22 protein-coding genes and 4 pseudogenes are annotated in these 42973 nt (G+C 69.7%); 10 read left to right on the top strand and 16 right to left on the bottom strand.

The genetic code is table 11. From position 1 onward, the window contains the following. Nucleotides 1-739 precede the first annotated feature (739 nt). The gene (locus ABD335_RS27355) at nucleotides 740-1210 is read left to right on the top strand and encodes a hypothetical protein (RefSeq protein ID WP_344328294.1); all 471 of its coding nucleotides are present in this window, start codon (nucleotides 740-742) and stop codon (nucleotides 1208-1210) included. Between the two features lie 70 nt (nucleotides 1211-1280). On the opposite strand, the pseudogene ABD335_RS27350 reads toward ABD335_RS27355, so the two are convergent. After that, nucleotides 1281-1475 (bottom strand): annotated as a pseudogene (locus ABD335_RS27350) (IS21-like element helper ATPase IstB); the annotation flags it as partial. Beyond that, a pseudogene (gene istA / locus ABD335_RS27345) lies at nucleotides 1448-3108 on the bottom strand (IS21 family transposase). The pseudogenes ABD335_RS27350 and istA, both read right to left, overlap by 28 nt. 276 nt (nucleotides 3109-3384) lie before the next feature. Between istA and ABD335_RS27340 the strand changes: the two are divergent. Next, nucleotides 3385-4038, top strand: a complete 654-nt coding sequence (locus ABD335_RS27340) for a chloramphenicol phosphotransferase CPT family protein (protein ID WP_344328293.1) — start codon at nucleotides 3385-3387, stop codon at nucleotides 4036-4038. Here ABD335_RS27340 and ABD335_RS27335 read toward each other — a convergent pair. Further along, nucleotides 4033-5622: an ISL3 family transposase gene (locus ABD335_RS27335; RefSeq protein WP_425583764.1), complete on the bottom strand. Its 1590-nt coding sequence runs from the start codon at nucleotides 5620-5622 to the stop codon at nucleotides 4033-4035. The two genes, ABD335_RS27340 and ABD335_RS27335, sit on opposite strands and share 6 nt — an antisense overlap. Nucleotides 5623-8222: 2600 nt before the next feature. On the opposite strand from ABD335_RS27335, the pseudogene ABD335_RS27325 reads away from it, so the two are divergent. From ABD335_RS27325 to ABD335_RS27300, 6 genes and pseudogenes are all read left to right on the top strand, one after another. Further along, nucleotides 8223-8432, top strand: a pseudogene (locus tag ABD335_RS27325) (transposase); the annotation flags it as partial. 113 nt (nucleotides 8433-8545) lie between these two features. Beyond that, complete coding sequence (locus ABD335_RS27320) at nucleotides 8546-10171, top strand: TIGR02677 family protein (RefSeq protein ID WP_344328291.1); 1626 nt, start codon at nucleotides 8546-8548, stop codon at nucleotides 10169-10171. A 20-nt stretch (nucleotides 10172-10191) separates the two neighbouring features. Beyond that, nucleotides 10192-11493, top strand: a complete 1302-nt coding sequence (locus ABD335_RS27315) for a TIGR02678 family protein (protein WP_344328305.1) — start codon at nucleotides 10192-10194, stop codon at nucleotides 11491-11493. After that, nucleotides 11490-15722 (top strand): TIGR02680 family protein, encoded by a 4233-nt coding sequence (locus ABD335_RS27310; RefSeq protein WP_344328290.1) that lies wholly within the window; start codon nucleotides 11490-11492, stop codon nucleotides 15720-15722. The genes ABD335_RS27315 and ABD335_RS27310 overlap by 4 nt, the downstream gene beginning before the upstream one ends. Further along, nucleotides 15719-16981, top strand: coding sequence for a TIGR02679 family protein (locus tag ABD335_RS27305; protein ID WP_344328288.1), 1263 nt, complete (start codon nucleotides 15719-15721; stop codon nucleotides 16979-16981). The genes ABD335_RS27310 and ABD335_RS27305 overlap by 4 nt, the downstream gene beginning before the upstream one ends. Nucleotides 16982-17414: 433 nt before the next feature. Continuing rightward, a complete protein-coding gene (locus ABD335_RS27300; protein ID WP_344328287.1) occupies nucleotides 17415-18935 on the top strand; it encodes a gamma-glutamyltransferase in 1521 nt (506 codons plus the stop codon). A gap of 144 nt (nucleotides 18936-19079) precedes the next feature. On the opposite strand, the gene ABD335_RS27295 is transcribed toward ABD335_RS27300, so the two are convergent. Next, nucleotides 19080-19325 carry a hypothetical protein gene (locus tag ABD335_RS27295; protein ID WP_344328284.1) on the bottom strand — a complete coding sequence of 82 codons (246 nt, stop codon included), beginning with the start codon at nucleotides 19323-19325 and terminating at the stop codon, nucleotides 19080-19082. A gap of 505 nt (nucleotides 19326-19830) precedes the next feature. Further along, nucleotides 19831-20700: pseudogene (locus ABD335_RS27290) on the bottom strand (IS5 family transposase). Between the two features lie 595 nt (nucleotides 20701-21295). On the opposite strand from ABD335_RS27290, the gene ABD335_RS27285 reads away from it, so the two are divergent. After that, nucleotides 21296-22189 (top strand): hypothetical protein, encoded by an 894-nt coding sequence (locus ABD335_RS27285; protein WP_344328282.1) that lies wholly within the window; start codon nucleotides 21296-21298, stop codon nucleotides 22187-22189. Nucleotides 22190-22243: 54 nt separating this feature from the next. Here the strand turns inward: ABD335_RS27285 and ABD335_RS27280 are convergent, their stop codons facing one another. The 8 genes from ABD335_RS27280 to ABD335_RS27245 form a co-directional block, all read right to left on the bottom strand. Next, nucleotides 22244-22636 carry a hypothetical protein gene (locus ABD335_RS27280; protein ID WP_344328280.1) on the bottom strand — a complete coding sequence of 131 codons (393 nt, stop codon included), beginning with the start codon at nucleotides 22634-22636 and terminating at the stop codon, nucleotides 22244-22246. Nucleotides 22637-22831: 195 nt separating this feature from the next. Next, nucleotides 22832-24145, bottom strand: a complete 1314-nt coding sequence (locus ABD335_RS27275; RefSeq protein WP_344328278.1) for a hypothetical protein — start codon at nucleotides 24143-24145, stop codon at nucleotides 22832-22834. After that, nucleotides 24055-28875: a hypothetical protein gene (locus ABD335_RS27270; RefSeq protein ID WP_344328277.1), complete on the bottom strand. Its 4821-nt coding sequence runs from the start codon at nucleotides 28873-28875 to the stop codon at nucleotides 24055-24057. Before ABD335_RS27270 ends, ABD335_RS27275 begins: the two co-directional genes overlap by 91 nt. A gap of 90 nt (nucleotides 28876-28965) precedes the next feature. After that, on the bottom strand, nucleotides 28966-31308 hold the full coding sequence (locus tag ABD335_RS27265; protein WP_344328276.1) for a hypothetical protein: 2343 nt from the start codon (nucleotides 31306-31308) through the stop codon (nucleotides 28966-28968). Further along, nucleotides 31305-35936: a DEAD/DEAH box helicase gene (locus tag ABD335_RS27260; protein ID WP_344328273.1), complete on the bottom strand. Its 4632-nt coding sequence runs from the start codon at nucleotides 35934-35936 to the stop codon at nucleotides 31305-31307. Before ABD335_RS27260 ends, ABD335_RS27265 begins: the two co-directional genes overlap by 4 nt. A gap of 33 nt (nucleotides 35937-35969) precedes the next feature. Then, nucleotides 35970-37298 carry a hypothetical protein gene (locus ABD335_RS27255; protein ID WP_344328271.1) on the bottom strand — a complete coding sequence of 443 codons (1329 nt, stop codon included), beginning with the start codon at nucleotides 37296-37298 and terminating at the stop codon, nucleotides 35970-35972. 484 nt (nucleotides 37299-37782) lie between these two features. After that, a complete protein-coding gene (locus ABD335_RS27250) occupies nucleotides 37783-37998 on the bottom strand; it encodes a hypothetical protein (RefSeq protein WP_344328269.1) in 216 nt (71 codons plus the stop codon). A 305-nt stretch (nucleotides 37999-38303) separates the two neighbouring features. Then, on the bottom strand, nucleotides 38304-38519 hold the full coding sequence (locus ABD335_RS27245; RefSeq protein WP_344328267.1) for a hypothetical protein: 216 nt from the start codon (nucleotides 38517-38519) through the stop codon (nucleotides 38304-38306). Between the two features lie 740 nt (nucleotides 38520-39259). On the opposite strand from ABD335_RS27245, the gene ABD335_RS27240 reads away from it, so the two are divergent. Further along, nucleotides 39260-39703: a hypothetical protein gene (locus ABD335_RS27240; RefSeq protein ID WP_344328264.1), complete on the top strand. Its 444-nt coding sequence runs from the start codon at nucleotides 39260-39262 to the stop codon at nucleotides 39701-39703. A gap of 71 nt (nucleotides 39704-39774) precedes the next feature. Here ABD335_RS27240 and ABD335_RS27235 read toward each other — a convergent pair whose 3' ends face one another. From ABD335_RS27235 to ABD335_RS27225, 3 genes are read right to left on the bottom strand one after another with little or no spacing between them, the layout of a single operon-like run. Next, complete coding sequence (locus ABD335_RS27235; RefSeq protein WP_344328262.1) at nucleotides 39775-40161, bottom strand: hypothetical protein; 387 nt, start codon at nucleotides 40159-40161, stop codon at nucleotides 39775-39777. Between the two features lie 17 nt (nucleotides 40162-40178). Beyond that, complete coding sequence (locus ABD335_RS27230; protein ID WP_344328260.1) at nucleotides 40179-40949, bottom strand: hypothetical protein; 771 nt, start codon at nucleotides 40947-40949, stop codon at nucleotides 40179-40181. Between the two features lie 14 nt (nucleotides 40950-40963). Further along, nucleotides 40964-42493 carry a DUF2637 domain-containing protein gene (locus ABD335_RS27225; protein WP_344328258.1) on the bottom strand — a complete coding sequence of 510 codons (1530 nt, stop codon included), beginning with the start codon at nucleotides 42491-42493 and terminating at the stop codon, nucleotides 40964-40966. Nucleotides 42494-42973 lie beyond the last annotated feature (480 nt).

Below are 42973 nucleotides of genomic sequence, written 5' to 3'. Positions count from 1 at the left end.
GGACAGAGGTCGCCAGCGCCCCCGGCCCCCGCACGACGAGCTCGACCTGCCCGGGACCCACCTCGATGAGACTCACCCGCCGAAGGATACGGACGTCAACAGGTTGACGGCATCATGTTTTCGTGGCCTGGGACCGCTGCTACTTCTCATCAACATTCGGCGGCCCAGCAGCAACCAACTGCTCCCAGCTCCCACCGACAAGTGCTCTTCGTTCTGACCTACGCAGCCACCACGACCTTCCCAGGCACTTCCTTGCGGCGCTGGAGAGTTGCCTGCAGTGTGTGCCCCTGCGGCCATTTCTGTCCTTGCCGGCGCTCCGACGGACTTCCTGGTCGCCCCCGGGCTTGTCGCCCGTAGCGGCCCGAGCTGGGAGGACGGGAAGGTCGATGTCTGGGTCGGTGTCCGGCATCGCAGCGCGCTGTGTCCGCTCGCCCGGCTCGGTATCCCCTGGCGGCATTTCGACGGATGGCGGCTTCCTGGCCGGGAGCGGCTCGGCCATGAGGCGTTCCGCCGCTGTGCACGTAGCCGCGTACCCGGCTGTGCACTTTTTCACCTGTGAGCCGACACGAGTGGCCTGGCTGGCTTTGTTCACTTCTTTGGGCAGCGTTTGTCAATGAGTTCGGGCGGCAGTCGGTGATCAGATTGCTCTCCGATGTTCACGAGTTTTGACAGCAGCATGCCCTCAGGCGGGATGTCCGTTCGCGGAGTGCTGTCGGTGGCCGGAGCTAGGGTCCGTGGTGTGAGTGACTACTACGACCTGTTTCTGGCTGTGGACCTGCCTCCGGATCTGCCTGAGCCGACGCTGCAGGAGCTGAGGTGGCTCCTGGGGCAGGCAGAAGCGCCGCCGACGTTGGAGTCGGCCGACTGGGACTCCTGGGGTTACCCGTGGCAGGTCTTCGCCGGTGGTTTTGCGAGCCACTCGTTCGACGGGGTGGACACCTCCCTCCTGCTCCGGGCCGTGGACAGGCCGAATCTGGATGGCAGCGTGCCCTGGGCTCTGACCGTCCGAACGTGCGTCCACGAGGATGAGTTCGGGGTGGTGATGGAGGTCGTCGAGTGGATTCTTCGGCAGTCGACCGCGCAGGGGTGGGTCGGGTTTCTGCGCTACTCGGGTTCGGACGAGGTCCAGCATGTGGTGCGCCACCAGGACGGGTTCGATGTTGTCGACGTCCGCATGACCAGGAAGCAGATCAGTAGGTCGTGGTCGTAGCCGTGGCCCGCCCTCAGTGCGGGCCATCTGCAATGGGCCGGATGGTTCAGCTGGCGGCGGATTGTTCGGTGCGGGCCCGGTCGTCGCACTCGGCCAGCAGCAGCTCGGCGAGGAAGCCGCGGCAGGTCATCTGGTCCTTCATCGCCCGGTCGGCGATGTCGGCGAACTCGTTCCGGATCGACGGAAGCCGCAACAGACGGCAGGCGGAGTCGATCGCGGCGTCGGCGGCCTGCTCGGTCAAGCCTCGCCGGCGGGGCAGGGGCACTGGGCTTCTCCCTCTCGGTGGTCACCGCCGCTGGCGCGACGACGTCGGAGCAACTGGTCATAGGGGGGCACCGAGGGCAGCGGCCTGGTGTCCGGCGGCAGGTGGGCCGGCCTCCACTCGTGCAGAAACGTCACGGTGCCCGGCGCCGGCGGCTTCGATGCCGTCTGGCCTGGCGGAGGTACCGGCTCGTCCTCGGCCTGGGCGGCCTTGCGGGCCTCCAGGGCGACCGCGTCCGCCGTCAAGGCTCCCGCCCGCAGGGCAGAGGCCAGCCCGGCAACCAGGTGTTCGTGGGCGATGTGCCGGCCCAGCAAGAGCACCTCGATCAGGGCGCGGGTGCCATCCGGCTCGCCGTGGACCTTGCATGCCTGGGCCCACCAGGCGTCGTGGACCGGGGTGAACCTTCCTGCAGATCGCGCTTGTTCGAGCGCGGTGGCCCCGGGGAAGGCGCCAGGCTTGCGGATCAGGGCCTCCAGATAGTGGTCCAGCTCCAGTCGGCAGCGGCCCTTGGCGATCAGCCGCTCGTGCCGGGCCACCTCCACGTTCTGGTCGTAAACCACCAGGTGAGAAGCATGCAGCAGCACCCTGACCCGCTTGCCGATCAGCCTGGCCGGCACCGAGTAGCGGTTCGTGCGGACCGGGATCTGGCCGTAGGGGTCGACCCGCGGGGTGAACACCCGCCCCGTCTCGAACGGCTCCTGCGGCAACGGCATCAGTAGTGGCTGTTCGAGCGCGAAGTACTCGTCGATCGTCCGCGGCCTGGACCCGATCCGCCGCCGGCCGTCATGCAGGTCCCACTGCTCGACCATCTCGTTCAGCTCCGCCAGCGAGCCGACCTCCGGCACCGGTGCGAAGTGGTTGCGGAGGAAGTAGCCGATCCGTCCCTCGACCCCGCCCTTCTCGTGGGCGCCTTCGACACCGGGGCGGCAGTAGAAGCTCTCGATCCCGAAGTGCGACTTGAACGCGATCCACCGGTCGGCCTCCACCCTGGCCCGGCTCAACCCCAGCACCCGGGCAACAGCGGCTTTCAAGTTGTCGTAACGGACCTTGCTCCGAGGGACGCCACCCAGCGTCCGAAGCGCGTGAACACGCCCTTCGAAGAAGGCTTCCTGCCCGCAGGAGGCGAACACCCGGTGGACGGCCTTGCCCGAATAGGACAGGCGGAAGGAGAACAGGTAGCAGGTCACCAGCTCGCCGGCGAGCCGCACGGCCACATCGCCGAAGTCGACCTCCGCCTCCATGCCGGGCGGGTGGGTCTGGGGACGAACGCCTCCACCGGGGCCTTGCCCGACTCGACCAGGATCTCGGGCTTCCGGGCCGCGACGTAGCGGCGGACCCTCTGGTAGGAGACGTCGGCGCCGTGTTCCTCGACCAGGCGGTGGAAGATCCGGGTGACCGTGTGCCGCTGTTTGCGCGGCGCGTCCAGATCCCCCTGCAGCATCCCATCGATCAGCGGCTTGTACGGATCCAGGACCGTCGGCCGTGGCGGCAGCTTCTTCCTGGGCTCCGGCCAGACCGAGTCCACGGCCTTGCGGACCGTCCGCCACGACACGTTGTACTTGCGCTCGATCTCCCGGATCTTCATACCACCGCGGTGGTCGCGGCGGACCGCCGCGTACAGCTCGACCTTCGACATCTGCGGCATGACCAGGGCCTTTCACCAGGAGCATCCCGATGCTGCCCTGGCAAGCACCCCAGTGACTTCAAAACTCGTGAACATCACCCGACCGTGGATCTGGGCGCCTCCCAAACCCATGAACAACTGACTTCACGAGTCGGGTTCTGGCGCAACTTCTGTGGTCCGTGACGCAGCGTGTCCGGGGCGAGGGCTGGGAACGGCGGGGAATCTAACGAGGCTGGCGTCAGTGGGCGATGATGATCAGACTCCACTGGTGATAACGAAGGAACCCGAATGCCCGGAGCCAGGGACAACGATGGGCCCGAGTCGGCTGAGTACGGTGCCGCCCCTGCTCTGCCCCAGACCGGACTGATCATCTTCTTGAACGGGACGTCCAGTTCAGGCAAGTCCAGTATCGCCAAGGAACTGCTGCAGATCCTGGATGAGCCGTACTTTCACATGCCGGTGGACGCCTTCCACTCAATGCGAACCCGTCGGGAGGTCGGTCCGAAGGAGCTGCCCGACCTTCTGCGGCGAACGTGGATGGGCTTCCACCGGGCAGTCGCCGGTATGGCCGTGGCCGGCAACAACGTGGTGGTCGACCATGTGCTGAGCGAGGATTGGCGTCTGCTGGACTGTCTGGGGCTCTTCAGTGCCAGAGAGGTCGTTCTGGTTGGCGTGCGGTGTTCGCTGGAGGAACTTCAGCGGCGTGAGCAGGCACGCGGCGATCGCCCGGTGGGCCTTGCGGCCCGGCAGTTCCAGCGTATCCATGCGCACGGTCTGTACGACTTCGAGTGCGACACCACCACGGCCGGTGCTCTGGACTGCGCCCGGCAGATCAGCGCCTTCCTGCCGCAGCGGCCGCCTCCCACCGCGTTCGAGCAGCTCCGAACGAAGCTGCGTCCCGATCTGTCGGGCGCGGGCCGAGAGGTCGGGGTGCTGTCATGACAGCAGGACGCGTTTGCGGAGCAGACTGAAGCTGGCGCGGCCGAACATCTGGCGTTTGAGCATCTTGATCCGGTTGACATGGCCTTCGACGGCTCCCGAGTTCCAGGGGAGGGTGAGGCCGGCGGTGACGGCGTCGCGGTCGCGGTCGATGCCGGCGGCGAGGGTGTGGAGGCTGGATAGGTCGTCCTGCCGGACGGCGTCGAGCCAGTTGGGCAGGCGTTCGCCCTGGCGGTTGGTGAGCATGGTGGCGAAGGACCGGACGTGCCCGGTGAGGGCGTCCAGTTCGGGGCAGTGGGTCCGGACGGTCTTGAGCTGGAGCTGCTCGGCCTCGGTGAGGGTGTCGGGGTGGCGGAGGATCCATCCGGCGACGGCCCGGGGAGAAGGCGGCCGGGCGGTCACCGGCCGCGGTGAGGTGCGTTTCTGGTGCAGGTAGGCGCGGACGCGCTGGTAGCTGCCCTGGTAGCCGAGCGGCACGATCTCCTTCCACAGCTTCCAGGCGTTGGTGCAGCCCTCGTTCCAACGGTCGTCGAGGTAGGTCTTGTACGCGTCGAGGACGGAGGGGCGGTTCTGCCACTGGCCGGTGAAGAGGTCTTCGGGCTTGGCGGCGTCGGCGTATTTCTTGACGGTGCGGCTGGTCATGCGGAGCTGTCGCTGGATCGCGCGGCGGCTGTGCCCGGCCTTCAGCAGGGCGTGGACGGTGGCGTGCGTAGTCCGGGTGTGATCGGCGAAGCGGTGGCCGGTCGGCCACGGCGAGCCGGACGTCGCTTCCGATGGGGCGGGTACGGGCTCGGGCGCCTCGGGGACCAGGACGCGCAGGCAGTGGCGGTGCTGTGTGACGGTTCGCTCGGCGGCCTCGCTGAGGTTGTGCCACAGGTGCCACCGGTCCGCGACCTGGACGGCCTGCGGCGCTCCGGCGGCGGCGCCGTCCGCGAAGAAGGGGGCGCGGTCGCGGCAGACGACTTCGACACCGGGCTGCTGGGCCAGCCACGCGGCCAGCGTCGATGCCTCCCGGTCTGGCAACAGGTCGACCGGGCGCCGCGTCTCGATATCCACGAGGACTGTGCCGTAGTGACGGCCCTTGCGCGTGGCGTACTCGTCAACACCGACCACCCGCGGGGCAGGCAGCTCCGGTTCGGGAAGCGCGTCGACCAGCCGCAGGACCGTGCTGCGGCTGACGGACACCCCGAAGGCCCTGGCCAGCCGGGCGCCGGCCCGGCCGGCCAGGGCGAGGCCGACCGCGGCCAGGGTGGAACGCAGCCGCTCAGTACGCTGACTGTGGCGGCGGGTCAGGCCCGGTATCTGCTCCACGAAGGTCCGTCGCCCGCACGCGGCGTTCCGGCAGGTGAACCGGCGGACCCGCAGCCGGAGAACAACGCTTTGTCCGGCGCTGGACACGTCAGCAGGAAATCGCAGGTAGGAGCCGTGGACCAGGCTGGACCAGGTCCCGCATTCCGGACATACGGCGCCCGTCGCGGTGCATCGCGCGTCAACGCGCACTATCGCGGTGTTCACGTCCACCGACAGCACAGCGACCGCGATCGACAGAAACAACAGCTCCTTCAGCCGGAGCACGACCTCTTCCACGGCCCCGACTGTCAGCCAAAGCGCGCTGGCCACTGCTCGTTTTCGGGCAATTTCCCAGCCCGCCCAGAAACCTTCAACTGTCACTCAGCGTGGCCGCACCACAGAAGTTGAGCCAGAACCACGAGTCGTGAACAAAGCCACCTGGCGGTTGCGACGGTTCGTCTCCGACTGGGAGGGGCGGGGGTCTGGCCTCGGCCGGAGGGGTCGGGGTGGGCACGGGGAGCCGGTGAGGGTTGATCGGTCGGGCCGGTGGTCGGTAGGCGGCTGCGCTGCGGTGGGGTGCGGGCCGTCGGTGGTGCCGTCGGGAGCCCTTGGGGGGTTCGGTGGGGTGGGTCAGGTGTCGGTGGTGATCGGGTGGTCGTGGCTCATGCGCTGTCAGGACGTCAGCAGGTACTTCAGGTACTCCATGGGGGTCAGGGGGGTGCGGTCCGTGGTGGTGGGGCCCGGGGGTCCGGAACGTCATGGCTTGGCCGGGGTGGTTGAGGTGGGGCGGCGGGGTGCTGAGGTTGCGGTGGGGCGGCGAATCGGGCTCGGGGCAGGTCCTGGGCGTGCCGTGGCAGCGATTCGGTGACCGGCCATCCGTCGGGGGACGGTCCGGCGGCGGTGCCGGTGGTGGGGTCGGCGGAGCGCAGCACCGAGTTGACGTGCCGTTCGGCGTCGGTGCCGTCGCGGTGGGGGGTGGCCTTCGCAGGAGGAGATGGTGGTGATGAAGATGGTGATGATGCCGGGGAGAGAGGACGGGCGCGGACCAGGGGCACGATGCCGGGGTCGAGCCGGTGCCACGGGGGTTCGCCGGTCGAACACCGGGCACGCCCCACGCCCCCCACCCGGCAAGGGGGGATCGAGATCGGCGGCCCCCACCACAAGCCGGAGCCGGGGCTGGAGGTGGGCCACTCCCCCACTCCCGGACTCGGGATTGGAACAGAACCCCGGCAGGTGGACGGATACAGACGGCCTTGACGCAGGCGGGTGGTACAGCGGCGGCGCGGGCCGAATCGAGGCGCGAAGGTGGGGCGGGTGTCAGTCGCGGGGCCGGGTGAGGAGGGGCGCGGCCGCGTCAGGTGCAGGTGTCGTCGGCTGGCCAGAGCACGGCCAGGGGGTGGTTGTCGGAGACCGACCGGCTGGCTTCATGCACGTTCAACGGTTCTGGCTCACCCTCTGTGGTGCGGAGAAGGAGGGCCTTCTTCTGGAACCTGTTTCGCCTGTCCGACCTGCGGGACGTGGGGTGGGTCGTCGCCCAGGCCCCGGCGTGACCGCCGACGTCACGGAAGTTGAGCTGAACCACGACTCGTGGATGAAGCCAGACCGGCCGTCACGATCCCATAGGACGGCTTCGGGCTGTCGGATTCTGCCGAGCCAGTCGGGAGGCGGGGCCTGGCACACGCAGGTTCGCGGGTCCTTGTTCTGGTCGCGCCGCAGGGCGGGCAGGACGTTCGTGCGGTCTCAGCCGGCGGCTTCGGGGGCATGGGCGGTGTCGCTCATGGTGCAGGACGGGCGGATGTCGGGCCGGTCCGGCGGCGACGGCTCAGGCCGTGTCCGTCCGGGCGGCTGGCGGCGCGCTCCCGGGCTCGGCGCCGGGGTCCTCGTGCTGGCCCCGGTGCCCGATGGGGCGGCCCGGTCCGGGGTGGGGGGGACGGGTCGGGCCCGCCTCGGCCGGGGTGCGGCCGGGGCGGGCCAGGGGAAAGGGTGTGGGGCCGGACGGGACGGTGCGGCTTGGCCGCCTGGCTACCCACCCCGGGGTGGGGTCTCCTTTCCGAGGGTGGCAGCGGCCAACTCGGTTCAGGTAGGGCGGCGGCGCCTCGCACCGACCACGGCACGGCACGGCCGGGTCCGGGACGTGACGGCTCGACGCGAGGGGCCGGGCGGTGGTGGTCCCCGGCTGGCTACGGCCCATGGGCCGCACACCTCTGGCACTTTTGCCGCCGACTCGTTGGTGGGCCGGCGGCTTTCCCGGTGGGTGGGATGTTTCCGCGAACCATCTCTGCCCCTTGGGGATTCAGGGGCTGGGGTGGGTTCCACAAGTCCGGCCCCGCATGGGATGTGGAGTCCGATGGCGGGACGGCCTGGAGTGTGCGGATGCAGGGCGGGGCAGGACATCGGCTCGCACCCTCCTCACGGTGCGGGCCGGTGGGGCGGTGCAGGGCATGGGGTCTGTTCCTGGTGGGGTGCGGGTCCCGTGCCGTGGTGTACGGCACCGGGCGGTTCAGCCGGTGGTCGGGCCGCCGTGAGGGGGTCGGGGGTATGGCCGGGTGCGGCCGGTCCTCGACGGCGGACCGGTCGGGGGCGGTGGACGAGGCCGGTGAGTTGGTCGAGAACGCCGTTCTGTTGCCACGTGGTGAAGGAGTCTGTAGACGCTCTGTCAGGGCGGGAAGTCGTGAGGCAGGTAGCACCAGAGGATGCCGATGCGGTCGACGTAGAGGGTGGCGTCCATCAGGTCGCGCAGGTCGTGGGTGGGACTGGCGGATGCCAGCCCGGGCGGCGCGCCGGGCTTCCAGGGCGGGGCGGACCAGCTCCCAGCGGGCGTCGGACAGGTCGTTGGGATAGTGCCATCGCGGCTGCATAGCGTTGGGATACGACAGGGGCTCCATGGTGGGCAGAGTGCCGACCACGGTTACGGCTATGACACGTACCGCCGTCTCCTGCGGGCGCGAGGTATCACATCGAAGATCGCTCGGAAAGGCACCGCCTATGGTTCCGGTCTGGGCAGGACCCGCTGGGTTGTCGAGCGGATCTTCGGCTGGCTCCTCCAGTTCAGACGCCTCCGCATCTGCTACGAGATACGCTTCGACCTCCACCTCGGCCTGCTCTAGTTCGCTTGCAGCATCATCTGTTTGAGATGTCTCAGAACCTCATTTGAAGCGATCAGTAAGGAACATCGCCAAACCTCCAGCAACGGTCGGTGGTACTACGTAATCTCACTGTCATGGGGGTACCGGCACAGGATCCGTCACCGGAAGCCGATCGCGGCGAGGCGTGGCAGCGGCTGAGCGCGTATGCGTACCTCAGCGCTCCGGACCGGCTGGAGTATGTCGAGATCATGCGGGTCTTCTGCGGCACCCTCCTGGCCGACCTCGCCGTACCGGATGTACTGGCGAAGCTGGCCGAGCCCGGTGGGCCCGCGGCCGGGCTCGACGCCGAGACCCTCACCGTCCGGCTGGAGCAGCTGGTGCGCTGGGGGAACCTGCTGCGCAGCAGTCACTCGGTGAAGGCGTCGAGCATCACCGAGTACCAGCGGTCCCGATCCCGCTACCAGTTGTCCAAGCTGGGCGAGCGGATTCAGCGGGACGCCGACGAGGTCCTGGCTGGGGCGGACGCGGCGCGTGAGGTGAGCAGTGAGCTGCTGGCACTGGTCGAGCGCGGGCTGCGCGAGCTGAACGAGCTGGTCTACAGGCCGGGCGGCGTCGAGCCGCAGGACGCACTGGAACGGGTCAGCACGCTGTTCGTGCAGTTCGCCGAATTCGCGGACTCCGTGCGGGACTTCTATGCCTACCTCGGCCAGGTGCTGGCACGGTACGACCTGGACAGCGCCGAGTACCAGGGCTTCAAGGAACTGCTGCTCGACTACGTCGAGGCCATCAGGGAGGATGTGGCCTTCCGCGCCCCTCGGATCGCAGCAGTCCTGGACGAGCTGTGGCCGCACCTCCCCGGCCTCCTGGAGCACATCGACGCCCATGGCCAGGGGCTGTCCGGGGCGCTTGCGGGGGCCGGAGGCCCACCGGAGGTCCGGGTGCAGCGCAGCCGGGGCCGTGAGCTGACGGACTGGGAGGGGCTGCGCGGTTGGTTCACCGATGTCGACGGGCAGGGAAGCCAGGTCGATCAGCTGCGTGACGCCACCCTGCGCGCGTTGCAGTCCTTGCTCGCCAACGCCAAGCGGATGTTGCGTTCGGCCTCGGGAGAGATATCGCGGCGCAAGGATCTGCTGCGGCTCGCCCGGTGGTTCGACGAGGCGGCTCCGCAGGACGCACACGACATCGCGGTCGCCGCCTTCGGGCTGTACGGTACCCGCCATTTGGGCATCCCGCCGGCCTCCGACGAGGTGGTGCCCGCATACACCAGTTGGTGGACCGGCCCGGTGGTCGAAGTACCGGTGGCACTGCGTGAGCGGGGCAGTCGCGCGCAGCGGGGCCGGGCGTCGGCTGTGGAGGACCACTCCGAGCAGAAGCGACGCCTTCAGCATGCCGCCCGCGAGCAGGCGGCGGCCAGACGGGCCGCCGCGGACGAACTGCGCAGCGCCGCCGGTCGCCTCGCTGACGTACGCCTGACCTCGGCCGCTCTCGGGCTGTTGCTGGAGCTGCTGGCGACGGCTCTGGGGAACGCGCGGCTGCGACGCGCCGAAGCTGCGGGTACGGACGGGGCGCAGGATTTCGGGCTGGAGTCCGCGCAGAGCGAGGAGGCCGAGCTCGGCATCCGGCTCGCCGTACGCCGCACGACCGGTGTACAGACGGTGCTGCACTCGGCCGACGGCGACCTGGTGCTGGACGAGCTGGAGCTGGAGATCGGACGTTCGTCCGTCTCGGCCAGTGACGAAGCGGAGGTGGGCGTGTCGTGACACTTCCCTCGGCCCACGATGTGGCCTTGGCCGCCGAACGTCGCGCCGCCGGACGCCTGTTGCTCGCCCACCCGCTGGTGACATCGGACGGCCCGCATGCCGACCTGTTCCCCCTGGTCCGCAGGCACGCCGACTGGCTGGGCAAGCGGTTCCAGCAGGTGCTCGGTTACCGCCTGCTGGTCGACACCTCCTACGCCAGGCTGTTCAAGGCCGGGCTGGGCGTCGGTGCGGGGCATCGGCTGGAGCGCTCCTCCGGCACCCCCTTCACCCCGCGCACCTACGCCTGTCTCGCCTTGGCACTCTCGGTGCTGGTCACCGCCCCTGAGCAGCTGCTGCTCTCCCAACTGGTCGCCGACATCAGGGCTGCGGCGGCCGACGCGGGGGTGGAGCTGGAGGGGGCAGGCCGGGCCGCGGAGAAGCGGACCCTGGTCGCTGCCCTGCGCTGGCTGGTCGGCTGGGGCGTCCTCACGGAGACCGAGGGCAGTGTGGGCGCGCTCGCGCAGGAGGACGGCGGTGAGGCCCTGATCACGGTGGACCGGGAGATCGCCCGGGTCGTCGTGGCCGGCCCTCTCGCGCAGAGCCGGGACGGGGCCGACCTGGTGCGGCGGGCGGCGGACCCCGGGTTCGGCGGTCCTCGCACCTATGTGCGCCGCATGCTGGTGGAGACGCCCGTCGTCTACCTCGACGAGCTGACGGACGCCGAGCGCGACTGGCTGCGGACCCGGCAGCGCCGCGAGGCCCAGGCGTTTTCCGAACTTCTGGGCCTTGAGGCCGAGATCCGCGCCGAGGGCGTGGCGCTGGTGGATCCCGAGGAGGAGCTGACGGACTTGCACCTGCCCGGTACCGGGACGGTCGCGCAGGCCGCGCTCCTGCTGGTGGAGCGCCTGGTGGAACGGCTGCGGCCCGACGAGCCGGGCCACCCGGCGACCGGAGGGAGGCTTGTCATCGGGGTGGCCGTTCCCGGCGGCCTGGTGGACGAGTTGCTGGCCGGGCTGGTCGCCGAGTACGGGCAGCGCAGCAACTGGCAGCGCGACTGCTTGGAGGACCTTCCCGCGCTGCGGGAGGCCGTACTGGGCCTGCTGGTCCGCATGCGGCTGATGGCCCCTGCCGGCCCGCTCCGCTCCGAAGGGGTGGGCCTGCCCGAGGGGTACGACGGCACGGTCCCGGAGGGCCGCTCTGTGACCGGTGTCCAGGGGGCTCGCGTCGACGGCGCCGGCTGGGTGCTCCTCGCCGCGGCCGCCCGCTACTCCACCCGCGTCACCGTACGCCGGGCCGCTGGAGCGGCCCCGGACACCGCCACACAGCAGGAGCTGCCGCTATGACCCCGGGTACGAACGGCCTCATCCCGGTGCAGCGATCCGTTCCTGGAGCCGGTGTCCGCTTCCGTCTGCACCGTGCGGGCATCCACAACGTCTGGCAGTACGATGAGCAGGAATTCGCGTTCGGCGACGGACGGCTGCTGCTGCGCGGCAAGAACGGTGCGGGCAAGTCCAAGGCTCTGGAGATGTTGCTGCCGTACCTGCTGGACGGCGACTCCCGCGCGCTGGACGCCACGGGCACGGGCCGGACCACTCTCCTGTGGCTGATGCTGGACGGTTTCGAGCAGACGAACCGCCTCGGATACCTGTGGGTCGAGTTCCGCATGGCGGCGGACGTGGGTGACGACCGGTATCTCACCCTCGGCGCCGCCATCCGGGCGTCGAAGTCGACGAAGAAGGCCGCGCCGGTCTTCTTCGTCACTCCGCTGCGGATCGGTGAGGGCCTCTGCCTGGTCGAGGCGGGCAGGCCCCTGCCGGTGGACCGGCTCAAGGAGGTCGTCGGCGCGGAGAACGTCACGGACCGCGCGGTCCTGCACCGTTCGCGGGTGGCCCGTGAACTGTTCGGCATCACCGACGCAACGCGTTATCGCAACCTCACCCAGCTTCTCCACCGGCTGCGGCGCCCCACTGTCGGGGACCGTATCGAGTCCGGTGGGCTGGCCTCTCTGCTGAGCGAGACCCTGCCGGGGCTGGACGACGACGTGGTGGAGAAGGTGGCGCGCAACCTCCACGACCTCGACGCCGTCCGGGAGGAGCTCGGCCGCTTGGAGCGCACCGACCGTGCCCTGCGCACCTTCATGGCCGATTACCGCGGTTATCTGTCCGGGGTGCTGCGCAGGGCGGCGGAACGTGTGGACGGGGAGTTGGACATCCTCGCACTGCGGCGCCGGGAGGCGGGAGACGCCGCGAAGGCGACGGGTGACTTGAAGAAACAGGAGGGAGAGGCGGACGCGCGGCTGCGTGCTCTGCAGGAGGCGGAACAGGCCGCCCGGACCGAACTCACCGCTCTCCATGCGAGCAGCGCCTACCGCAGTCTGGAGGAGCTGTCGGAACGCCGCACCACGGTCGAGGCCCTGCACGCCGCGGCCGACACGTCCTTCGTCGCGCTCGGCAAGGCGCACGAGGCGGAGGAGAGCGCGGCCGATCGGCTGGCCGAAGGTGTCGAACAGCTGGGGAGTCGTCTTGGTGAATTGGGCACGGACCACCGGGAGTTGGTGGTCCAGGCCGAGAGGGCGGGACTTCCCACAGGTCATCTCGGTGAGACGGTCGCTCTGCCGCAGGTGGATTTGGCCGGAGCTTCGGAGGCGGATTTGACCGGCCCCGGTGGAGAGATCCGGACCGTGCGTCGTCGGCGAGTGTTCGCTGTGGACACATCGGTTGCCGGGATCTCCTTGCGGTCGTGGCAGGAGCGGCTGGAGGAGGCCCGGGCCGTGGTGAAGCACCGAGCCCGGATGGCCCAGGACGTGGCCCGTCTGGTCGAGCGAGCGAGGGACGCGCAAAGGCAGGCGGCTCAGGCGGACTCCGAGCGTGAACGGCTGGAAGGGGAGGCGGAGGAGGCCGCCGGCCGCCTCGAAGGCAGCCGGGAAAGGGTCGCCGAGGAGAGCGGCGGCTACGTTCGCCAGGTGGCGGAGTGGGTGGAGCACGTCCGTGCCGTGGTGGGTCCGGGCTGTCCACCGTTGGATGCCGTCCATGCCGTGGTCGCCTGCGAGACCTCGCCGGAGGCACCCTTCGCGGAGCGGGTGCTGCCGCCTGACATCGATGGCCAGGCGAAGCAGGCCGCTTTGACCGTGCTGGAACCGTACGGTGAAGAACTCACCGAGCGGCGGGACGCTCTCGGGTTGAGCGTCGCCCGGCTCGCTGAAGAACACGGTCGCCTGTTCCGGGAGAAGGAGGAGTGGGAGCGGCGCACCGATCCGGAACCGCCCGTCCCGTATCACCGCATCGCCGAACGGGCTCAGGGCACCGGAGCACCTTTCTATCGGTTGGTGGACTTCGCGGACGGCCTGTCCTGTGCCGACCGGGCAGGCTTGGAAGCGGCGCTGGAGGCGAGCGGGATCCTGGACGCCTGGGTCACTGCGGACGGAGTGCTTCTCGATCCTCTGACTGGGGACACCTTCCTCCAGCCCGGAACCGTCCTGCCAGGTGAGCAGACGCTGGCCACCGCGCTGCGCCCTGCCGCGCAACCGGAAAGCGGCATCACTCTTGAGCGGGTCGAGCACCTGCTGTCCGCCATCGCGCTCGCACCGGCCGGAGAGGCCACCGCGGCCGGTGCGGTGTACTACGACGGTAGTTGGCGTCTTGGCCCCCTCCGCGGTCGCCACACCAAGGATGGTGCCGAGTATGTGGGCGCCGCTGTACGCGCCGGGACCCGCCGCCGGATCCTCGTCGAACTGGGGGAACGGCTTGCGGAGGTGGAGCGGCGACTGGCCGACGACCGCGGGTGCCTCGACGAACTCGATTCCCGGCGCAGGGCCCTGACCTCGGCGGAACGCGACTTCCCCCGGTCCCGGTCCCTCGCCCGCGCATGGACCGAGCTCGAATCCGGCGAAAAGGAACTGCGGAGTCTGACCGCCAAGGCGACCCGAGCGGCACGTGAGGCGGAGGAGGCCCGCACCCTCGCTGTGAACGCTCGCGGTAAAGCGGAAGCGACCGCGACGTCCCACGACCTCCCCGCCGACCCTGACGTCCTGGAACGTGTACGGACCGCTCTGGTAACCCTGCAGGACGGCATCGGACGCATGTGCAGGGCCATCCGCGGCACAGCCGACGGGCTGGGCCGGAACCGGACCGACCGCACGAGGTACGAACGCGCCCACGGGGACCGCCTGGAGGCGGAGGAGAACCACCGGGTCCGGCTCGGCGAACTGCACACGGCCCGGCAGGACCTCCGCACCCGCGAAGAGGCCATCGGCTCCTCCGAAGAGGAGATCCTCGCCCGCGAGGAGGAGACCAAGCAACGCATCGCGAACGCCGACCGGGCCCGCCATGGAGTCGAACGTGAACGTGACGGCCTCCACGACCGGAGAGTCCGCGCGGAGGAGGACGAGAAACGCCGCCGCGAGGAGCTGCTGCGACAGCAGACGGCCGTCATCGACGCGGGGAGCGCCCTTCGCGGCGCTCTCGCCCGTCCGGAAGTGGTCCGTGGCGCCGGGCTGGACCGCTCGTCCCTGCCCGCCCACTTGGCGGACGATCCCGGCGCGGATGTCCGTAGCCGCATACGAGCCCTGCGCGAGCTGGCCGATGCCGTGCGAGGCGGCCTCGGCCGCCCGAGGAACGAGATTTCGGACAGCACGCTCCTCAACCGGCACACGGAACTGCGCGACCAACTGGCCGGCGGATACGACGCACAGCTCGAGGAACTCGACGGGATCAAGATTTGCCGCCTGGTCGACGACCACGGTCCCCACGACGTCGCCCTTGTCGGGGAACGCATCGCCGGCCAGGCTGCCGAAGCCCGCGGCCGGCTCACCGACCGCGAGAGTGAGGTCTTCCAGCGCTTCCTGACCGGCGAGCTCGGCGACCATCTGTCGACACAGGTCGTCACTGCCGCCGGTCTCGTCGCCGCCCTCAACGAGACGCTGAAGACCGTGCGGACCTCGCACGGCCTCGGCGTGGAGCTGCAGTGGAAGCTGGACGAGGATGTCGACGCCGATGTACGGGCAGCCGTCGATCTGCTCCGCAGTCCTTCAAGCTTGCGCACCCGCGAGCAGGGCGAGCAACTGCGTGAGGTGCTGCAGCGCCGGATCGAGGACGCCCGTCGGGCTGATCCGTCGGCTGGCTATGTCGCTCATCTGCGCACCGCGTTGGACTACCGCGACTGGTTCCGCTTCCATACCTTCGTGGTCGAGGACGCCGCTCCCGGTCGCAGGCGCAGGCTCACCGGCCGCACCGGGCTCAGTCAGGGTGAGCAGCGCGTGCTCTCCTACCTCGTGCTCTTCGCCGCGGCGGCCGCCCACTTCACCACCCTCGGTGAGTCCACGCCGCACGCACCACGGTTGATCCTCCTGGACGATGCATTCGCCAAGGTCGACGAGCCGACCCACGGGCGGCTCGGCCGCATCCTCGTCGATCTCGACCTCGACTTCGTCCTCACCAGCGAGCGGCTCATGGGCAACTGGCCCGAGGTGCCCTCCCTGCACATCTACGAGTGCCTCCGCGACCCGCACGCCCGTGGGGTGGCCACCTTGCACTACACGTGGAACGGCCGCCATCGGCGCCTGGTGTCCGTATGAGTCCGCTCCCCGACGCGACGCGCGACTGGCTGGCCGGTCCGGGACTCGTCCGGCTCTGGGAAACGGCACGCAAGCGCCTGGAGGGCAACGGAGTGCAGGCCACCGGCTCGCTACGGCTGACCGGACTGGGACCACAGGAGAGAACCGAGCTGTCGCTCCTGCTCGGCAGGCCGATCACAGGGCCCGCTGTGACGGTGCGGCTCGACGCGCTCGACACCCGGCTGCGCACTTCGGCTGCTGGGCTCGGTCTCAGGGACGTGCTCCAGGAGATCGGGCCGCCGCTCACCGACCGCCGAGCCGTCCGGGCGGACGCCCGGGCACGGCGCGGGCAGGTGTGGTCCTCCCTCGCCTCGTCCTTGGACGCCTCCCCGCTCGCCGACCAGGAGTGGGCCCGGCAGTGGTACGACGGGCTGCGCCGCGCGGGCGTGCCCAAAGGAGTGACGCCCGAGACCGCAGTACGGACACTCCGGCAGGCGGTCCACGTGCTCACTCTGCTCCTCGGGCCGGGGCGGACCGACGCGCGGGGCCGGGGCGAACTCGCCGCCGAAGTGACCGGATCGGCGCACGGCCTGGACGACGGGACCTGGCTTGCCCGCCTCGTCCAGCGCGGCATAGCCCTCGCCCACGCCACCGAGTTCCCCGGCGACGCGGCCGGGCGACGTGCCCTGTGGCGGCTGGCGTCCGTCACACCGGACGAGGTCTCCAGCACCGTGCTCACCTACGGCCTGCACCCCGAGGGCGAGGGCTGGCGTGAGCGCTCCCTGCGCGAACGATCCCTACACCACGCGGAGACCCACCTCACCCTGCGCGACCTGCACGCTCTGCGGCTGTCTCTGCCGGCCGGCACCCTGATCCGCATCTGTGAGAATCCCCGTGTGGTGGAGGCAGCCGCCGACGCCGCCTGCTCACAGCCCCTGGTGTGCACCTCTGGTAGCGCCGCCACCGTGGTCCTCACCCTCCTTGACGCCCTCGCCGCCACCGGCTGCCGCTTCGCCTACCACGGCGACTTCGACTGGCCGGGCATCACCCTGGCCAATCGGATCATCCACCGGTACGGCGCCCGGCCATGGCGGATGAGCGCCGAAGACTACGAGCGCCTCGCCGCCCGTACCCAGGCCCGCGATGTCCCCCAGCTTCCGCTCGTCGGTCAGCCGGTCACCGCGAACTGGGATCCATGTCTTACTCCTGCCATGACCGCGCTGGGTATCCTCCTCCATGAGGAGGCGGACCTTGATCTCCTGATGAAGGATCTGAGCTGATATGTAAGAGGGGCTTCGTTTGCTGTCAGCGGCGGTACTCGTCAGTGAACTCAAGCAGTCATCGGTGAGCGCTGGAACATTGAGCGCTCACGGGTTCTGGCGGCACTTCGAGTCAATGGCCTTGGCCTGCGTCTGCGCCGGATAGTTGTGCCCGTCGGGCAGCAGGCCCATGACGTTCAGGACAGGGTCCTCGCCCCAAGGGGCCTCACTGGCCTGCTCTCCCACCTCGCGGAAGAACTCGCCTACGGAACCGACACCCGGTGCAAGAACACCACGGTGCCAGTCCGCACCGCGCAGCTCACTACCGCGCCCCTCCCGCTCCGGTACCGCCCCTGCGAACCAGCCGCACCCGCTGGCCTACGGCACACCGCCTGAGCCCAGCGCGCGGTACTCGACATGCCTCCACTTGTCGCGGGCATGGCACAGTACGGGTGTGATTCCCGCTCATGTGAACGATGCGCCACCGCCCGTCTACGACGACAGCTTCGACATACCCGTGCTGTTGCGCGACGGTCCGGCCCGTCGCCCCCACCTCAAGTGGCGAACCGCCGTGTACGCCCCCTGGCCGGCAGCAGGCACGTTCCCCGACGTGGATGGCTGGTACGCGCCGAGCACCACATGGCGGGAGATCGTCAAGGCGGCCACCGAGGTCGGCCGAGATGTCTCGCCCAACCTCGTGCGGGTCCCCCAACTCGCCCACGGGGAACTGGTCGCCCGCGTCGCCCCGCTGTACGCATACATCGGACTGCACGACTTCGTCCCGAAGCACCCGCTGCCGCACACCGTCGGTCGACGCCTGACCCTCAACGCGATCTACGAATATGCAACCGAACGCACGGCGAAAAACGCGCTGGGGTACCGGCTGGGCATGACAATGGCCGAATGGGCATGCCGCTCGCTGATGGGGCTGGGACAGACCTGGCACATCGAGGACGGCGGCCCAATTCCCGCCCTGCGAGACGCCTTCAAGGACCCGGCACGCAAGCTCCCGGACCTATGGGGGCTGCACGAGGCCGAGAAGCAGTACTGGCTGGTCGAAGCCAAGGGGGGCAACGTTCTCAAGAAGACCCTCGACGAAGGCTGGGAGCAGCTCGAAGGCGGCAGCAAGATCCTCTCCGCCTACGCCCATCGCCGCGTCCTCGTCGGCGCGGCGGTCCGCCCACAAGGCGACCTCTTCCTCACCATCGACCACGATCAACACCCCGGATTGCCGCCCCTGGACCCACAAGGCGCCACGGCTCCCACCGGGCCGGGCAGTCCCGAGGACCACATCGGGGACGACGACGATGCCCTCATGGCCACCGCTCGCGCCCAGATGCTGACCTACCTCGCTCTGAAGTCCGCGCCGCCCGGGCGCCTGAAGACCGTGCCCGTCCCCGCCGACCGCACCAACCGGCGACGTGTCCCCGGCGCACTGACCACCCCGCTGGAAGCCGACGGCGAGACGCGCGCGAGGCGCGCCGACCTGCGCGGCGCCGCAGCATCCGGCACGGAGACACCCCTGCTGCGCGAGCTGACCCGGAAGATGGGCCTCGACGATTTCCTGACCTGCCGGATTCCCGGCACCGAAGTGGTTCTGGGCATGTCGCGTCGCCTCTTCGCAGCATGTGAGCAACTGCACGAGGCCGACCGGCTCATTGCGGAAAGCACCCCCGGTTTGCGCGCCGAGGACCAGCCACACGGCCACGAGCCTCTCGACGAAGACGCCGAGGAAGAAGCCCGTCGCGCCCGCCGGCTCATCTTCCGTGAGCAGCAGGACGAGGCCCGTCCACGCCTCCGGCCCCTTGTACGCCAGGCATACGAGCAAGGCGACACACGCCCGTGGAGCGCCTTTCTTCCCAGCGGCCAAGAACCCCGACTCAACCTCGCCTCGGACCCGGGCCTCCTCGAAGCTGCCACCGCCGAGACCTACCTCGCCGTGCGCCGGGAAGACCTGCCACACCACCGCCGATAGTTTCAGCCCCGGAAGTGCGACGGGCCGGTATCAACTTGAGGTCCCAGCAGGGTGGACGGCACGGATGCGCCACGCCCCTCTCGAGGCTGCTGGCCCCGTGGCGATAGCCGGTGACGGCGCACTCGTCGGCATCCAACAGCAGGTTCAGCGGTAACGCCACAACTGGTGGAGACGGAAGACGTCCATCTTCCAATGCATGGCCAGGGACGCGTCCGGTACCCGTCTTCTGCCGAGGCTGTACCGGATGTGCCGGTAGAGACCATGCGGTGACAGGTCCGCACCTGCGACCAGCGCGGACAGCAAGGGTTCGTCCGCCGGCGTGTCCCGGTCGACCGCCACGAGGCTCTCCCTTTGGTCGTCCGGGTGGAGGTAGGGCAGCGCGCCGTCCATGCGTCGGCGCAGTTCTCCCCACGTGACGGTGGTCCCCGCTCGGGCGGCGTCCTGAAGGAGCGCACGTACACGGCCGGCGAGGGAGTCTGTGCGTTCCGCGCTGAGTCGGGGGATGTCCCGACTGTGGCTGTCCTGACTCGTAGGCGCACCCTGTGTCCTGTCTGCAGCGGTCGCTGGAGCGGGATTGGACTTCTTGCGGGCAGGGGGTGAAGACAGGCGGTTCTGTCGGATGCTCCCCCTCGACGAGCAGTCGGTGCTTCAGGTTGCCGCGCCAGCGGCCCAGCCACTTCTTCTCCGCTACGGGCATCGGGGCGGAGAGGTGGCCGCGTAGCCGGTCGATCTCACTGAGTGCCGTTTGGAGGTCTGGGGTGGTCAACGTCGCCTTGCCGTTTCCGAGATCTTGGAGGATGTCACGGATGTGCCGGAGCGCGGGGTCGATTGATGGTTGCTGCTTACGGACCCGCTGCTTAGATTCACGGATTAGAGGTCGTTTTCTCCCATGGTTTCATCCCGAAATCTTCGGTTGATGCGTCTTTGCGGAGTCGCGCCAGGAGATGGTGGTTTCGCCGGTGAGGCGGCGGGCCATCAGGTCGGTCACGGCGAGGTGAATCATGGCTTCGGAGCGGGCGGGCAGGGTCTCGTCGTCGTGGGCCAAGCGGCGGTGGAGCATCAGCCACCCGTAGGTCCGCTCCACCGTCCAGCGTTGGGGAATCAGGGTGAAACCCCTGGTCCCCGGGTGCGTTGGACGATTTCCAGGTCGATGCCGAGGCGTGCGGCGTATTCGACGAGGTGCCAGCGGTAGCCGCCGTCGACCCAGGTCTTGCGGACGGTGGGATGCTCCGCGGCGACCTGGCCGAGGAGGCGGGTGCCGGCCACAAAGTCCTGCACACTCGCCGCGGTGACCAGCACCGCCAGCAGCAATCCGAGGGTGTCGGTGACAATGCTCCGCTTACGGCCCACGATCTTCTTCGCCGCGTCCGTGCCCTGCCCGGCGGCCGGGACGCTGGTGGCAGTCTTCACGCTCTGCGCGTCGACGACACACGCCGAGGGCTGGATGTTACGACCTCCCTTGCTGCCGTACCAACTCCCGCAGTAGCCCGTTGAGCTGGGCGAACACACCGTCCTTCTGCCACTTGGCGAAGTAGCCGTAGACGGTTTCCCAGGGCGGGAAGTCGTGCGGCAGGTAACGCCACTGCGCTCCGGTGCGGTCCACGCACAGGATCGCGTTCAGGATCTCGCGCAGCTCGTGCTCGGGCGGGCGCCCGATGGCGAGGGCACGCCGGCGCCGCTCGGCCCGCCAGGCGGTCGGCACCGGCTCGATCAACGCCCAGCGGGCGTCGGACAGATCACTCGGACACGCACGACGTTCGGCCATCACCCGGACATACCGCCGCTCGGGGGCGTGCGCCCAGGCGTGCGGTGCGACCGGCGGGAGCACGCTCTACCGGCGTCTTGGGATGAGACAGGCGCAAGCCGCATTCCGCCTCGGCTGTCACCCCGTCCAGCCCTTGAGACCCGCTCGCATCGATAGCCTCATCCACACCACACCAGCGCACCGCAGAAAACCGGCGACAACAATGCACTAAAGGTGAAAACGACCTCTTAGGTCAAGGGCCTCGCACACCGGGCCGAGAGTGAAGCCCTCAAGACGCTCCTGAGACAGCCTGGAGGTCACCCCCGCCCGGACCGCTGGCCAGGCCTTGGCCGCGTCCCGGGACGGGCAGGTGTGCGCGTCATCATCGCTCGTTCCCGTCCCGGGCCCACCCGGCCCAGGCTCTCATCCCCCGTCATCCATCGCGGCTTGCGCGAATGCCATGGCGTCCGCCATGTTCTCCCCTTTCCGGCCGGGGCGCAGAGTTCAGTCGGCCCAGCCGAGATCTCGGGTGTGCCGCACGACCGAGTGCAGCGCATGACTTTGGAATAATCTGGAATACCTTGGAACTCAATGACTGAAACAGTATGCTGCCCACATGACCGCATCGCTGGAGGAACTGGAGGAGCGGCTCTCGCAGTTGCGCGTCCGGCTGCGCGAGGCTCGCCGTGCCCGTGACACCGCCGCCGCTTCCCGCATCCGCAGCGAACTGCGCGAGGTGGAGGCCGCCTGGGAAGAGGCATTGGACGCCGAGGAGGCAGCCGAGACCGCACCCGATGAGCAGCAGGTCCCATTGCGTGCACCCGCTCCGAGGACCGCACGCGCGACAGCGCCGCCTTCCCGACCAGCACTGCGGGAGAAACGTTCCCACCAGGCGGCCGTCCCCGCCCGCGAGCAGGTGCACCAGTCACTCACTCTGCTCGGCGCCCCTGCCGCCCCGAAGCTCATCTCCTCCGTGTACGAGGCATTCTTCGGCGAACCGCTCGTCGCCACCAAGCTCGCCTCGCTCCGTCGCGACGAGGAACGGTCCTTCAAAGCCCAGGGGTATGCCCGCCCCTACTACATCTGCGCAGCCCTCACCTACGATCGGCTCACACCCGCACGCGGCCTGCTGGCCATATCGGTCTGGCCACTTCAGCGGCGCGTCATCGGACCGCTCAGCCTGCGCGTCGTTTTCCTCACCCATGCCATCGGCGTCGCCGAGCAGATCGAGCGGCTCACCGCGGCCGGCCACCCACCGTCGGACGCCGCCTGGCAACTGCTGCGCCGTTTCGCGCTCAACATCCCCGGCGCGTACGACAACGACGACCTCGATCCGGCCCGGGTGATCTCCGCGGCGCGCACCGAGATCGCGGTCCACCAGAAGTCCGACGACGCCGAGCGAGGCGCCGCCGCAGACCGCGCACGTGCCCAACTCACCGACGTTCAGCAGCTCTTCGGCGCCGCGCCGCTGCACAACGCCCTGCGTGACACGGGCGGCGCGAGCCGCTGACGCCCGGCCGGAAAACCTGCGGACGCCGCTGTGCCGCCATCCCGCAACACCGTGTCAGAAGACCGGGTAAGAGGAGAAGATGCCTCCGCAACACCCTGTTGAGCCTCCCGACAGCCGGTTCGCCGCCCTGCGCGGGCCGCGCCCCCTCAGCCGTACACCGCGCGCAAGATAACCGCCCTCACCGCCAACCCGGCTGCGCCGCGCCGATGACCTGGCACTTAACCTGCCGCCGTCGGCAACCCTCGACACGAGCCGCTGCCCAGCCCAGCCCTGCGCCCGGAACAGCATACGGCGGTCGGTGAGGGCCAGCACCCCCATGACACCGTCGTGGTGTGCGACGGCGAGGGCCTGCACGGTCTCGTCGGGCGTCAGCACCTCAGGAAGGCCCTTAACGGAGCCCTTGACCGGGAACCAGAGGCCCTTGATCGCGGCGGCTGCTGCGTCCACGCCGGGCCGGGAGGACTGTATGGACAAAGGGAGTCACGTTCTCTTGGGTGTTGTCGTGCCGCACCGGGGCAAGCGGGCCGGGCCCTGCTGCCGCCACGGGCGCGGGGCGTGAAGACGCAGGACTCGTCAGGAGGGGCGGGTCCGACAGTGCCGTGGGAGCTGGGGTGCGGGTTGGCCCCAGCCCCCACGGGCGGGTCACTGTGACGCGTCGAGCGCACCCAGCGCCGCGTGGAGGACTGGCTCGACGCGCAGACGCGTGCCGTCCCGGTCTAGGACCTGGAGGGTCTCCAGGCAGGTGAGTGCCCACTGCGCGTCGTCCGGGGCGAGTCCGGCGAGTTCGGCAGCGGCCGCACAGTCGGCGTCGGAGTTCCAGCCGGTGCCAAGCTGCTCGACGATCGCTTCGTAGCCGGTCCTAACCGTCTCGTCCTCCAGCAGACCCACGGCGTCGGCGAACTCCTCCACGTTCTCCTTCTGTCCGAGCCACTCCTCCAGCTCGTGCAGGGCGCGGTCCTGGTCCCGGTGCTCCTCGCGCAGCCGGAGGACGTGGTCCAGCAGGAGCGGCCAGCCCCCGGTGACCGCGGCGAGCCGGGCCAGCCGCGCCTCCGTCTCGTAGGCGCTGTGGTACTGCGTCCAGTCCCGCAGGCCACGCCGGTGGTAGCGGCGCAGCACCACCACAGTGTCGTCCGTGTCGGAGCGGTCCGCCTCGGGGTCGGCGAGCAGATCACGCCAGAAGGCGAGCTGCGCGGCGCTCGACACCAGGACCACGGACCGGGTGGCCTCGGCTGTGGTGGGCAGGATCGCCCTGGCGTATTCGAGGGATTCCCGGCAGGATTTCTCGCTGCCCAGCGCAAGGTCGCTGATGAGCAGTCGCCGTTCACCGGCCCGACCGGCCGCGAGTTCCCTGCGGTAGGTGTTGGCGTTGCCGATCGGCGGCAGCGTCCAGCCCGCCACACGGCCGGTCGCATCCCTCAAGGTACGTTCCACGTCGCCGATGCCTGTCGCTCGAGTGCCGAGCACGACGCGTACCTGGTTCCCGCTTTCACCGAGCAGGTAGTCGATCTGGTTGATCGTCAGTGGTGCGGAGCGGTGACCGTCGTCAAGCCCGGGGCGGCTCTCCAGAACAACGGCCTCCTCCAGCCGCGACTCCCTCTCGGCACCCAGGAGGCGTGCCTCGATCTCCTGGGCGGTGCCAATCATGCGCAGGGCGTTCGGTCCGCGCAGGTGCCAGCCCTGCCCGTCGTGGTTGGGTGCCAGGACGCCAAGACCGACCATCTCTTGCAAGTAGGCCCTGAAGCCCTCGCTGTCCAACTTGTCGAAGCCCTGCGGCCACCAGCCAGCGCACTCGTCGCGCAGTTCCCGGTCGCTGAGCCTGGTCTCCAGCCCGTTGTCCCGGGCGTGCTGGGCGAGGACGTTGGCGATCACGTTGTAGCGGTCGTCGAGGGCGAGGGTGTCCTTGAAGGCCGCAGTGATGTCCGAGCGCAGTGAGGCGTCCTGCTCCACCGCGTCCACGTCGGCCGCCTCGATGGCGTAGGGGGCGGTACCAGCGGCTGTCGCGCCCGCTTGTCCTGCATGACCTGCACCATGCGGCTGCCGAAGATCTGCAGCAGGAACGGCTGGTACGAGCAGAAACCGAGCACCCGGTTGACCAGGTCGACATCGGCGAACTCGAAGCCAAGGGCACGCATCGGATGGACGATCAGGTCGGCGGCGAACTGCGGGGTGAGCGGCCCGACGACGGTCGGTGTCTGCGCGAGGTGGCTGAACGGGCCGTTCCTGGCGAGGCGGGTGAAGCGCTGTACGGAGTGAAGACCGGCGAAGACGACCTTGGCCCGGCCTCGGGAGTCCTCACCCAGACCGCGCAGCCGGCGGGTCTCCGTGCACTCGGGCACGTCGGCCTCGAAGAAGCGGTCGCACTCGTCGAGGAGAATAAGCAGCCGCCGGTCAGCGTCCTTGGCCAGCCACGTGGCGATGCCGTCGGTGACCCGCTGCCAGGGCTCCGGACGGGGTCCTCTGCGACGGGGCTCCTCCAGAACCCCTTCCTTGGTTAGCTCCTGGTCCAGCGTGGTCCAGATCGCGGCAGCGCCGAGAGCGGTCCCCTTGCCGATGCCGATCTTGTCGAGATTGAGGTAGAGCTTGCGGTGCGATTTGGGCCTCTGCTCCACGAATCGGTCGCCCGCGTCGGCGAGCAGCGCGGACTTACCGAGGCCACGGCCACCGTAGATGATCTGCGTTCCGGCCGGGTCGAGGATACTCTTGCGTTCCCGGTCACGCCCGTAGAACATCTCACGGCCGATCTGACCGCGCTTCTCCTTGATGTACGGGTTCACCCCGGAGAACGGCAGTAGCGTCTCGGTGGCGGCATCCACCCGCCGGTTGCCGTGCGCCGTGAGGTAGGCGAGCGCGGCGTCATCGACGACGAGGATGGGCTTGGTGCCTTGGGAGGCCGCCGCGAGTTCGGTGCGCGTCCGGCTGTCGAGCGTACCGAAGTGCACGACGAGCAGGCTGCTCTCGTCGGGGTCCTGGCAGATGCGGCTGATCAGCAGCTTCGCCGCCGGGCGTCCCCAGATCAGCAGGGCGCGCAGCTTGTTGCCCCTGTCCCTGATTTGCGAGCCGAAGGCGGGTGCCCAGGCACGTCCGGTGACCTGCGTCTCTGAGAGTTCGAAGAATCGGTAGTCCTTGCCGCGCGGCAGATCGTTCAGGGGGCGGGCCCGCCGTGCCTCGAAACCGAGCAGGGACAGGGCCGGGTTCAGGTCCTCGCGAGGGTTGATGTTGGCCCGGTCCCGGGCCGAGGCGAGCTTGCTCCACCGTTCGAGGGCGTCGGCGGCGCGTTCCGCCTCGCCCTCCGAGAGGGCTGAGTAGTCCAGCACCGACGGTTTGGTGAGCCGCTCGCTGGACCGGACGGCCCGGATCAGTTCCGGGGTGATGCCATCGGGCAGGGCGTCGGGCACCGCGGGGAAGAACATCTCCAGGTGGGAGTCCTCGGCCCTGATCTCCGGTACGGGCTCGCCCAGTTCGAGGAAGTAGACCAGCTCTGCGGCCGTGGCCAGGCTGTCGGTGTCCAGGTTGCGCCGAACGCGCTCGCGGTCGTCCTCGCTGATGTCGGTCAGGGCATCGAGCCTGGCCCGCAGCCGGTCTGCGGCCTCCTTTCGGTAGTGCGGCAGCAGCTCGGCCACCCGGTCGAGGTTGCGCCGGATCACCGATAGCTCGCGGGGCTCACCGCTCTCGGTGTGGGGGGTGGCGTCCGCGAGGAGTTCCTGGAGGTTGACGTCCTGCTCGTCGGTGAGCGCACCGTCCGCCTGGGCGCGGCGGAGTTCCGCCCCGAGTGTGCGGGCCTGCTCGGCGAGCGCACCGTACCGCTCCTGCTCCACCTGGGCGAGGCGGGCGAGCCGCTCGTCGGACGACTCCAGAGCACCGGCTGCGGGTAGGGCCCCCAGATCCGCGAGGCGCAGGATGGTCCGTACGGCGGTGAACCCGTCCCGCGCAGTCTGGAAATCGATCGCGTCTTCCCAGGTCCGGTCCACCGCTGCGAGCAGTCCGGACACGGTGGGAGCCGTTCGGGGCCAGTCCGGCAGCTTGTATAGCTCGATGTCCAGCAGCTCGGAGACGTCGGCGTCGATCCCGCTGGTAGCCGGATAGGCTACCGGCTCCAGATCGCCGAAGATAGCCTCGAACATCTTCTGAGCAGCGTGGGCGGCGGCCCTCACTACCGGGCGGGACCGCCGGCCGGCGGATGCCAGGTCGCTCATGATGCTCTTGCGCAGCCCGAGCAGGGAGAGCCGCAGTCCCGCCACCGATTCGGCGGCCCACGCCGTCTCCTCGGACCGCGTGATTCCCAGCTCGCGCTGGGCACTGCGCCACTCCCACACCGCGGCACGCACCCGCTCTACGAACTGCCGTATGTTGTTGCGGCCGGAACCGTGGATGGCGCGCCCGCCGGTGCCACGCAGGTCGCCGTCCATGCGGTCGATCGCGTCCTCAATGTGCGCGGGCCGGTCCAGCTGCTTCAGCAGGGCGTCCGCCTGCTCCTCCGCGCCAGCGGCGCCGTTGACGACAGCCGTCAGCACGCTGCCAAACAGTCCGTGCGGCATCAGCCACTGCTTCACCATCTGAGAGGCCCGTTGGAATCGCATGCGCGGCGGGACGAGCAGCGTCCGGCACACCTCGACCGCGTCCTGCAACCGGTTCTCGGTCTGGGAGGCGTCCGCAACGACGGTGTGCAGCGGGGCGAGCAGCAGCGCGCTGTTCAGGGTGCGCTCCGCCACCTCTGCGGCCACCTGCTGGAGGGCGCCCGGCAGGTGCTGGGAGAGCGCCCTCAGCTGGGCGCCGACGACCGGCGCTCCCGTCGCCAGTGCTGCCCGTACGAGGACGGGTGCCAGGAGCAGCTCCAGTCCGCCAGCCGCGGCGTCCTCTTGGGCGTCCCAGTCGCGCAGGGAGTTCTCAACAAATCGTGCGGCGCGGTCGGACCGCGGGTTCAGCAGGGCCGACGCTGCGGACAGGTGCAGCACTGCGGATTCCGCCTCGGGGCGGCCGGCCGTCCTCGACAGGTGGGCGGCCAGCCCGAAGCGCTCTTCGGTGATGAGCCGGGCGAGGACCGGTTCGACGTCCGTTGGCCGGGTGGTGCGGGCGGTTTCCGTTCCGGTACCGGCGGCCGTGCCGGTGTCCGGTCCGCTGGTGCGGGCCGCCGTGTGGCCCGTTGCGGACGGCTCGGGCGACCCGTGCGGCCGCTCGGTCGCCTCAACGGCGGGGAGAGGCTGTTCATCCGTCGCGAGCCCGGGGATCCGTCCTGTTTCTGACGTGTGCTCGTCGGTGCCGCCGCCCTGTGCGGCGGCTTCCTCCCCCGGCGCTTCCCTGGCAGCGGTTCCTTCCGCGTCCTCCTGTTCTTCACGCTCCGCCTGGTCTGCTCCGTCCTCGACGGGCTTCTGGTCTTCCGCAGGGCCTGCGGTATCCGTACCAGGGGTGACCGTGATCTCCTCATACAGGACGGCTGCCAGGGCGTACTCGGGGCGTGCCGTCGACAGCTGCCGCTGGACATCGATGATCGCCTGCTGTGAGTTGGGCTGCTGCCTCAGCTCGACAAGGCGGACCAGCAGTATGAGGAAGTGCGCACAGGCGTTGTCCTCTTCGTTCCAGTCCCGCTTCGCGAGAAGCCTTTCGGCACGCTGCCTGGCGTCTGCGATCACCTCGGACACCGCGCTGCCCCGCGAGCAGCCGAGGGTCAACACCGTCGCCACGGCTCGACGGGCCTGGTCGTTCCTCTCGGTGGCCGAGCGGAATGCGTCGATCGCCTCGAGAACCTCGGTGAGGCGGTCGGCGGCACCGGTGGCGCCGACCGCCGAGAGCGCGGTCCGCGCGCGGGCGAAGGCCGGGGGGACCGCGGCAAGCTGTGCCAGGTCGGTGTCGGCGGGCGGGCGCCCCTCCAGCAGGGCAAGTCGCACGCGGTCCGCGGCGTTCCGCGCCTCGTCGAGAGTGCGTTCCAGTGCCTCCCCGACAGAGGTGAGATCGTCCAGAGCGATCCGCTCGTCGCGCGGCTGCCGCTCCTGTTCCGCAACGAACTCGGCAGGCTTCTGCTGCGGCTCACCGCCGGACTGCCGGGGAACGGGGACAACCGTTGTCTGCCGAGCATCCTCGATTGCCTCGCCCTCGACCGGTGTGGTGTGGTGGCCGAAGCCGGGAGTCGCGTCGATCACCCGCTGCGCCGCCTTGTGCACCGCTTCTCGGGCAGCCTTGTCCGCCTGGATGCCAAACCAGCCGTGGTCCGCCGCCCACAAGAGCAGGCGGGCGTCGAATACCGATGCCTGAAGGTGGGAGAGCAGCGTCAGGCGCAGAAGGTGTGTTCCCCACCGGTCCAGAGGCCCGGTCCCGTTGCGAGCGGACGTGTGCCCTCCGGCCACGCGGTCGATGTCGGCCATGATGCGAGCCGTGAGGCGCGACACAGCGTGCTTGCGTTCCAGGGCCGACTCCACTCGCTGTATCCGCTTGAGCACCTGCTCGCTCAGCACGTGGCCGAAGCGCCGCGGCTCGACCTTGCGGAAGCCGAGTCCTCGCATGATGGCCTGGCGGTCCTTGGGACCGAGGGAGTTGAGCGCCAGTTCCGTTTCCTCGACGGTGAGTTCGTCGACGGCCGAGTCCATGATCGGGCCGAGCCCGTTGAGTGCAGCGGCCAGTTCCCTGAGCAGGTCGACAGGGGTGCCCGGCGGCGAGAACGGCGGTTCTGCGACCACCGGATAGTTGAAGGTCATTTCTACCTGGCCTCTTGTGTCGGTGCGTTGCGCATTGCGCGAAGGGGTACGTGAGGAGTCATGTGCGATCGGTCGGCTCCGGTGGGCCGGTCAGCGGCGGCGGGAGTGTGCAGTGACGAAGGTGTAACCGCGGGGCAGCTCCCAGCCGTCCGCCTTGCCGACGCGACGGCAGTGCTCGCGGTAGGCGGCCCGTTGCGCCTCGGTCGGCGTCCAGCCTGCGGGCAGCCGCCGCAGGAAGCCGTGGACGAAGTGCTCGGTCCCCGTGGGCTGCGGCGGAGTGCCGTGGCCTGAGCCGGGCCGTGGCACCACCACGGGGTTTGGCGCGTAGCCGACCAGCGGGATCTTGGGCTCGCCCTCGCGCGCGGGATGGTGGGGTTCGCCGCCCGTGCCGCGGCTGCCGGTGGCCGCGTACAGGTGCCCTCCGGCGAGGAGTTCGTCCACGGCCTGTTCCAGTGCGGTGATCTGGTGCGGGGTCGGAGTCGTGCCGTAGACGCCCCTGGGCAGTGCGGCCCGGTCGAGCAGGGCGTGTCCGTCGGGTGTGAGCCGACCGAAGCGGCGTACGGCGCGCAGCACGAGGCGCCGGGTGTCGAGTCCGGCGGACGAGTCGCCGTCCCTGCTGCTTCCGGGGGCGCCGTCACGGGTCAGCACCTGCGGGTCGTACTGGTGGGTGGCGAGCTGTCCGCCGATGTCGACGGGATCCTCCAGTTCGAGCGTGGAGAGCCGGAAGACCGTACCGCCGCGCGGCCACTGGAGGTACATCCGGAGGCCCGGGAAGAAGTCGATGGGCCACTGGACCTCACGGAGCATGCCGGTCTCCTCGGTGAGGTCCAGGATGACCTCCTGCACCTCCTCGGAGGGGTCGATCACGCCTCCGGGGTGGCGGAGTTCCAGCCGTACGCGGAGAGTGTCCGCGCCGAGGCGGCCCAACCCGTGCCGGACCATCCGGTTCAGCGGCAGCCTGCCTTCCATTAGGTGGGCGAGGCGCAGCGGTACTTGCCAGCAGAGTTCGCTGTCAGTGATTCGGAGGTAGTTCTGGGCGCCGATCCGCTCGTCGTCGGCGAGCGGAGCGTCGGCGGGCAGGATCTCGGCCAGCGGGACCTCCGCGGGCGGTTCATCGAGGGTGGGCTCTTCTTCAGGAGCGGGCTGCTGGGGAATCGCGGCGGTCCGGGTCACGGGCGGTTTCACCGTGTCGCGCCAGCCGCGTCCCGCCGGGCTCAGGGGGTCGCTGCCGTCCGCCTCCTCCGCACCCGGGTGGTGGGACCGCCAGATGCCGCCGCTCTCAAAGACATCGTCCAGGGTGATCCGTACACCGCTGCCCGTGCGCAGGCCGTTGTCCGTGTCCCCTCTGACGAAGTCCATGACCGCCAGGTTGGCCCGGCACACCGAGACCGCGTACTCCACGCCGGTCAGCAGCGGCCCTGCGCCGTTCACGCCATGCAGCCAGGGTCCGACCGCCGTGTACACGGTGCGGGAGCCGCTCAGTCCGTGGCGTCGGCGGGCGGCCGGGGCGACTCCGCGTTCCAGGGAGCCAGCGAGGGCATGCAGGTCTGATCCGCCCAGCGGCCCGTCGTGGCACAAGCCAGCCCCTATACGCCCACGGGTCAGCGCGTAGTGGCCCCAGCTTCGCAGGACGTCGCTGGTGCGCAGGGCGTGGCTGACTGTGTCCATCAGCCCGGTGAGGGCGTCTCGCAGCCGCTCATCCTCGCTACCACCGGCCAAGTGGGCGACGGACACAGGAACGAGAGGGCTCAGGAGGGACTCTCTCCGGCGAGTGAGCAGGTGCTGCACGAAGGCCGCCATGTCGTCGAGTCCGGCCGCCGACGCGGACGCGTAGCGTGCGTCCACGATGACATGCCCGTCCTTGTTGAGCCACTTCTGGCGTGCCCGGAACCGCTTGAGCTTGGCCTCGCTGAGTTGGAGCGCGGGGCCGAAAACCGCGAAGTCGGGGACGAGGAGTTCCCTGCGTACGGGGGACGTCGCCTCCTGCTCGTCCTTGGGCCCCTGGGCACCGGCCGGTGCCCCGGACACCCAGGCCGGGACTTCGACGCCTTCCTCGATGCAGGGGTGCCGGCCTTCCTTGTAGACGATCTCGGCGTACAGCGGGTCGGAGCCCGTTGCGATCCGGACGAGTACTCCGACGGGAAGGGCATGTACCTCGTCGCCGAGGGTCAGAGACGGGAAGGCGTCAAGGTCGAAGGGGCCGTTCCCGTAGCCTTCTCCGCCGAGTTCGTAGCCGAAGTAGGCGGCGTTGAAAGCGACCGCCGTGTGCACCGGGCATCGACGGTCGGCGACGACCGCCTCCAGGTAGCGGCGGAGCCGGTCCATCTCCTCGAGAGGGGTGGCCCGGTGCCCGCCGGTCATGGCGGGAGTGAGTACGGGCTCGTCGTCGTACGGCCGCCAGACGTCCGCTCCGGCTGTGATCATCGCGGTCATGCCCCGCTCCCCTCGCGCGCTGGTTTGGACCCCGCCTGTCGTGCCGGGCGGAGCGCGCGCCAGAGGCCGTCCTGTCCCTCGGCGGCGGCTCCGCCAGCGGCCAGCCTCGCCAGGCTCTTGCCGACGGCGGCATAGGAGAGGTCGGCGCGGCCTCCGAAGTGGCGGCTGTCCCGTATCTCCTTCGGTAGGGGGATCATCTTCCGGCTCCTGGGGTTGTAGGAGGACTCGTCGCCGCGCAGCGCGTGCCAGAGCCGTCGCGGGTGCGCGCCCTGCGGCTGGAGTTGCAGCAGCCGGTGGACCTGGAGGTCGACGCGCTGGTCCCGCAGCGCGGTGTCGGTGCGGCCGCTGTCGCGGGGGCGCGGGCTGTGGAATGCCTCGGCGACCGCGGGACGCCGTTCGTCGATGGGCCAGCGGTCGGTGTCCCAGCAGGCGGAGCAGCGACAGCGGGCCATGGTGCAGCAGCCTTCGGGGAGGTCGGTGACGCCGAAGTAGTCCGCGAGGAGGCGCTGGGCGCAGACCGTGGTCGCGTCGAAAAAGTGCTTCAGCCGAGCGAGTTCCTTCGCGGCGCGCAGGCCGCGACGGCCGAGCAGCGGGAGGTAGCCGTCGGGCAGAGTGCGCTCGCGCACGGTGAGGCCGGTGACCAGACGGCGGCTGGGCGCTGCCGAGACGTCCAGAAGGCCGCGGTCGTGCAGGTCGGCGAGGAGTTCCCAGGTCGCCGCGGGCCCGTCGGCGTACGCACGGTAACCGGGGCAGTGAGCGTCGAGGTGCTGGTGGAGAAGCCGGACGTCGACCCTTCCGGGGGTTTCCCAGGACAGGGCGGTGTCGATGACGGCCTGCTCCATGCGTGCGAGCTCGACCTCTTCCTCCGCCGCGGAGGTGGCGCTCCGGAGAGCGGGGGCCTCGGTCTCTCCGGCGGCGGCCGCCTCGGCAAGGCTTCCGGTCCGCCGTGCGCCATACCGCGCGTGCCGCAGGTCGCCAGGCTTGACCGCGCAGTGCGGGGGGTGGTCCCCAAGGTCCTCGACGGCTCCTAGGTCGGCGAGGGCGCTGAAGGCCCGCATGATGCCGTTCCGGTAACGCTCCTGGGTGTGCCGGTCCTCCAGGTCCCTCTGGCTCAGTGCGCTGGCCGCGGCATCCTCGGCCATCAGGACATCGGCCAGTCGCACCGGGTCGAGCGTTCCCTCGCGCTGTGCCAGGACGAGGGCGCCCATGCGCCGCAGCAGGGAGGGTGCCAGTTCTTGGCCGGTCATGAAGCGGACCATGCGCAGCCCGCGGCTGGTGGCGAGGGCGAGGCCGCTGTTGACGGGTCCGCCAGCGGCCGTGCCCCGGCCCGCGCTGTCGCGTCCGGCCCGTCCGATCTGCTGGTACAACGCGGCCAGGTCGGTGGGCGGTGACACACACATCACCGTGCGGACGTCGGGCCGGTTGACGCCGAGACCGAAGGCGGAGGTGGCGACCACGACGACGGGGACGAAGGCGTCGTCGTCCTGGCGCGGTGCCTCCCGGAACTCGGTCATGACGGCGGACTTTTCCGCCTCAGTGAGCCGACCGTGGAAGCGCAGCACGCGGACGCCGGTGTCACCGGCGTACTCGCGCAGGTGGGTGTAGAGGGTGTTGACCTCCTTGACGGTGAGGCAGTACAGGATGGAGTGGCCGTCCAGGGCGTCTACCACGCGCTCCACCAACCCTGCCACGCCGCCCTGCCCCGGCCGGTCGAGGGACCGCCGGAAGACGGCGAGTTCGGGGCGGATCGGGTTCTCGCGCACCGTCACGAGCCCTCCGACGACGCCGGGGTGTTCCGCTTCGGCCCTCGCCTCGGCCGAGCCGGGTCCGGGTACCTTGGCGGGCAGGGCGAACAGCCCTTCACGCAGGGACTCGTGGACGGCTCGGTTGGCGGTGGCGGTCACCGCGGTGACGGCCACACCGTGGTCTCGGCGCAGTTCGTCCAGGAACCGGCCGACCCGACGCATGCTCGGCCGGAAGTCCTCCCACTGCGCCAGCGTGTGCGCCTCGTCGACGGCGATCCGGGTCACCCGGCCCGCCGCCGCGGCCTGCCGCACGGTCTCGCGGAAGCGCCGCTGGCACAGGCGTTCCGGGCTGACGTACACCAGGCGGATGCCGTGCTCGGCCCGGCCGAGAAGCTGGTCCGCCACTTCCGTCTTGCCGGCTCTGCTGCTGGATTCCCGCAGCGGGGAGATCAGGGCGCGGACCGCTCCGCCGATAGTCCGGTTGAGTTCGAGGGCCTGGTCATGCATGAGGGCGATGAGCGGGCTGACGACCACGGTAACGCCGGGCAGGACCAGCGCGGGCAACTGGAAGGTGAAGCTCTTCCCGAAACCGGTGGGCAGCAACCCGAGTACGTTGCGGCCTTCGGCCACGGCGGTAATGACGGCCCGCTGGGCGGGCTTAAGGGCGACGGGTTCGTCGGAGAACCTCAGCAGCCCGCCGATCCGCGCGCAGCGCTCCCCGATCTCCTCGGCAAGCAGGCCCTGCTCCCTCAGTTCCCGGGTCTCCTCAAGGGTCAGTTCCAGTTCTCGGATGCGCCGGGTGTGTGGCAGGAGGGTGTGCCGTTCGAGGGCCTCGTCGGTGCACAGTTCGGCGGCCCGGTCCGAGTTCAGGATTCCCTGGCTCGCCATGAACTCCCAGATGCGGCGCCATCCTTCGGCCATGGTGATGACGTTGCCCCCACCAGTGTCACCGGTGTCCGGGTCGGGGCGTTCCAGCCCTTCGTCAAGGCTGCCGAGGAAGGCACGCCGATAGGAACGGCGCAGGCTGCTCTGCCCCGCGAGCTTGCGGTCGCTGATGACGACGACGCCGCAGTGCCGGTCGGACCGGATGAGCCGGCCGACCGCCTGGCGGAGCTGAAGCGCGGCGAGAGGCAGGTAGTAGTGCTCGGTGGCGGCGCCTTCCGGGTCAGGGTGTCCTGCGTGCGCGGCGCGTTCGGCGACGGCCGCGCGCCGGGCTTCCACGATCGGGGCGGCGAACGGCGCGAAGGGAAGTTTGTTGATCCAGACCAGCCGCAGTCGCTCGGCGTCGGAGACGTCCACGCCCTGCCAGAGTCCCTTGGTGCCGACGAGGAATCCGCCGCCGGCCTGCCGGTCGGTGAAGGTCTGGTACGCACGGCCGTTACCTAGGGTGAGCGCCTCGACGACCGGAGTGTCCAGAGCGCGGGAGCGCAGTTCCTCCACGAGGTGGCAGCCGATGCCCGCTGCGGTCGAGCGGGCGGTGGTGAGGACCATGCCGCCGCCGTCGAATCCCCTGCCGTCGGGACGCGCTCGTGTCATCTCCTCGGCGAAGCCAGCCACCTGGTGGGCGACGGTGCGCACCGCTCCCTCCTCCTGTTCCGCCCAGGATGGAAAGTCGGAGAAGCAGATCACTTGAGCCTGGTTGCGCAGGTCGAACGGAGAGGGCAGAGCCAGGACCGGCAGGTCTTCCGGCAGCCCGAGCCGACTCCGTACGAAGTCCCACCGTCCTGCGACGCGCAGGGTCGCGGAGACGTAGTGGACGCGGTCGAACGACTCCAGGAAGCGCCGCCACTCCGGGTCGGCGGGTAGATCGACGGGACTGGTGGCGATACGGAAGCGGTAGGATCGCAGTTCCGTCTTCGGTTCGGCCAGCTCCTCCAAGTGGACGACGCGCGAGAGGAGCGCATCGTCCAGTATGGGGGCGGGGTCGAGGAAGGCGGCGATGTCGGCGGTGATGTGGTTGAGGGACGTGGTGAGGGAGTCGGTGTGCAACGCCAGCGCGTTCAGCCGCTCTTGGGTCAGCGCGTCGATGTGGGCGGCGTGCTGCACAACGTATCGTTCCAGCGTGATACGGCAGGCCGCGAGCGCCTTGGCGATGCGGTCCAGCAGTCGTGACATCCGCCGGATGTCCCGGGTGCCGGAGGTACCGGTGTAGGGGCTGGCGAGCGTGGTCGTCCGGCTGCCGATCCGTACGCCCACCCCCTTGGCCTGCGCATCGAAGGCCTGGGCCGCGAGCCGCGGAAGCCGCTCATCGTCAAGCAATCGCTCAAGCTCGGCTACCACAATGGCGGCCTGATCCTGTGCCGTGCCCAGGCGTGCTTCGGCGATCCACGCCTGGCACTCCGACAGCACCAGTTCCAAATCCTGGTAGTCGACGGCGACGGTCAGCGCCGATGTGGCGGCATTCTCCAGTTCATGTGCCTCATCCAGCACGAGGAGCACCTCCGGCCCGACGGCACGCAGGTCGTCCAGGTGGGAGAGGGCCAGCGCGTGGTTGGCGAGGACGAGGCGGTGGCCGCCGATGGCTTCCCGAACCGTGTCGGTGTGTACGGTGAGGGGATTGCTCGCTCCGGGGCCGTAGTCACCGTCGCGCTGAGACAGCGATTCCAACCAGAAGGACAGGCTGGGACCCATGTAGTCAGTGAAGAAAGGGGGCAGGTCGACTGGATCGACGGACCTCGCCATCCAGGAGTGCGGGGGTTCCTTCGCCGCGAGTAGTCGCAAGGTGAGGAAGACGGCGAGTTCACGGAAGCGGAGCCGCTGGGAGAGACGTGCGCGGCCGCGGATCGTGCCCATGGGACGGCGCCGACGCGTGGCTTCGGCGAGGGCCTTGGTGAGTGCTGCGAGGGAGAGCCGGTTGGACTGTCCCTTGACCAGGTCAACCACGTCGAGAATACCGGGCAGGGCTCGCTCCAGATCCTAGACGTCCTTCGCCATCTGGCTCTGTAGCTGCTTGGTGTAGGTGGCGATGACCGCCGTACGGTTATCACCGCCAGCGAGCCAGTCAAGCGCCGCTGCGAGCACCGCATAGCTCTTACCGGTGCCAGTGGGTGCCTCCAGTAGGCCGCTGACTCCCCGGTCGGTCCACTCGTGCAGCGTCTCCGTCATCCTCTGCTGGGCGGGCCGGGGTTCGACGCGGGAGCCGTGCACAACACGAGCGAGAGCGGTCGGATCGACCCGACCGTCGGCGCCCTGGAGCGCCTCAGAAACGACGATGGTGCCACGGCCTGGTGGCTGGCCGTCAGGGGCCCGGCGTGGCGGATGCTGTGCGAACTCCGCCCCTAGCAGACGGGCTACGTGCGCCTGTTCCCAGACGAGCGGTTCCCGTTCGGCGGGTCGCTCTCGCTCGGCGAGTTCCCACAGCAGCCGCCACGCGTCGGAGTCGGGGCAAACGTCGGCGATGAGCTCGCGCAGCCCGGGTGCCATATCGGCGAACTCGGCGGCGGCCCGCTCCAAGAGACGGACGAGTAGGGTCGCGTCACCTTTCGCGGTGTGCGCATGTAACCCCGCCCTGGGCACGTCGAGCTTCTTCGCCAGGTCCTGCAGCCGGTGGGAAGTGGCTGTCGGCCACAAGGCGTAGGTAAGGTACAAGGCATCGACGGAACGCACGGTGGCGAGCGGATCGGCTGCCCCGGCCTCCTTTGCCGCCTCGCTGATGACGGGGAAATCCAGTCCGGTGCCGTTGTAGGCGACGACGACATCGGCATCCGCGAGGAAGACGCACAGCTCCGTCCACGCCTGCTGCGCGGGAACTCCCCGTTCCAGCACAGCGTCCCGTACCGCACTGCCACGCAGCTCTTCGCTGTCCCCGGGGAACCTGAGGTACCGCTGCCAGCGAGGTGCCGCCCTCACCCATTCCGCGTCGGCCCCCAACCTGACGGCCGCTGCTTCGTAGACCTGACGCTCCACGTAGGGTGCGGCCGTCGTGGTGCGTACGACGCTCTCGAGGTCGAGCACGACGGCCCGCAGGACAGCCGCTGCGGACGGCGACACACCGTCGGACGACTTCGCGTCACTCACCGAGGGCTTACTGTGGATCTGCGGCTCAGGCAGAGCGGTAGACATGAGGCGACCGTCCGAGACGGTAAGCAAGCCTCCGTCGACCGCCTCGGTGACCAGCTTGGCTAACCTCTGTTCCGGCAGCATTCTGAACTGCTGGGCCGCCTCCGCGGCGAGTTCCCGCTCGGAAATTCCGGACGGGAAGGTACGTACCAGGTCCGCGATCCTTCGCGCGGCGGCAGATACCACTCGCCTCCCTGCCATGAACACCCCTCCCCTGCACGGCCCCCTGCCGGCATCTGATCACCGCAGCGCTTCTGGAGCCTCAGCCCTCCCTCCCCAGGAGCACCAAGGTGGACGCTTACGGCATCAGTTATGACACTGTGTTCAGTAGCGCGAAAGGCCCGACGTTGGCGAACATTTGCCCCATCCCCCAGGTGGCACCATTCTGCACCCTGCCCGCCCATCATAGCCAACTTTGGAAAAGTTTGGAGCATCGAGGGGGACGATGAACGGTGATCCTGCCGTCGAGCACCAACCGACCTCGCCTTCCCCGCCGCGCCGAATTCCGCCCACCACCAGGACTATGCGCCCTAGCGAGTGAGCAGGCGCCCCAGGGCACTGGCGCGCGGGCCGGACCGAGGCCGGGGTGCGGCCCCGGTTGCACGAAGTTCTGCCGACCGAGCTCCGCGAAGTGGGCGGGCTGGAGATGAACGACACAGTGATCGACGGCTCACCCGTCCACGCAGTCAAAGGAGGCGCTGGCGTCGTCCTCTTCGATGGGGGCGACGATCGAGCCGACGAGGCCGATGAGGAAGAGCAGCACGAGGGCGCCGAGGCATCCGAGTCCGGCGATCTTCGCTGGGTGGTGCTTTTTCTTCGGCGGTTGCGGAGGCTGGGATGGAGTGGCCCAGGAGGGGGTGGGCTGGTGCGGGTTCTGCGGGTGCATGGTGCTCCAAGGCTGCGGGTGGTGGGCTGGGCCAGGGTGTCAGGCTCGGCCCGCCGCGGGTGGGTGTTGTGGCCGTTTCGTGACGGTCTCGGGTGTTCTTCGGGGCTGTTGTGCCTGGTGCTTCTGCTCCGTGCGGCGGCGGTCGTCGGCCGCGGCCTGGCTCTGCTCGTTCCGGCGGCGCAGCTCTGGGATGGAGATCGGTTTGAGTGCCATGCTGGTGTTCCTGTCTCGTCTCGCGCGGGATGAGGGGCCGGGGCGGCCGCGGCCGAACAGCTTGGCGGCAGGTCGGCTGCTCCGGTGACTTGTCAGATCAGCCCGATGAGGCGGGCGAGGTCGTGCGGGGCGTAGCCGGTCACCTCCTTGACGAGGGCCAGGAACAGCAGGGTGCCGACCGTCCAGGCCGGGCCCTTGAAGCTGGGCGCCAGGCAGCGGACGCTGTCGCCGCTGGCCGGGGCCATGCCGCCGTGGGTGGTGTTCGGCCTGGTCGGCGTGAGCGCCGCTGCTCCGGGAGTGCTGAGCACCGGCGACGTCGCAGGCGCGGCAGTGGTACTGGAAGGGCATCAGCTGACCGTCTCTTCGGTGCTGGTGGTGGGCAGGGATTCGGCGAGGACGCCTCGGGTGTTGCGGCCGTTGAGCCAGAGCTGGTCCTCCACCTGGATTCCGACGGCCTCGAGTTCGCGGCGTAGCCGGGTAACGTTCCACTTGGCGAAGTGGCCTGCGGCTTGGACGCGGGCGAGGATGTCGCGGAGGTGGGTGCCACGGGCGGTGCCGATCGCGGTGCGGGTGTGGCGCAGGAGGAGTTCGGCCAGGGGAGTGACTTCTGGGGCCGGGCCCCTCTCGGAACCACCAAGATCAACGTCTAGATCTTGAGGCCTGGATACTAGGTCACCTGCGCTGACTTGCGGTTTCCTCATTCCTATGGGATCGGTCTGGGCGGTGGTCTCCTCGTGGGGGAGAGGAGCCTCCCGCGTGGGGGTGGCCTCTCCCCCGTGCTGCTTCCCCGCGCGTGCGGGGGAGCCTGGGTGGTGCTGCTCCTGTTGGCGGCTGGCGGGGATGCCGCCGTGGGTGGTGATCCACGCTGCCCAGTCGTCGTGGTGGATGCCGGGCTTGTTGGTGCCGTCGATGGCGAGTTGGTCGCGGATGGGTACGCCGAGCGGGGCGAGGAGTGCGCGGAGGCTGGTGGGGTGTGCGTCACCGGTGTCCCCCGCGCCTGGGAACGGGTGTTGATCTGGTCGGCCAGGGCGGCGAGGTGCAGGCCGTTGTGGCCGACCAGGAGCTGATCGATGGCCCACAGCAGGTTCCGCAGGGCCTGGTGCTGGCGGCGGTGTTCGATACGGGTGAGCGGCGGTGTTTTGGGCTCTTCTCCCGCGATGTAGGCGGCCAGCAGCAGTACCGCGGTGGCGGGCAGGGCGACCAGGTGTACGGGGGACTCCCCTGTCCGTTCGGCCCACTGCCAGCCCCACCAGCAGGCTCCGGCGGTGAGGCCGAATCGGGCGCAGCCGGTCTTGACGCCTTTGCCGAGGAGTCGTTTGAGGCCGCCGACCAGGCGGCGGGGGGCGGTGCGGGCACGGCGCTCGGCCCACATGGCTGCCTTGGCGCCGGCTTTGCGGGTTGCGAGAGCTGCGCGGCGGCCCAAGCGCCAGTGCCAGGTGGGCGACGGGACCTTGCGGACCGCGTCGCCGAGGTGGTGACGGTCTTGGCGTAGGTGCGGCCTGCGGCGATCCCGACCTGCTCGGCGCGTGGGGTGCCGGGGGTGAGGTCGACGGTCATGGTGGTTCAGCCCGTGATGACGGTGAGGAGGGAGCCGATGATGCTGACGGCCTTCCGCCACAGGTCGGTGGCCGCGGATGCTGCGTTGAGCGCGAGGAAGCCGAGGGTGATGCTGCCCAGCAGGCCGGGGCGGGCGAAGTGCCACCAGCCCAGGAGTGCCACGGCCACGGCGGCGGGGACGGCGCCGAACTCGTCGCCGATCTGAGCGTTCAGCTCGACGGCTTTCTCGGCGACGATCGACCAGGGGTCGCCCGCGTGTTGGTAGGCGTAGCCCAGGGCGATGCCCGCGGCGAGGCTGGCGGGGGCGGGGATGGTCTTGCCGCCTTTCTTCAGGCCGGCGATGACGATGACGGTCAGGGCGAAGGCCAGGCCGTGGAGTCCGATCTCCAACATGCTGGGGCAGGGTCCTTTCAGGGGTGGAGAGCGGCGGCGAGGACGGTGGTGGTGTAGACGGCGTGGCCGCACCAGGCCACCGGCAGGGCGGTGCCGTCGGTTTGTCGGTGGATGCTCCAGCCGACTGCGACCAGGCCGAGGGAGACGCCGATGGGGGCTCCGGCTGTGGTTTGGATCAGCCAGGGGGTGAGGCCGTAGTGCCAGCAGGCCCACACGCCGGAGAGGGTGAAGATGGCCTGGCCGAGGCGGGGCTTGGGCTGGGCGGCGCGCTGGGCCAGGTCCTGGATGCGGTCGTGGAGGCGGGTGTGGACCGGGCGGTGTTGGTGGGCGTGGACGAGGCGTCCGGCGATGGCGACGGGGTCCCAGGGCGGGACACCGCCGTCGTCTTTCTCTTCGGCGTCCGAGGTGTCTGCGGTGTCGTCGGTGTTCTCGCCTTCGTATTCCGGCTGGTCCGCCCCGGTGTCTGGAGTGTCGGTGGCTTTGCGGAGACGGGCGCGCCAGCGTCCGCGGGGCCCTTCCTCACTCCCCTCCCCCGCGGCGGGTTCCTCCTCTTGGGTAGGGGGTTCCTCCTCGTCTAGCGGCTCTGAGGTGGGCTTATCGGCGTCCAGGGTGGAGAGGGGAACGGGTCCGGCCCACCAGTCGGGCAGGCGTCCGGAGCGGCCGGCGACGTGGACGATGCGGCCGGCCGCTCCGGGGGTGGGCTCGGGCTCGGTGGTGGGCTGTTCGTCGGAGCCGTACCGGCGGTCCCACCGGTCCGGGGCGGGCGGGGTGGTGGTTTTCTCGGTCACAGGTCCTTCTGCTTTCAGGCGGCGTTGTGCTTCTTCCAGAGGTCACGGGCGGTGCTCAGGCGGTCCCAGGCGGTGGTCTGCTTCAGGTCGAACTGGGTCATGACGTCTTCGAGGGAGACGGCTTCGGGGTTGCCGGCTTGGACGATGCGGACGAGGACCGCTTCGATTTCGGCTTGGCGCCTGCCGCGCCGTCCGCCGATGCTGGCCGTCCCCGAAGCAGAAGCCGAAGTGGGGTTCGGGACGGAGGCGGTGACGGTGGGCTCCGAGACGGTGGCGGAAGCTGATACCGAAGCAGGCGTGGCAGCCGAACCCGAAGCGGAAGTGGACGTGGTTCGGGTGGCGGCGATCCGCTTCGCCTTTTCCGCGGCCTGGTGGGCGCGGCGGCGGGCCTGCTCCTCTTCGTCGGCCTGTCGTTGCCGGCGCGCCAGAGCAGCGAGTTTCGCTTCCACTTCGGCCCGGCGCAGCCGCTCGGCGTCGGCTTCGGCCCGCTGCTTCGCTTCGAGTTCCAGCTTCGCCTTGGCCGCGGCGACCTCGGCCCGGCGCTTCGCTTCTTCTTCCACCGCGGCTGCTTCGGCCAGGGCCGCGCGGCGCTTGGCTTCGGCTTCAACTTCGGCTGCTTCGGTACGACGCTTCGCTTCGGCTTCCGCTGCTGCGGTTTCGGCGCGCAGTCGTCGCGCTTCGGCTTCGGCCTGCTCCCTCTTCAGCTTCCGCTCGGCTTCGACGGCTTCGGCCTCCAGTTGGCGGGCTTGGGCGGCGCGTTCGGCTTCCATTCGGGCGGCGTGCTCGGCGGCGGCACGGGCGGCGCGTCGGCGGTCGGGCATCTCCAGGGCATCGGCCAGGGGAATGCCCTTGCGGGCGAAGCGGAGGACGAGGAGTTCGTCGGCGGTGGCGTTGCGGCGCCAGTGGCGGCGGCCGTGCTTGCGGCGGAGGTCGGCGATGTAGAGGTCGATGTCGCGCTGCATGCGCAGGGCTTGCTCGTAGGAGCGGATGCCACAGATTCGCATCCACCGGTATAGGGCGAAGGTGGAGGGCAGCGCGAGGAGCCAGCGGGACAGCGGGGGTGTCTCGTAGTGGGCGTCGGCGGTGATGTTCGCGATGCGGCCGATGGCGTGCCGGGCAGCCTCGATGATCGCGATGAACAGCACGGGGATGACCGCGTGCATGGCGGAGCCGAGGTAGTCGGGCCAGGCTGCGGCGGCATTGAAGACGACGGTGGCGCCGGTGAGGAACCAGGCGATGTGCCGCAGGAGCGGGAAGGGGATGCGAATCCAGGTCAGGAGCAGGTCGAGGGCGAGGAGGACGAGGATTCCGGCGTCGATGCCGATGGTGAAGATGCGGGCGAACCAGCCGAAGCCCTTGGCCTCGGCGAGTTCGGTGACGGAGGTGTAGGAGCCGGCGAAGCCGATGGCGGCGATGGCGAGGGCTCCGACCGCGACGGTGCCGATGAGGATCTTCTGCCACCGGTTGAGGGTGATGGCCCCGGTTTGCTGCCGGGGCTCACCCGGGGAGGTGTCCTGCGGCCGGACGGCCGGGGCGGTGGTCATCGGTTGTGGTGTCCCTTCGGTGGTTGGTGGCGGCGGGTGGTCCAGGCGGCGTAGGTCGGGGCGCCGGTGATGGCTGCGGGTAGGAGGAGGCCGTTGGTTGCGGCGAGGGGGGTGAGGGTGGTGAAGCCGTAGCGGGCTGGCCGGGATGCCGAGCTGGCGGTTGCGGGTGCGTCGTCAGCGGGGCGGCCGCGATGGCGGGGTGTCGCCGTATTCGTCTGTTCGTCTGTCGGGCCGTGGGTTTCGGTCATGACGGTGACGGCGGCTCGGGTGCGGTCGTCGGGCCAGTCGATGACGTCTTGGTCGTCGTCGGGGTGGGGCGGTGGGGCTGCTGGTTGGTCACGGGGCCGGTGTCTTCTCGTGGGTGGTCGGGCCGAGGGGAGTCGTGTCTTCCGGGCCAGGCCGGACTGGGCGGGGTCAGGCGGGGCGGGGCAGGGCCCGGCACTTCTCGGCGTGGCCCTGGGCGAAACGGCGGGCCTGGTC

This window comes from Streptomyces macrosporus, from assembly GCF_039533145.1.
Taxonomy (GTDB): domain Bacteria; phylum Actinomycetota; class Actinomycetes; order Streptomycetales; family Streptomycetaceae; genus Streptomyces; species Streptomyces macrosporus.
The sequence above is the reverse complement of the archived record's forward strand: the minus strand, read 5'-3'. Positions and strand labels throughout refer to the sequence as shown.

Bases quoted from the DNA above. Each gene is read 5' to 3' on its own strand.
- ABD335_RS27340 (WP_344328293.1), top strand. From the start codon at position 3,385: ATGCCCGGAGCCAGGGACAACGATGGGCCCGAGTCGGCTGAGTACGGT.
- ABD335_RS27320 (WP_344328291.1), top strand. From the start codon at position 8,546: ATGGGGGTACCGGCACAGGATCCGTCACCGGAAGCCGATCGCGGCGAG.
- ABD335_RS27310 (WP_344328290.1), top strand. From the start codon at position 11,490: ATGACCCCGGGTACGAACGGCCTCATCCCGGTGCAGCGATCCGTTCCT.
- ABD335_RS27305 (WP_344328288.1), top strand. From the start codon at position 15,719: ATGAGTCCGCTCCCCGACGCGACGCGCGACTGGCTGGCCGGTCCGGGA.
- ABD335_RS27295 (WP_344328284.1), bottom strand. From the start codon at position 19,325: ATGGACGGCGCGCTGCCCTACCTCCACCCGGACGACCAAAGGGAGAGC.
- ABD335_RS27285 (WP_344328282.1), top strand. From the start codon at position 21,296: ATGACCGCATCGCTGGAGGAACTGGAGGAGCGGCTCTCGCAGTTGCGC.
- ABD335_RS27270 (WP_344328277.1), bottom strand. From the start codon at position 28,875: ATGACCTTCAACTATCCGGTGGTCGCAGAACCGCCGTTCTCGCCGCCG.
- ABD335_RS27265 (WP_344328276.1), bottom strand. From the start codon at position 31,308: ATGACCGCGATGATCACAGCCGGAGCGGACGTCTGGCGGCCGTACGAC.
- ABD335_RS27250 (WP_344328269.1), bottom strand. From the start codon at position 37,998: ATGCACCCGCAGAACCCGCACCAGCCCACCCCCTCCTGGGCCACTCCA.
- ABD335_RS27235 (WP_344328262.1), bottom strand. From the start codon at position 40,161: ATGTTGGAGATCGGACTCCACGGCCTGGCCTTCGCCCTGACCGTCATC.
- ABD335_RS27225 (WP_344328258.1), bottom strand. From the start codon at position 42,493: ATGACCACCGCCCCGGCCGTCCGGCCGCAGGACACCTCCCCGGGTGAG.